The sequence below is a fragment of the Candidatus Eisenbacteria bacterium genome, from assembly GCA_035712145.1.
Classification (GTDB): Bacteria; Eisenbacteria; RBG-16-71-46; order RBG-16-71-46; family RBG-16-71-46; genus DASTBI01.
Genome location: DASTBI010000224.1, coordinates 1 through 55,720 on the forward strand (window position 1 = coordinate 1; position 55,720 = coordinate 55,720).

Below are 55,720 nucleotides of genomic sequence, written 5' to 3' on the forward strand. Positions count from 1 at the left end.
ATGGCCGAGTGCGTCGATGTCATGGCGGACGCGCTGGCGACGCTGGCCCGCGGCGATGCGGTGCTGCCGCTCCGGAACGTCGTGTCGCTTCCTGATCGCAGCGGGCGCCTCGGGTTGATGCCGGGCTACCTCGGCTCGCCCGCCCGCTTCGGGGTCAAGATCGTCAGCCTCTTTCCGGGCAATCACGGCACGCCGTACGACTCCCACCAGGGCGCGGTGCTGCTCTTCGATCCTCGCGTCGGCAGCGTGCTGACGGTGATCGACGCCGCCTCGATCACCGCCATTCGCACCGCCGGGGTCAGCGGGGTCGCCACCCGGCTGCTCGCCCGTCCGGATGCCGGTGACCTCGCGATCCTCGGCAGCGGCGTCCAGGCGGCCACGCACCTCGAGGCGATGCGCGCGGTGCGCGGGATTCGTCGCGTGCGCGTGTGGAGCCGCGATTCGGCGCGGGCCCGCCGCTTCGCCGAGCGCGAGTCGGAGCGGCAGCACATCGACATCGAGGCCACGCCCAGCGCGCGCGAGGCGGTGGAAGGTGCGAACCTCGTCTGCACCACGACGGCGTCGTCCGAGCCGGTGCTCGAAGGCGCCTGGATCGCGCCCGGCGCTCACATCAACGCCGTGGGCGCATGCGTCCCCACGTCGCGTGAGCTGGACACGGCGGCCGTGCTGCGTTCCCGTCTCTACGTCGACCGCCGGGAATCGGCTCTGGCCGAGGCGGGAGACATCCTGATCCCGATCGCGGAGGGCGCCTTCGGCGAGGAGCACATCGTGGGCGAGCTCGGCGACGTCCTGATCCGCAAGGCGCCGGGGCGCGGCTCGGCGCGCGAGATCACGCTCTTCAAGTCGCTCGGCATCGCGATCGAGGACCTCGCGGCGGCGCAGCACGTGCTCGACCGCGCCATCGCGCAAGGCGCCGGCATGGTGGCGCCGCTGGGCGCGATGCACGATGCGCCCGCTTGAGCCTCCGCCGCTCGCCGACATCCTGGCGGCGCGCGAGAGGATCCAGGGCATCGTGCTCCGCACGCCGCTCGTGCGGCTGCCTCACGAGGGTCCGGAAGAGATCTGGCTCAAGCTCGAGAGTCTTCAGCCCATCGGCTCCTTCAAGCTCCGAGGCGCCTGCAACGCGATGCGCTCGGCCAGTCGTGACTCGCTCGCCAAGGGCGTGGTCACGGCCAGCGCTGGAAACATGGCCCAGGGCGTGGCATGGAACGCTCGCCTCATGGGGGTGCCGTGCGACGTGGTGGTCCCCGATCACGCGCCACGCACCAAGCTCGAAGCGATCGAGCGCCTGGGAGGGAGGATCACCAAAGTGCCGTTCGACCTGTGGTGGAAGGCGATGGTCGAGCGTCGTCACCCTGGACTCGATGGCCTCTTCATCCATCCCGTGAGCGACCCGGCGGTCATCGCGGGCAACGGCACGGTCGGGCTCGAGATCCTCGAGGATCTTCCCGACGTCGAAGCGATCGTGGTTCCCTACGGCGGCGGCGGACAGAGCTGCGGCATCGCGGCGGCGATGCGCGAGCTGGCGCCTTCCGTGCGCGTGTGGGCGGCGGAGGTGGAGACGGCAGCGCCCTTTGCCGCCGCGCTGGCGGCGGGAGAGCCGCGCGCGGTGGAGTACACACCGAGCTTCGTGGACGGCATCGGCGCCAAGGGCGTGCTGGCCGAGATGTGGCCCATGGCGCGCGATCTGCTCGCCGGATCCCAGGTGGTGTCGCTGGCCGAGGTCGCGGCGGCCATCCGGCTGCTGGTCGAGCGCGTGCGCGTGGTCGCCGAGGGCGCCGGCGCCGCGGCGGTCGCGGCGGCCCGCACGGGAAGAATCCAAGCTCGGAAGATCGTGTGCGTGGTTTCCGGGGGAAACATCGACACCGCCACGCTCGCCGGCATCCTCGCCGGGACGATCCCTACTTCTTCGGCTCGAAGCTCAGCGACACGGAGTTGATGCAGTAGCGAAGTCCCGTGGGCCGCGGGCCGTCGTCGAACACGTGTCCCAGATGTCCGCCGCAACGCGCGCACAGCACCTCCACGCGCCGCATGCCGAGGGTGTGGTCGGCGTGCTCCTCGACGTGTCCCTGGATCACGGTCCAGAAGCTCGGCCATCCGGTGCCCGACTCGAACTTGGTCTTCGAGTCGAACAAGTCGAGTCCGCACCCCGCACAGCGGTAGATCCCCGACGCGTGGTGGTCCCAGAACTTGCCGGTGAACGCTCGCTCGGTGCCGCTCTCGCGCAGCACCCGGTACTGCTCCGGCGTCAGCTGCTTCTTCCACTGGTCTTCGGTCTTGCTGATCTTCACGATCTTGTCGCTCGCGGCGGGCTTACCCGCCGTGCCTTTCTTCGCGGCCGTGGAGGTGGCCGTCGAGGCGGCCATCGCAGGTCCTGTCGAGGATCGCGATGCCAGAAACAAGACCAGGAGAGCCACCGCCAGCCACAGGGCCCATCTCATGCCTGACCGTCCTTTGAACGGAACGCCGAGTCCTGACTTCCGGCGCCCTGATTACGGGGATGGGGTTCGTGCGGATGCCGCCCCGGCATTGTGCTCTTGTCAATTCAGGCGGCGCAATCGGCGACCTTTAGATACTTTCCAGGGCGCGTCGATTCCGGCAGATCCCGCCGGTCGAGGGGAGGCGTATCACTCCGGCGGGGTGAAGACGAAAGGCGTCTGGAACGCGGTCACGCCTTCGGGGATCGCGGGGAATCTCCAATCGCGGATCTGCGAGAGCGCGCACGAGGCCAGTCGCTCGGAGCCGACCGTGTTCTGCACCACGGTGGCCTCGATCACCATGCCCGATGCCGCCACCGAGATCGCGACCACCAGCTTGCCCTTGAGGCCGGGTGTGCGCTTGAGCTCGTTGCCATAGCAATACTGGATGCCGGCCGCGTACTTCTGAATGACGGCGAGCAGCGAGGCATTGCTGCGGTACACCCCCGGCGCCGACGCGCCTCCGCCGGTGCCGGAGCCACCATAGCCGTAGCCTCCGGTGCTGCCGCCCGCGCCACCGCCGCCACCGCCGGCGCCACCACCACCACCGCCGCCACCACCACCCGCGCCACCGCCGCCACCGCCGCCACCACCGCCGACACTGGAGAGGCTGCCGATCGCCACCCAGGATCCACCGACGGTCGAGCCGCCGAGATCCGCGGAGCCGGACGGCGCGCCGAGGCTGCTGCCGACCGAAGCCACCTGTTCGCCCGAACGGCCGGCGCGGACGCCGCGTGCGCGGCGTCCGCCTCCGGGCGCCGTGATGGGCGCGCTCGAGCCCGCGCGCAGCGACGTCGACAGTCCGGCGAGCGATTTGGAAAGCGCGGTGCTGGTGCCGGCAAGGCTCGAGGCGACGACGGCCTGTGCGCGTGCGCGGCCGACGGCGCCGCTCGACGAGCCGGGACCCACGGGGCCGGACGCCGCCGGTCCCGAGGGCAGGTTCTTCGGACCCGCGGCCGCGGGACCCGACGGAAGGTCGGGTTTGTTCACGGGACCGGCGGGACCGGGCTCACCGGGAGCCACCGGACCGGGCGCCCCGGGCTTCTTGTCGAGCGCGCCGCGCGAACCCTGCTCACCCGGCAGGGGAGAGATCGGCTTCGGCTTGTCGACGATCAGCTTGGCGAAGCGCGGCGGCAGCTGATCGATGCGAGTGACCACCTGGGCGCGCATCGGCGCCAGCAGGACCACGATCAGGAAGACCCCGCCGGTGATCGCCGAGCCGACCAGGCAGCGGTGGAACAGATCGTTGTCGTCGCCGAAGAACGGCCTGCGATAGGCGTCTGAGATCACGGTGGCCATGAGTGTCGTCCTCAGGATTTCTGGAGCACCGCGAGAGAGATGTTCTCGTACCCGTTCTGGCCGAGCGTGTACATGACCTTCTGCAGAACCCGGAACTCGATGTCGCGATCGCCCTGGATGGTCGCGACCCGGTGCTGAACCGGCTCTGCGCCGCGCAGGCGGGCGATCTCGTCCTGGCGCTGGATCTGGGCCTGGAGATGCGCCGTGAGAGGCGCGATCTCGAGGTTGGGATCGCCCAGAGCCTGGGCCAGCGTGGTGACCCGCTCGCTGCCGATCAGGATCTCGTCGCCGTCGATCGCGACCACCAGCGACGTCTGCGGCGGCGCGTCCGCGTTCGAGCTCGGCAGGTTGATTCCGGCCGGCGGCACCATGACCTCGCCGCCCGCCACATAGCTCTTGAGCAGGAACAGGAGCAGCACGGTCAGGATGTCCATCATCGAGATCAGGTTGACGCTTCCGCTGCCTTCGGTCTTCCTTCGCCAGCCGCCACGGCGATGTCTCATCTCAGGAGCCCTCCAGTCCTTCGGCCAGTGACGCCTCGGGCAGTCCGGCAGAGCGAGCCACGTCCATCACCTCGACGATCTCTTCATAGCGCGTCCGCGGCTGGGAGACGATGCGTACCTCGCGGTGGTCCGGATGCGCGGACGCGAGACCCTGCAGCGCCTGGGCCAGCTCTTCGCGGGCCCTGGTCGCCGCGGCCTCGTCGCCCCGGGGCTGGCGAGCGATGCTCTGCACGATCGAGCCGCTGACCTCCAGCTGATACGCCGCGGGACGAATGTGGATCGCCAGCTCGAGCGGCGTGTCCTGCGGTTCGACCACCGCCGCCTGGTCCGACGGCAGCGTGGTCTTGATCACGGTCACGGGCACGAAGGCGGCCGAGAGCAGCAACAGCGGAATGATCGAGATGAAGACATTGAGCATCGGCATCAGCTCGATCTCCGCGACCACATTGTCGCGGTGGCGCCGTCTCTTCTGGCGACGCTCCCGCATTACCGCGCGCCTCCCGGCATGCTCGTGGCGGTCCGCGTGATGCCTGGCATGACGCCCGAGGCCTGCGGCCGCTGGATCGGCGTCACCTGCGGCGGACCGGACGCGCCCAGCCGGGCCATGGCCTGGCTGAGCCGGACGCTCACTTCGTCGACGTCCTGGGCGATGGCTTCGACCCGCGTGTTGAGCCATCCCTGGATCATCAGCGTGGGAATGGCGACCATGAGGCCGAAGGCCGTCGTGTGGAGCGCTTCCGAGATACCGGCCGACAGATAGGCGGAGCGCTGCGCGGCATCGGCCACGCCGACGCCCGAGATCGCCGTGATCAGACCGGTGATGGTTCCGAGCAGACCGATCAGCGTCGCCGAGTTGGCCAGCACGCCGAGGTGGGGGAGGCGCTTGGTCAGATCCGGCAGGCAGAGCGTCGCGGCGTTGTCCGCCGTGTACTGGAGATATTCCTCGTCCGCCACGTTCGCCTGCAGCATCGCCTGGGCGACCCGGGCCACGGGAGCCTTGGAGCGGACGGCCAGCCCATGGGCGCCGTTGAGATCGCCGCGACCGACCGCGCGCACCAGGTCATCGGTGAGCTTGCGCCCGTTCAGCGACGCCGCCCGGCTGATGACGATGGCGCGCTCCAGAACGATCGCCACGATCACGACGGCGATCACGAGCACGGCGTGCATGAACATGCCGCCTTCCTTGTAGAAGGTGGCGATGGTCGAGAGCTGATTCATCGCGGATTCTCCTTTCGTGCGTCCGTCGGCTGTTGACCGGTCACTCCGATCCACGAAGGGAGCGCCGTTTGCTCACCGACCTGCTGGCTCGTCCTGAGATAGCGGCGATGCTGGAAATCGAGGAAACGTCGTTGATCGCGCGCGGTGATGAACAACACCTGAGGCACTGGGATCTCGCCTTCGATGTGGATGTCCTGCAGCGTTCGCGTCCCTTCACGCTTCGCGCTCCGGGCGGCGGTCGTGGCCGGCTTCTCCGTCGCCGTGGCGGCGCTCTTGGGCTGCGCCTGCTTCCGGGTCGCTGTCGATGTCTTGCGTGGCGTCTGCTTGGTCGCCGTCTTCGCGGGTGGCTTGGCGGCGACGGGACGCGCCGGCGAGGGCGCCTCGGTCTGCGCGGCGGGCGCTGATACGGCGCCGCTCACCATCCACAGCATGAGAAGCCACGTGCGTGCGTTCATGCGCTCAGTCCTTCTTCTCGGCCACCGGCCTCACCGGCTTCTCGAACACCTGGGCCAGACGGTCGGGGTCGTCGCTCGCGCGCTCGCGGTACTTTCGATACCAGCGCTCGGCCGCGTCGTCGTCGAGCCGGTAGAACCGCTCGAGGATGGCGAGGTTGTAGTAGGGACCAGGCAGCTTCGGGTCCAGCTCGATGGCGCGCAGGAAGAGCTTCGACGCGCCCTCGGGATCGCCGGCGCGGAGCCGCGCGATGCCGGCGTTGTTCTGGTTGGCCGCGCTCTTCGGACGATCCCGCACGCACGCCTCTGCCGAAGCGTTGGCCGAGTCCGGTGAGTCGCCGCGCATCGTCAGGTAGACGCCGACCGACCCCGCGCGCGAACGGGGCACCCCCGCCATGACTTGCGCCGCGACGTCACGCCGGCCGAGCGCGTCGTAGTGGAGCGCCAGCGCCGCCAGGAGCTCGGCCGGAAACCCGTCCGGGAAGCGAGCGGGCTCGCTGCGCGCCATCTCGAGCAGACGAACGCCCTCCTGATGCCGGTTCGACTGGAAATAGATCCTCGACAGGAGCGACAGCGCCGGGGCGTAGCCGGGGTTGCGCCTCAGCGCGATGTCGAGCCACGTCTCGGCGCGGGCCAGCGAGTCCGCCCGCACATAGAGCTCCGCGGCGTGGAAAGGCCAGTAGGACTCGCCGGGCTGCAACGCCGCCAGCTCGCGCGCTTCCTGGAGCGAACCTTTCGAAGGCGCGGCGTTCGCGTCTTTGTCCCCCTTCGCGGCCTTCGTAACCTTGGCGGTCTCGCCTGGCTCATGGATGCCGCCGGGCTTCGACAGCTTCGTGCTGCACGAGCTGAGGAGCGCCATGGAGACCAACGCCGCCGCTCCCAGGCGACGCCTTCCGCACGGTCCGATCGTGATCGGCGCTCGGCTCATGGCTCCTGCTCCTCTCGCTGCGCGTGCACCGTGCTCTTCTTCCCCGAATCGGCCGCCGCCGCCTTCCGCGCGGGCTTCTCGCGAATCGGCTCGGGCGCCGTGCCGGCGATCGCCGGGAACTCGGCTTCCGGCCGGAAATAGAATCGGCTCCCGAGGCGCTTCCACAGCGCGTCACGGGCCTGTGTCACCCACGGATCGACTTTCTCTTCCTTCCCGCGCTCCCGCAGCAGGTCGGTCCAGACCTCCTCGCCGCGGTCGTAGAAGGGCTGGCTCTGCTCCAGGATCACGTCCTCGTAAGCCAGGAGGTCATCCCCCTTTAGATCGGCCGGTCGCTCGCTCTTCTCCAGGGCTTCACCGAAGGCCACGAGGGCCTCGCCGATCCGGTAGGCCGAGGCGCTGGACCACTCCGAGCCGCCGATATCCACGCTGGCGCGGTAACGGGCCAGCGTGCTGTCGAGGAGCTTCTGCTTGGTGGGGATCGATTTCTCGAGCGGCTGCGTGAGGCGCGCCGCCAGATACGTCGTCCGCGCCTCCTCGCCCTGCAGATAGCGCACCTGGGCCACGACGTCCTGGGAGAGCAACCGCGGATGGGCCTTGCCCCGGCGCAGATACTCGGCGAGATAGGAGCGGGCCTTCGCGGTGTCCGGAGCCGCCGTCCTGGCCTGGGCCTTCTTCGGCCGGCTCTGAGCCTTCTTCGTCGCCGCGGGCGTCTCCGGATCCAGCAGCATGGAGATCGGCCGCTCGGGACCGACCTTCGTCAGGTCGCGGCGCGCCAATCCTTCGAAGACCTCCATCGCCGTCTCCACGTCCCCGGGGTGGCTCTTCACGTAGGAGAGCCGCAGATCGTCGGCGCGTCCCTGCTGTCCCGCGCCCTGGAGCAGATCCGCGGATTTGAGCCACGCCGCCGCGGCGCTCGAGTCTTTCGGGAAGGCGCGCGCGAAGCCGATATAGGCGTCGGCCGCCTCGACCGGGTGCTTGTCGGACTCCCACGCCTTCGCGACCTGGAGGTGCGCGTCCTTCACGTATTCGCTTCTCGGGAAGTTCTGGATCAGCGCTTCCATGGCCTTCACGCCTTCCCGGGTCTTCCCGGCTTCCAGCCACGCGAGACCGGCGCGGTACTGCGCGACGTGCGCGTGCTCGAACTTCGGCCAGCGTCCAGCGACCTGCTCGAAGAGCGCGGCCTGCTTCCCGTAGGCCGTGGAGTCCGACGCGGCCAAGGCCTCGGCCGCGCGGAAGTAGCAGACCGGGATGGCGGCGGCGGCGCGCTTCTCGAGCGAGTCGCGGCCGGCTTCGTGGGCGATCTTTTGAGCGACCTCGAACGCCGCGCCGGCCTTCTCGAAGTCTTTCATGTGGAAGAGCGCGTCGGCACGCAACGCCGCCGCGGTCGGGGCGCGCGAGTCACCCGGACGCTTCGTCACCATCCGCTCGAAGTCCTGCGTCGCGCGCTCATACCATCCGTGCGCGAAGGCCAGGTTGCCGAGACGCCACGAGACGTCGGTCGCGGCGGCGTGGTCCGGATAGCGGGTCAGCATCTCGTCACCTGCGGACAGCACCGCCTTGGCCAGCGAGTCGCGCCCGGAAGCACCGGCGCCTCGCGTGCTCTCGTACCAGGCGTCGGTCACCGCCACGCGCTGGAACACGGCCTGCCGCGCGACACTGTCCGGTCCTCCCGCCGCCTGGCCGTAGTACTCGAGCGCTCCCCGGAAATCACCCAGATGCTGGCTGGCTTCTCCGGCGACGAGACGGTAGCTGGCGGCCATCGAGTCCTGGGGCCAGTGATCGAGCAGGGTGCGATAGAGGCGGAGCGCCTCGCTCCAGTCCTCGCGAGCATCCTTCTGCCGCGCCGCGCGATGGTGCTCGAGCGCGACCGAGAGCCATGCCGAGCGTGCGAACGAGGCGCCGGCCGCCTTCACGGAGTCCGAGCTCTGGGCCTTGTGCCACTCGCTGCCGGGCGCGAAGCGCGGCGCGAATTCGAGGCGCGACTTGCGCGCCAGGTCGGCGTGGTCCCACCGCTCGTAGGTCTCGGGAAGGCGCTGCGCGCTGGCCAGGGCTTCCGGCTCGAGCGGATAGCGCTCGATGTAGAGCTGCTCGACCTCCGCCGCTTCGCCGTACAGGCTGTAGCGCCGGAAGTGATGCGCCAGGTCGCGCAGGACGCGCCGCTCGTAGGGCCTTCCTCCGGAAGCGTCGAAGTGGCGTCCAAAGGCCTTGGCCCCGCCCGCGCGAGCCAGCGAGTGAACCAGATACGACTCGGCTTCGCCTTCGATGTCCACGTTGATCTTCAGCTCACGCTTCGACTCGTAGACATCGAGCACGGCGCGAAACGCGCCGGCGGCATCGTCGAGCCGCTCGGCGTTGAAGTGGGCCCAGCCCAGCTTGTAGAGCGCGATGGCCTTCAGACTGATGTCGCTGCCGGCCGCCGCCTGCTGGTAGAGCGGAACGCACTCGCTGAAGCGCTTCTCGTTGAAGGCCAGGTCGCCCATGCGCAGATAGGACTCCTGCGCGTAGCTCGAGCCTGGATCGTCGCGCACCAGCTGGGCGAAGAATTTGCCCGCTTCGGGGTCGCCCTGGTCGGCGAGCAGCATCGCGGCGTTGAACAGCACCGCGTCACGGCGCTCGAAGCCCGGGTCCTCCGCGAGGATGGCGCGGTAGAGGCGCAGCGCGGGCGTGGGATCCATCACCGGCAGAGCACCCGTCGCGGCGCCTGACTCCTGACGCGCGAGGAAGTCGGCCATGCGGGCCCGGAAGTTCTGGCGGGCATCGACCAGCAGCAGGTCGGCGAGGCGGAAGCGCATCTCGCCCCGCGCCGCGGAGCCGCGGTGACGCTCGAGGAAGGTCTGCAGCGAAGCGATCGCCTGCGCGCGCCATGCGGCGCTCTCGGGATCGTCGGCTTCTTCCTGAAGGCCCCGGTGCGCGCTGTCGGCCGCGGCCGTGGCGCCCGACGCCGTCCGCGCCGAATCGGAAGCGCTGCTGTCCGCGGCGGCGAGCCGCACGCTGGCGGCGTACGCGGCGACCGCGAGCCCGTAGTCGATGCCCTCGCGCTCGCTCTCGAGAGTCGCCAGCGCGCGCTCGACCGCGGAGCGAGCCACGGCCTTCGCCAGCGCGCGCTCGATCTTCTGCAGGGAATCGCGGGTCACCGCCCGGCGCGCGGCGTCGCGCTGCAGCGCCAGCAACGCCGGGCTGGTCATCGCGGAGTCGATCGTCTTCGCGATCGCGGGCTGCAGCCTCACCGCCCACGCCAGCAGGCGGTGCGCCTCCTCACGGTTGGTGATCCCGCGATCGATCACGTTCGGCCGCCACGCGTGCTGGTAGGAACGGTCGAGCAGGTCCGGGGTCTCGGCAGAGAGCCGCTCGGTGAGCGCCTGGAGCCTCTCGTTGAGCCGCCGCTCCTCGCGCGTGAGGCTGTCGGTGCTCGGATACCCGTACGGCGCCAGCGATTCCCACGGCTGGTTCGGGCCTTCGATGTGGAAATGACGCAGCGCCAGCACCCAGGTCCTCTGGATGCGGGCGAGCTCGAGGAGCTGCGCCGAGCGCTGGGCCACGCGCCGCTGGGTCTCGTCGCGCACCGCCTTGATCCGCGCGTCGATCCCGAGCAGCATGGCGGCCAGCGAATCGAGACGAGCGGCAAGTGCTCGGATCGATGCGTGCTCGAGCCGCTGCCGCTCGAGACCCATCCCCAGATAGCGGCGCAGATCCTCGAGCCGCGCACGCTCCGCGATCGTCTCCTGATCGGCGCGCCGCACGTCTTCCGCCGCTTCCGCGGCCCGGGAGCGAGCGGCGGACACCGACCGCCACTCCTCGGCGGATGGCGGGGGCAGCGGCCAGCGCGGACGCGACGCCGTGGGCGGCGCGATCAGCGTGGGAGGGGGCGATTCCGCACGGACGCCGAGGTTCGCGGACGCGCGCGCGATCTGCTCGGCCTGCCTGCGGGCCGGAAGCGCATCGAGGAGGAGCGCCTCCTGGCCTTCCCCGCTCGATTGCCACTGTGCCCACAACGAGTCCGCGCGATCGCTCTCCAGCGCGCCGCGCAGCGCTTCGCGGTGAAGTGACCAGTCGCGGTCGATGGCGGCATAGCGTCGATGCGCGGCCTGCCATTGCCCGTTCTCGAGCGCGCGCCCGGCCAGCGCCATCAGGATTTCGCGCCGGCTCTCGTAGGTGGAATCGGCGCCGAGCGAATCGAGTCGCGCTTCCGCCGCGAGGTCGCCGCGTTCCAGCCCCGCCAGCCACGCCATGTGGAGGGCACGCGCTTCGTAGCGGCTGCCGCGCGGCACCGCGGCGAGCAAAGGACGCGGATCTTCGGAGCGGGCGGCGGCGCGCGCCGCGCGCCGGATCAAGGCGAGCCCGGCGAGATCTCGCCCCAGTGCGCTGGTGGTGTCGGCCGCCGACATCCGCGCCAGCGCGGCTTCGGTGTCCTGTCCCGCGCGCTCGCCGGCCAGGGCTTCCAGACAAGCCTCCAGCGCGCTCTCGGGCGTTCCTGCTTCGGCTCCTGACAGCAGGCGACGCGCGCCCTCGACGTCACCATCACGAAGCAGCAGGCTCGCCGCCAGCGCATCCGCGGCGCCGAATCCGATGCGGCGGATGCTCTCGGCGTCGGCGCCGGGCACGAGCGCTCCGGGATCGACCTGGGTCTGGAGCTCGGTGGTGTCCGGAGCGGGAGCGACCACCGTCACCGAACCCGCGGCCTCGGCGATCCGCAGCTCGAGCGCGAGCCATTGCGTGTACGCCGTCGATTTCTCCCAGGCCGCCACGGCGCGCGCGAGCGTGGCGAAGCGTGCAGCGCTCCCCGCGCGCAGATAGGCCTGTCCGAGGAGGAACGCGGCGCGATCGACCTCGGTGAACGAAGGCGACGGGTTCGTGAAGTCGATGCCCTCCAGGTGGCGGATCACGCCCGGGGTGTTCCCGAGGCTCTGCTCCATCGCCGCGCGGCCGAGGCAGAGGTTTTCCCAGCTCATCGTGCCGCTGCGCATCGTGAGCGGGGGTCCGCCAAGCGTGGAGTCCGTCGCGGCGTGGCTCGACGCCGGCGACGCGGCGGCCAGACACGCGGCGAGCAGCCCGATCAGGCCGGCAGGGTGGGATCGCACGACGCGGGTCCTCACCCGTCGATGGGCTGGGCGGGAGCCTCGTGGAGCCAGGTGCTCGCCTGGACGCTCGCTCCTCCCTGAGCCGGTTGCACAGCGGACAGATCGAGCTTCAGGAACGTGAGCTGATCACGGAGCGGATCGAGCGTCATGTAGCCGGAGTTGCCGGTTGGCCATGCCGAGCCGAACAGCGCGACCTCGATCACCTGATCGCGCGGCTCGACCGCGCCATGGAAGATCTCGAGCAGCCCGCCGGTGCGCAGCGACTCCTGCTGCGGCCCGGTGAGGGGCACACGCAGGGTTTCGCCGTCATCGATCGTGATGCCGATTTCGTCGACCGAGGCCGCCGTGGGGAAGCCCTGGACGACGACCAGCAACGTCGTGCGCTGCCGACCGGTGAAGTCGTCCTCGAGCAGAGCCAGCCGCGTGCGCTGCGCGGCGAGCTGCCGTTCGATGCGATCGAGCTCCGACTCCAGCGATCCGAGGCTCGCGATGCTCTCGAGCAGGTGGCGGCGCGAGCGCTCGTCCTCGGCGCGGCCCGCGGTGTCATGGGCGGCATCGACCTGGTTCAGGAGATCGGCATAGTTGAGGAAGCGCGGATCGATCTCGTCCGAGGCGGAGCGGCGGCCCGCCGGCTTTGCGATCAGCTCGTCGTAACGGGCCCGAATGAAGTCGCGGTTGGCGCGGAAGAACCGCAGCGTCGAGAGCTTCTCGCGCTCCGGACGGACCCGCTCGACCTTCACCGGCATGGCGCGCGGCGGATCGGGAGCGCCGGCACGGGCCGGCGACCGCCAGGCCCATGAGGAGCCGAGCACGCATACGACCAAAGCCGACAGAACCGACGTCTTGAACCGGAAGCGAGGAAGGGCGCGCATGGGTCATCCTCTCCAGGTGCGTCGCACCTTGGCGGCGCTGGCGTCGACCACGACGAACAGCGAAGGCGCCCGGGGCGAGGTGTAGATCAGCGTCCAGGTGGTCTGGTCGGGATCCTTGTCCTGGAATGCGCCGCGCATCAGCAGCATCGTGGTCAGCGAAGCGCCGCCCGTCTTCTTGAACTCGCTGGCGGCGATCCGGTCGCCGGCCTCGATCGCGGCGCCGCTGTCGATCCAGTCGGTCGAGAGCGGCGGGGCCTCGAACTTCATGTCGAGTGTCTCGGCCACTACGATCTTGCCGCCGCGGATCGAATAGGCGCGCACCTGGCCGAGCGTCTTCGAGTGGAACAGGTAGCCCCAGCGCTCCGACGTTCCGTCGGCCGCCACGGCCTCGTCGTTCTCCACGTAGATCAGCTCGGCGTCCGGGGCCCACGAGCTGGCCGCGGCCCGCGCCACGTCGAGCCCTCCGCGGGCCGGAAACGGGTCAGGGTCGCGCGCCAGCACGGGCGCGGCGAGCAGCAATCCGAGCACGTAGCTCAAGGCAGCCAGAGCCATGCCCTTCGATCGAACCGGTCGTCCTTGTCGGGTGCGCATCGATGCCTCCTAGAACAGCATGGCTGTGCCGATGGTGAACTCGATGTTGTTGTTCGAGGCGCGCTCGTCGTCGGCGCCGGTGCGGAAGATGTAGTCGCGAAACTCCCAGCGGATCGCGGTTCGCTTGGAGAGGAACAGCGTGGTGCCCGCGCCGATGTTGAAGCTCGGCTCGCTGCGGCCGAGCATCAGCGTCGAGCCGACGCCGCCGCTGAGATACGGGACCATCTGGCGGCCGGGGAGGATCTCGTAGGTGACGATGAGGTGATAGAACAGCATGTCGAAGTCCTCGGCCTCGAGCGAGAGATCGAACAACGATTCGACGATCTCCGCGGGACGATGGACGCGCGTCCAGCCCACGCCGCCTTCGGCCTGGATCCGATCGAACACGTAGTAGCCCACGCGCCCGCCGAGGACCAGCGAGTTGGACTTGCGATCGAACGCGTAGGCCCCGGTGTAGCCGGTGAGAATGAAGCTGCCGGTGCGGGTGAACAGCTTGGGATTGGGCTTGAACTCGAGGTCCGCGAGGTCGTCGTACTCCTTGACCAGCGAGGAATGGACCCATCCGGTCTCGCTGCTCGTGAGCTTGACGTTGTACCAGTCGCCGCTCTTGGCGATGACCTCGAAGGACGCCCCCTTGCGATAGACGCCGGCGATGGCGAACTCGTTGCCGGGCCCGGTGCGGATCACGTTCTGTCCGCTGTGATCGAGCTTGACCTTGCGCGTGCTCGGCAGACGACCGCCGGGCAGCGACGCCGGCGAAGCGGGCTCGAACGCAGGAGGAGTCTCCGGATCGGGCGCCGCGGTCGCCTCGACCAGGCTGTCGGGGGCCGCGGTTTGCGGAGTCGATGCCTCCTGTCCCCAGGCTTGAGCTCCGGTCAGGACCCAGGCTGCGAACACCGTGCTGCACAGGCGCCGCGCGAGACCGCGGGGCGGATCGGGCTGAATCATGAGGATCCCTCTCATGGGCGCCGTGAGCTCCAGGCGAGTCCCAGGCGCGCGCTCCAGTCGCCCAGGGACTCCCGATGGGTTTCGACCTCGTTGCCGTTCATGTGCGAAGCCGTCAGTCCGAACAGCTGGTAGTCGACCGCGAAGCTCATGCTCCATGGGCCCGACCACGGCCGCCGCAGGGCCAGACCCGCTCCAGCCGTCCACTCGTGGATGGGGGCGAGGTCGACCACGATCGGTGAGGATCCGAATGGCGTGATCGTCACCTGATCGGGGCGATAGCCGAGCCACAGCCGGCCGGCGCTCGCGGTTGCGAACAGGTCGGCGCCGAGGAATTCCGCCACGCGCCGCTGCCCGAACACTTCGGCGGTGGTGACCGCGACATCCGCCGATTCCGCTCCGGGCTGGTCGATCGACTGGGTCGAGGTCGCGCGCCACACGCGAAGGCCCGTCACCCACGGACCGCGGCCGGCCATGACTTCGCCGCCCCACGCGGCGCGCGGGCGAACGTCCCATTGGTAGTTCGAGAACCGCGGATCGAGCAGGGTGGAACCGGCCAGCACTCCCGCGCCGAGCCACACGCGCCCGGGCGTCTCCGCGCGCGCCGCCGGCGGAGCACCGGCCGTGAGCCAGAAGGCCGCGGCGCAGACCGCCCACCGTCCGGCGCGGCGCTCGATGCCCGGGGAGACGCGCATGCTCAGGGAACGATCCCGAGCTCCATGCCGACCGGCAGGATCTCGTAGGGGGTGGAGGCATAGGGCGTGATCACCAGCGAATCGGCGCCGTTCGAGAGCTCGATCTCGTCGCCATCGGCGAGGTAGCCGATCAGGAACAGCCCGCTGGCCGTGGCCGGCACCTGGCCCGTGAAGCCCAGATTCACGGTCTGAATGAGATGGTCCCAGCCCGTGACCGCTCGCGTCGCGCGTCCGCACGACACCGAGTTGGCGAGGATGTTGTCGATGTCGCCGGCCATCGGCACTCGCGGCGCGTCGGGATGGAGCGCTACGGCCGAGGCTGGAATGGTGCTGGCCCGCAGCTCCACCACCGCGTAGCCGGTAAGGATGCGCCGGAACGTGATCTTCGCGCGGACGGTGATGGATTCCGCCGATCCGGCGGAGAAGTTCTGGAACGGAGCGACGCTCGAGGCCACCACGTCCACGCGCGTCCAGCGATCCTCGATCTCGGGCTCGTCGAAGCAGCCGGCGAGCAGCCACGCGCCGAGCACGAGGGGCACGGCGCGCCCGATCCTGGCAACGATGGCGTGGAGACCGGCGCGGGGGCTCATGGTCAGCGCACCAGCACCATCTTGTGGTTGAACTCCTGCTTGCCGACGTTGAGGCGCGACAGGTAGACGCCGGCCGGAAGGCTTCGGCCCTGGTCGTCCGTCCCGTTCCACATCACCTCGTTGAGGCCGGGGGAGAAGCGATTCGCGAACGTGCGCACCAGCCGGCCGCCGGCGTCGTAGATACGCAGCGTGACCGCGCCGCGCTCGCCCGCTGCCAGCACCAGCGAGATCCGCGTCCACGGGCGTACCGGGTTCGGCGAGTTGCCGAGCAGCCGGGTCGACGAGGGCGCCACCGCGGCCCCGCCAAGCGACAGCCGCGTGTACGCGCTCGCCGAAGGACCATCGGGATAGCTTGAACGCGCCGAGATCCGCACCATGACCTCGCCGGCGCCGGATGCGGCTCGGAGATCCTCGTCCCGCAGCGGCAGCGTATGGATGCCTGCCGGCAGGACGCCCGCCGTGCGGCGCAGGATCGACTGGCCGCCGGCATCCAGGAGCTCGAGCGTCACGTTCGCCTGATCGGTGAGCGTGAAGCGGGCCGCGGGTGGCGCGCCCCCGACCATGGCGAGCTGCGATAGGTCGAGGCCGAGGCTCCACTGACGCATGCCGCTGTTCCCGGCCCACTGGTCGACGGAGAATCCGCTGGGCTGTCCCACGCGAGTCACGGTGCCGGCACGGTGATCGCGCACCGTCACGAACGGCACGTGGAAGCTGCGCGGGCGCGACACGTCGGAGCGCAGCTCGGCCACCGCGGTGAGGCTGGGGCCGAATTTGCGCACGACGCCTTGCTGCGGCGCCGACGCGTAGAGGTTGCCCCACTGATCGGTCGACAGCGCGGTGACCACGTCGGCGTCCTGGGTGACTTCGCCGATCCACTGGAGGCTCGCGCCCTGGTCGCGAAGGTGGACGATGCGTCGCGTGTGCGCGTCGGCCACGTACACCTCACGCGTGCTCGCGCCCTGCGAGCGACCGACGGCGATGGCCATGGGACCGGCGAAGCGCCCGCGGCCGCTGCCGAGCTCGCCCACCGTGGCGGAGAGCTGCGCCCCCTGCGACCCCAGGGTGAACGACGCCACCCGGTTGCGGCCGCTGTCGGCCACGTACAGCACGTCGTCCCCGGGCTTGAACGGCGTTCCGCCGTCCGAGTACGCCACGCCGTTCGGAGCATGAAGGCCGCGAATCTCGTAGAGCGGCGTCAGCGTGATCTGATCGAACTCGGTGCGCGCCTGCAGCACCACGATCCGGTCGTTGCCGGCGTCCGCCACGTACACGCGGCCGGCTTCGTCGGCCGCCAGGCCGCGCGGCTGGCGCAGCCGACCCAGCGCGGACTGAGCGCCGTCGAAGGCCCTCAACGTCTTGCCAGGCTCACCGAACACCAGCCGGTTCCACGCGGGATCGGAGACGATGGCGAAAGTGCGGGTCTCGACGTAGGGAAAGGCGTCGTAGACGTCCACGGTGCCGAGCGTGACCGCCGAGTAGGGGTTCGAGAACAGATCGCGTCCCACCTGATCACGGGCGACGCTCCGGGTCAGAGCGTCCAGACCAAGGTCCGGCGCGATGCGGGACCTGTCGAAAGTGCCGGCCAGCAGCGGCGTGGCCGCCGCGAGCAGCATGCCGAGCATCAATGGCAACGATCGTCGCACGTCAGGCTCCTCTCCTCGTTGGCCATCATGGCTAGAATCTGAAATCCAGTCCGGTTTCCAGGATGTCTGCGGAGTAGTTGTTGCTGTTGAAGTAGCGCTCGTAACCGATGACCAGCGCGCTCCGGCCGAGCCACGGCGTGCTCCCGGCCAGCGTCGCGAGGTCGAAGTTGAACGACAGCCCGAACAGGTGGGCCGCCAGCGGTCCGACGCGGTAGTCCCCGCTCAGGTATCCGTCGATGCCGTTGGTGGTCAGGTATTCGTCGCGGTAGAAGCGAGCCGCCGTCTGCGTGTAGTAGCGGTACTGGTAGCGGACGAACATGCCCTGGGTGATGTACTGGCTGAGCTTCGACGACAGCTCGTGCGACGAGATACCCCAATCGTCGTTGTAGAGCCGATAGCTGAGCCGCACGCTCGAGCGGTTGTCGAAGTAGCGGTTGAGCTTGAGAAACGCGTCGCGCCTCTGGCGCTGGTCCGGATGTCGCTCGGGGACGTTCGTGCCGCCGGCGTACACGTTGCGGTAGGGGTTGTGCTGGAGACCCTCGACGACGTTGTACTCGACGCCGTAGCGAAGCAGCGTCGTCGGTGAGATCACCTGCGTGGCCACCACGTTCCAATGGAGCGTGGTCTTGGTCGATGCGGCGGTCTGCGTGTCGTCGTCGGCCAGCGGATCGATGTCGTCCCAGCCGTAGCTCGAGCCGAACGACAGATTGACATGCTGGTTCATCAGCTCCAGGTCGTAACGTCCCGCGATCTGCTGGGCCAGGTAGTCGCTCTCGGTCGACACGTAGTAGTCGAGCGCCGCGGGTCCGCGGCTGACCCCGCCCTGGAACTCGTTGCGCACCTTCACGAAGTCCTGGTAGGCGTTGCCTGAGATCGGACGGCTGGCGGTGGTGATCGCGTCCACCGCTTCCTGGCTGCCGACGGGCGCTAGGACGCCGGGAATCGAGACCTGCTCCGTGTTCCAGTGGAACGAGAGGCCCACCTGGCTCGGCAGCGTCAGGTTGTAATCAGCCATGTAGGACCTCACGCCCACGTGATCCGAGTCCGCGAAGTAGCGGAACAAGGGGCCCACCGTCTGTTCGTCGAAGGCCATGCCGGACTCCGCCGAGCGCGCGGCGCATGCCGCCATCCCGGCGACCAACGCCAGGACTGCCCGCGCGTCTCTCAGTTGCACGCGCACCCACCGCCCGCACCGCCGTTGCCGCCGGTCGAGCCCTCACGAGCCTCGAATGACTTCGTCAGTCGCGCGTCTTCCCTGGCTTCCGCCTTGAACGACATGATTCGATCGGTGAGACGCTCCCGCTGATAAGGGCGCACCATCGCGCAGCCGGAGACGAAGCTCACAAGCAGGCCCAGCATCGCCAGCGCCAGCACCGATCGTGTGCCGCGTCCTGAAGCGCTCATCGCGTTTCTCCCTCGGCCACGGCCGGCTGCGCCGCGACCAGCTGTTGCGTGCGATCGACCAGGCCCTTGATCGAGGCCTCGCTGGCGCCGAGCGTGGTGAAGGCGACCTGGCCTTCACGGTCCAGCACCATCGTGAACGGCAGATGGGTGAGGTCGAGCGTGCGAGCCAGCCCCTGCGGTCCGTCGTGCACCACGGTCATCCGCAGCTTCTGCCGAGCGGCGAAGCGCCGCGCGTTCTCGATCTCCTCGTCGACCGAGATCGCCACCACGCGTCCGCCGCGACGCCGGATCTCCGCGTTCAGGACATCCAGGCGCGCCAGCTCGCGCCGGCACGGCGTGCACCACGAGGCCCAGAAGTTGACGACCACGACCTCGCCGCGCAGGCCGTCCAGGGTCATCGCCTTTCCGTCCAGGCCCTTCAGCGTGTGGCCGCGCAGCGCCTGCCGTACCGTCGTGGCATCCACACCCAGGCCCTGGACCGGTCCGGCATGGACCGGCGGCGCCAGCGCCGCGATCGTCAGCGCGAACGCCAGCGCGGCCACGCGTGTCGCACGACCGGAGCTCCTGATTCCCATCGGCCATCGGCGGGTCACGATCGTCCTCCCATCACTTGTACTGGGCGCCGAGCAGCACCCAGAGGTTGAACTGACGCCGCTCCTCGGCCGTGAGCGTGCCGGGGTGCGATCCCTGTCCGGCCCGGCCGCCGACACCGAGCACGTAGTCGATGAGGCGCGAGCGTCGCGGGAAGGCCGGGACCACCACCTGGTTGGCCATCGACATCGACTCGCCGGAGAGGTTCACGTACCCGCGCGGGAAGACGCGGCCCATCATCGTGGTGTCGGGGACCGCGGTCAGATCCAGGTTGCCGGCCGCGGCGGTGGTGTCCACCCCGTTGATGGTCGGCTGGTGGCACGACACGCACTTGGCCGCGACGATCGGCCCGATCGTCTGCTCGTAGTTGATGACCTGGTACTGCGACGGCGGCACGTTGAGGTCGTGCGCCGGATAGAGGGCCGCCGTCGGATTCGGATTGGTCGGCTGTGGTCCGCCGGCGACGCGGTCCTCGTGACAGCCGATGCAGCGGTTGAACTCCTCGCCCGGGCGTACGTAGAGATGGGTGCGCTTCACGACGAAGCCGCGCCCGTTCTGATCGAGCGAGGCGAAGCTGATCGGCGTGTTGGCCGGCACCTTGATGCGGAACGAGCCGTCCGGATAGACCGGGGCCATGCCGATCAGGGCGCGCTTCTCGAACTCGTTGGCCGAGAAGTTGTTCATTTCCCCGGCCACCGTCGGCCGCGCCACCAGCACCGCGATGCTGTCGATCGGGTCGACGCCCCGCTGCGGGCGCTCCTGGCCGTCGTTGAGGCCGCGATTGAACACGTCCTGCGCCAGGAACACGCCGTAGTCGAGATTGCGGTCGAGGGTGGAAGGCAGCACCGGCGGCTTCGGGCGCGGCGCCAGCAGCTGGGCGTCGTACTCGTTGCTGTTGGGGTCGTTGAAGAGGAACGTCAGGTTGCCCAGCGAGAAGGTGGCGGGGTCGGCGGTGGTGCCGGCGCCCTGCTGGTTTAGCGTGAAGGTGTAGAGCGCATAGTCGACGTCGCCTTCCGTGGCGGCCGGAAGCGTGTACGACGCCACGAAGCGGTTGTTGCCGATCGCCACCGGGTACTTGAACGCGCCGTAGGGCCACGGCTCGCCGTCGTTGTTGACCTGCGTGGTGACGACGTCCCAGTGGGTCGAGGTCGATCCGTTGGCCGGGTCCGCGGGGCCTTGCTCGAGTTTGAGCACCGCGATCGGGCCGGCGTCCTCCTCGATCATGGTGGACTCGATCGCGATCAGGCGGCCGTCCGGCGTCGGCGTGGCGTGGAAGAAGTTGCGGCCGTGCGGGCCGAACATGTGGAAGGTGCCGCTGCCGTCGGGCTTGGTGAAGAACAGCGGGAAGCGGTTCACCGTTCCGAAGTGCTCCCAGCGCGTGTAGACGATGTGCCCGTCCGGCAGGAGCGTGGGGTCGAAGTCGTCGCTCTGGTTGAAGCTGACGCGCTCCATGTTGCCGCCGTTCATGTCACACACGTACAGGCGCTCGGACGGCGCGTGGTTGTACTCGTCCATCTCGCCGTCGCGCGAGCTGGTGAACATGATCCGGCCGTCCGGGAGGTAGAGCGGGTCGAAATCGTGCCCGCCGCCGTTCGTGACCTGGCGCAGACCGGTGCCGTCGGCGTTGATCTCGTAGATGTTGCGGTTGCCGCCGCCGGGAGGCCGCATGGAGAACAGGATCCGCTTGCCGTCGAACGACACCGCGGGATCGCTGATGCTCGCTCCCGTGAAGTTGGTGATCGGCGTGACCACCCCGTCGGGCGCGATGGGGGAGAGCTTGTACAGGTTCCCGCTCGCCCATGAGCGGTTGAGCGTCTCCTCGCCGTTGGTCTTCACGAACACCAGGGCGTCGGTGGTCTGTTCCTGCTGGATCAAATCGTCGGGCGCGCTGTCGCGACAGCCGGTGGCAAGGAGCTGCAGCAGGATGCCGACCGTCAGCAGCGAGCGGCAGACGCCGCCGGCTCTCATTACCATTCGTTCACGCATGATGTTCGGAGGTCCTCCGGTTGGCATCCCTGCGTCACGGTCTGATCGATCGGTAGAACGAAAGCCCGATCGTCTGTTGCAGGTAGTTGTAGGCCACGACGCCATCACGGTCCCTCTGCTTGCCCAGAACGGTGGCCTGCGCCATCTCGGCGCGGATCGCGAGGTCGCTACGGATGTAGAACTCGAGGCCACCGCCCAGCGACAGCGCGTTCTTCGTGACCGAAGCCGCGTTGAGCGATTGACCGGGGAACACGATCATCATTCCGTACCCACCGATCAGGTACGGCTGGAAGCGGCCCGCCATGGGTTTGCGCACGATCGCGCTGAGGCTGTGCAGCACCGCATGCACCGCTTCCCCCGGGTTGTGGCTCAGCGCACCTTCGTAACCGAGCCAGCGGTTCGGGTTGTAGGAGAGACGGAAGGTGAAGAGCCGCTGCGTGCCGAGGCTTCCGTAGGCGGGGCTGAACGAGAAGCGGTGGAGGAACGCTCGCTCCCCGCCCTCGACGCGATACGGATGCTGCGCCACCTCCGGCACCAGCGCTTCGAGCCCCCGGGCCGACGGGTGGATGGGCTCGGCGTCGGCAGGCTCCGCGGGCTCGGCGGCTTCGCTCATCACCTCCAGCGAATCGACGCCTTCGTCCGGCGGCGGAGCGCTCGCCGGCGTCAGGGCGAGGAGCGTGCTCAGGAGGATGGGGGCGATCATTGCAGGCTCCCCGCCATGATCCAGGTCAGGATGGCCTGGTAATCGGGATCGCTGGTCGATGAGAACGGTTTGAAGGGATGCGGCGTGCCGCCCAGATGCGCGGCCAGCGGCGCCGTCAGGATCGGGCTCTGCGCACGCTGCGTGGCGTACACCTGGAGCACCGTCTGATCGAAGTCGAACTGCTCGTCCTTCGCGTTGGGCGGCGAGAGCTCGAAGGTTCCGCGGATGCCGCCACCGTGACAATCGCCGGTCGCGTCACATCCCTGGCGCACCAGCACCGGCTCGACCGACTGCTGGAACTCGCTGAAGCTCAGGACCAGCGTCTGGCCGCCGCTCGGGGGCGGCGGCGGCGCGGTCGGCGTGCTGCACGCGGGAATGCCCAATGAGATCGCGAGCAGTGCGAAGCGCACGCCGGGATTCGTCCTGATCTCGTCTCGGTTCGTCACCTGGGTCGAGTCTCCGAGTCATGCGACTTGCACGAGTCGCGCTGCGAAACGAGCCTCGGCACCGGAACGCCGGCAAAGCGTCCGCGGAGCCTTGGGACGACTCGTCATGCAGTCCCCTGGGCAATCCATTCCAAGCCTTCTTTGACAAGGCGCGCAGCATGGCTGCAAGGACTGCGCCATGCGGGCGACGCACCACGGCACGTCGCGTGCACGTCTTCGCTGGGGCGACCGAGGCGAGCGGAATGCGTCTAGAAGTATTCGACGCGGAACGTCGAGCGAGCGGTCGAGAGCAGCTCGAAGCGCGTCTCCAGTGACCGCTCGACCCAGACCGTGTCCACGCCGCCCCTTCCCGGAGCGACGAGCACGACGTCGATGTCGTCGCGCTCGAGCGCCTTGCGGCGCGCCGCGTCGAGCCCGAGCACGAAGAGCCCGGTGTCCCACGCGTCCGAGGTCAGCGCGTCGCGCGAGACCACGGTGACCGAGAGCAGTCCTTCCGCGGGCCGGCCGGTGCGTGGATCGAGGATGTGACCGTACGTACGGCCATCGGCGGCCACGAACTGCTCGTACTTGCCCGAGGTCGAGACGCCCTGTTGGGTGATCCGCAGGCGCGCGAAGTAGGGCATGCGGTCCTTGGGGTCACGAATGCCGATGCGCCACGCCGGACCACCCGGCGGGCGGCCCAGCGCACGCATGTTCCCCGAGACGTCCACCAGCGCGTCGCGCACGCCGCTCTTCTCGAGGCGTTCCGCCGCCCGGTCGACCGCGTATCCCTTGGCGATGCCGCCGAGATCGATCTGGACTCCGTGCTCGGTGAACCGGAGGGTGCGCCCCGCGGCGTCGAAGCGAAGCTTGCCGCTGCCGACGCGACGAAATGCCGCGCGCACGTCCTCCTCGGCGGGGACGTGCGGCGTGCCGCCGAGAAAACCCCACAGCCGAACCAGCGGCTCGACCGTGATGTCCTGGGCGCCATCGCTCAAATGGAAGACCTCGATGGCGCGCTCGAGCACGCGGGCCACTTCGTGCTGCACAGGGGTCGGCCCAGGCCACGCCTCGCGATTCAGCCGGGCCACTTCGCTGGTGGTGGTCCAGTTGCTCATCAGCGAGTCGACGTGGCGGAACTCGCCCTGGGCCGTCGCGACCGCAGGCCAGCTCCCGGCCGAATCGGGGGTGGCCAGGGTGACGTGAGCGTAGGTGCCCATGGTTCGCGACGAGAAGGTCACCAGTCGCGAGGTCCCGGAGCTCGAGGCGACCGCCATGGGGCGCGCGTCCATCAGAAGAGCGAACCCCATCGCCAGCGCGAGGACGACCCACGCCGCCTCCGGGAGCACCCGCAGGCGAGCGGAATGCCGTGTTGCTCCTCGCGCTCTAGTTGGCGTTCCTGACACAGGCCTTTCGGCGCCTCCGGTCGACTGCCCGCTTCCACTTCGGTGATCGGCGATTGCGCGGACCTCCTTGAGGAGCGCCGAGCAGCCATCGTCTTGACCGGCCGCCCACGAGCGCACGAAACTCCGGCCATGGCGGAAGAGCTCGAGATCGTTCGCGGAGCCTGTCCCCACGACTGCCCGGACACCTGCGCGTGGGACGTCTCGGTGCGCGAAGGCCGGGCCGTGGCGATGCGGGGCGCCAAGGACCACCCGTTCACGCGGGGAGGACTGTGCGCCAAGGTCAGCCGTTACCTCGATCGCGTGTATGCGCCCGACCGCCTGCTCCATCCCATGCGGCGCGTGGGCGCGAAGGGCGAGGGCCGCTTCGAGCGCATCGGCTGGGACGAAGCGCTCGATCGGGTATGCGAGGCGCTCACGCGCGTCGTGTCCGAGCATGGCGGCTCGGCCGTGATGCCCTACAGCTACATGGGAACCCAGGGCATCGTGCAGAGCGCTTCCCTCGACCGCCGCTTCTTCTCGCTGCTCAAGGCCACGCGTCTCGTGCGCGAGGTCTGCGGCTCGGCGCCCGCGCACGGGTTCGCCGCCACCCAGGGCGGCACCAAGGGCATGCTCCCCGAGGATCTGCAGCACAGCCGGCTGATCCTCCTCTGGGGCACCAACACCATCGTCACCAACCTTCATCTGTGGCCGTTCATCACGGCGGCGCGCAAGCAGGGAGCGCGCGTGGTCGTGATCGACCCGGTCAAGACCCGAACCGCGGAGTCGGCTGACCAGCACGTGCGGCCGCGACCAGGCACCGATGCCGCGCTCGCGCTGGGGCTGATGCACGTGATCGTTCGGGATGGCCTGGTGGACCACGATTACGTCGCGCGCCACACGCTGGGCTTCGAGGCGCTGCGCGAACGGCTCGCGCAGTACCCTTTGGATCGCGTCGCGTCGCTGACCGGAGTCTCGGCCGTCGAGGTCGAGGATCTGGCGCGCGACTACGCGACGATGACCCCGCAGGCCATCCGCACGCTGATCGGCATGGGCCACCATCAGCACGGCGGAATGATGCACCGCACGATCGCTTGTCTGCCCGGTCTGGTGGGCGCGTGGCGCCATCGTGGCGGCGGCCTGGTCGGCACGGCCTCGTGGGCCGGCATGGCGCCGCTCAACGCCGCGGCGGTCGCGCGTCCCGACCTCGAGGACAAGACGATCCGCCAGGTCAACATGGTCCAGCTCGGCCGCGCGCTCACGTCACTGGAGCCGCCGATCCGGGCACTGATGGTCTACAACTCCAATCCTGCGACGATCGCTCCGGAGCAGGGGCGCGTCCTTTCGGGCCTGCGCCGCGAGGACCTGTTCACCGTCGTGATCGAGCAATTCATGACCGACACCGCGCTGCACGCCGACGTCGTGCTTCCCGCCACGACTCAGGTCGAGCACTGGGACCTCGTGCCCTCCTGGGGCACCGCCTATCTGACGCTCAATCGGCCGGCGATCGCGCCGCTCGGCGAGGCGCTTCCCAACAGCGAGATCTTCCGCCGGCTGGCTTCACGCATGGGGCTCGATCCGCAGCTCTTCGCCGAGAGCGACCAGGAGCTGATCCGCCGTGCGCTCGACAGTCCGCATCCGCTCATGAAGGGCATTTCCTTCGAAGCGCTGCTGGAGCGTGGGTACGTGCGCACCGCCGTTCCCGAAGACTGGCGCCCCTATGCGGAAGGCGGCTTCGCCACAGAATCGGGGAAGCTCGAGTTCTTCTCGGCGGCGCTCGAGGCGCGCGGTCTGGATCCGCTGCCGGTCCATGCCGCCGCGAACGAATCGCCGGAGGGCGACCCCTCGCTGGCGGCGCGATTCCCGCTTCAACTCGTGAGCGGCAAGTGGTCGCTCCACTTCCTCAACTCGAGCTATGCCAACCTGCCTCATCACCTCGAGGCGGAGGGGGAGATGCGCGCCGAGCTCGACGCCGGCGATGCCGCCGCTCGAGGAGTCCGCGAAGGCGACATGGTCCGAGTCTTCAATGACCGAGGCTCGGTGGTCGCCCGTGCCCGGCTCTCGGACCGCGTGCCCGCCGGCATCGTCGGACTGCCTTCCGGATGGTGGGCCTCGCGAACGGCGACCGGTTCCAGCGTCAATGCGCTGACCGATGCCCGCCTCACCGATCTTGGCGGCGGAGTCGCTTATCATGATGCTCTGGTCGACGTGGAGCGCGTCATGGACTGAGCCGCGCTCGAGGGTCAGGACGCCGCTTTCGTCGCTCGGGCTCGACCGATCAGGCGCTTTTCATCGCCGGAACCCGCGCGCTCCCCGTAGTGTTCGCATCGATATCCCTTCCCTCCACCTCGAGGAATCACGATTCATGAAGCGCACGCTGACCTTCATCGCCACGGCCCTGCTCCTGACCGCGGCCTCGCCGTCGAGTCCTCCGCCGGCCAGCCGCTCCGCCGATCAGTATCTCGCCCAGTTCGTCGATCCATCCGTCTCACCGCGCACCGACTTCTTCCGCTACGCGGTCGGTCGATGGCTCAAGGATCATCCCATTCCACCCAACGAGCGCTCCTGGGGGATCTCCCACGTCGTGCAGGAGGAGACCTACCGCCGGGTGATCGCGATCAGCAACGAGGCGGCCGCCGACACCAAGTCCGCGCGCGGCAGCAACGCGCAGAAGATCGGAGACTTCTGGTACGCGGCCATGGACACCGTGACCATCCTCGAGCAGGGCTTCGAGCCTCTGGCGGAGGAGTTCTCCCGCATCGACGCCGTGAAGGACGTTCCTGGTCTCCTCGACGAGGTCGCGCACCTCGGATACATCGGGGTCGGCGCCATGTGCTCATTCGCGATCTTCCAGGACGAGATGAACAGCAATCGCTACGCCCTCCATCTCTACCAGGGGGGCCTCGGGCTGCCGGATCGCGACTACTACTTCGACCAGGACGAGCGGGCCACGTCGCTTCGGCGCGAATACGTGAATCACGTGGCCCGCATGTTCCACCTGCTCGGCGACGACACCACTCGCGCCCGCAGCCGCGCGGCGGCGGTGATGAGCCTCGAGACCGAGCTGGCCGGAGCCTCGCGCAAGCTCGAGGACCTGCGCGATCCCCGCGCCAACTACAACGCGATGGCGATCGCCAAGCTCGGGACACTCGCGCCCAGCATTCCCTGGAAGCGTTTCCTCGAGAAGGGCCGCCTGGTCCGCCTCGACACCGTGGTCGTCGGGCAGCCGGAGTTCTTCAAGCAGGTGGAGAAGTCGCTGCGCTCGCGCAGCCTGGCCGACTGGAAGAGCTACCTGCGCTGGCAACTCGCCCATGCCTACGCGGCGCAGGCGGGAGGGAAGTACGACGCCGAGAACTTCCGCTTCTACGGGACGATCCTGAACGGCACTCCCGAGCAGCGGCCGCGCTGGAAGCGGATGCTCGACCAGCAGGAGAATTATCTCGGCGACGCGCTGGGACAGCTCTACGTGCAGCGCTACTTTTCGCCGCGGACCAAGCAGCGCTACGAGAAGCTCACCGAGGACATCTTCGCCGCCTTCCGGGAACGGATCCACAAGCTCGATTGGATGAGCCAGGCCACCAAGGAGCGCGCGCTCAAGAAACTCGGCACGGTGGACCGCAAGGTCGGCTATCCGGCCAAGTGGCGCGACTACTCCACGTACGAGGTGGACCGCACGTCGTTCCTGGGCAACTGCAAGCGCGGCAACATCTGGCTCAGCGACTTCTACATCCAGAAGCTCTACAAGCCGGTGGATCGCACGGAATGGTTCATGACCCCTCAGACGTACAACGCCTACTACAACCCGTCGAACAACGAGATCGTGCTCCCCGCGGCGGTGTTCATCCTGCCCGGGATCGCGGACTCGCTGGTCGACGACGCGCTGGTGTACTCGTACGCGGGCGGCACCACCATCGGACACGAGATCACGCACGGGTTCGACGACCAGGGACGCCAATTCGACGAGCGCGGCAACCTCGAGAACTGGTGGACGCCGGACGACGAGAAGGAGTTCAACCGCCGCGCCGGCTATATCGTCCGCCAGTACGACGACTACGTCGCCGTGGGGGACCTCCACGTCAACGGGAAGGCCACCCAGGGCGAGAACATCGCCGATCTCGGCGGCATGCTGCTGGGCTGGGACGCATACACGAAGACCGAGGAGTACAAGCTCGGGAAGACGCTTGGCGGGCTGACGCCGTCGCAGCGCTACTTCATCGGCTGGGCGCTCGGCTGGATGAACGAGATCCGTCCCGAGAACCTCGCGGTCCGGGTGAAAACCGATGTTCACGCGCCGAGCTTTCTGCGCGTGATCGGCCCGGCCTCGAACCTCACCTCGTTCTACCAGGCGTACGGCGTCAAGCCCGGCGATCGGATGTACCGCGCAGATTCGGTGCGCGTGAGCATCTGGTGATGGAAGCGGGCGGGAAGTCGCCGGGCCGGGCAGCGCCCTGAGGCGCTGCACTCGGCCCGCCAGATCCTCGGCGCCGCCGGTCGAGCAGCGCTGGCTGGAGAACGCCTAGGGAAGCGTTCTGCGGAAGTCCTCGGCCGGAGCCGGCAACGAGGCCCCGGTGGGCTCGAACAGCAGCTTCTTCACGGTCGAGCCAGGCCCGTAGTACGTGTTGTTCCAGTCGTTCTCGGCCGCCAGACGCGCGCCTTCGAACGAGAGACCCGCGAACAGTCCCTTGGACTTCGCGTAAGAGTAGATCTCGGCGTTGAGCTTGAGGTCCGTGCTGGCCTCTCCGCTCCTCCCGAACGGTCCCGCGGCGACGCTCGCCTTTCCGCCGAGCGTGACCTTGCTTCCGGTGAGCAGCGACTTGGCGCCCTCCTGGTTCATGAAGAAGAGGACGAGATCGCTGGACTCGGCGCCGATCTGGAGACCGACGCTTCCGCCGGACAGCTTGATGAAGCTCGGGGCGCTCCACCCCGAATCGATTCGGCAGCTGATCGCTCCGGAGCCGAAGCGAGCCCCGTAGCCCAGGGCGCCCTTCATGGCGTTGGGAATGACGGCGATGCACTGGCATTCCTTGAGCAGCGCTTCGGGAACCGCGCGGTCGGGCAGGGCCAGCAGCTGCGTGTAGACGTTTTTCGCGTCGACCAGCTTGTCGCTGAGATCGGCGACGTCCTTGTCCGCGAGCGCGGGCACGGCCAGCAGCGTCGCGAGTACGGCGGTGGCTGTCCATCCGCCAAGATTCCTCATCGGGTTCTCCCCTCGGTGATTCGAAATGTCTGCGTTGGGGCGTCCTCGGCGGTTCGAGTCCGTTCGAGCCGCCGTCGGTTGGTGTGACCGCCGATAAGGAGCAATCCCCCGGCCACTTCGAGTCGTGGATATGCTCAATCGCACAACCCGTTCTCTGGGAATGAGATGGGAGCATCGCCGCTATGGACCGCTCGCGGCCTGCGCAGGAAAGGCTTGCGCCCGCCGATGCCGCGCCGGGCAACGCTTACATGAGCATGCTCAGGGGCGCTGCGTGGAGGGCGGCTCGGGGATCGGCTCGGGAATCGGCACGGGCTCGCTGATCGTCGGCTCGGGCGGCGGCGGCTCGACGCCTTCCGGGAGCGGCTCCCCGACGGCCGCCTTGGCGAGCACCACTCCTGCGGACGGCGGCGGCACCACCGGTGGGGGCGGAGCGTTCAGATCCATGAGGCCTTCCGGCTTCTCGATGCCCTCGCCCTCGACCCGCGCCTCTTCGGGACGCTCCGAGACCAACGCCCGCAGCCGCTTGGCGAGCGCGCGCACGACCTCCTGGAGCAGCATGAGATCGGCGGCCGCCACGTCGTAGAACTGTTCACGATGGAGCGCCAGAGCGAGCCCATCCTCGACCGCATCGGCGCGCTGACCGCGCTCGGAGCCATCGACCAAGGCCCAGGTGCCGAAGGCTTCTCCGGGCCCCACTTCGGACAGCACCCGGCCACCGCTCGACAGACGCACCCGCCCTTCGACCACCATGTAGAGCGCGTCCGCCGGATCCTCCTCCTTGTAGATCGTATCGTTGGCGGTGAGCTCGACCTCCATCGCCACTTCGGCCAGTCTCAGGAGGTGGCGTGGACCCACGTCCCTGAGCAGGTCGGCGCCCTTGAGGATCAGCACCCTCTCGACCGGGGTCAGCATGCGACGGGACTCCGTCCTGCCGCGGCCGTGCGCGATGGAGCGGCCAGTGTGAGCACCCGCGCGATCTCGCCTCGCACGATCTCCGGAGCATCGTCCTCGAGTGGAAGCGTGCGGAGATCGAAGGTGGGATCGTGCCGCGAGGCGCGGACGGCGCACGCGCGCAGCCACGCGTCTTCGGAATCCCACGCCATGCGGATCCAGTGGCCGAGCGGATGATCGATCTCCTTGGCGCCTTCCTTCTCCGCCGGGCGCTCGAACGCCTGGCTCAACGGGCGGAACAAGCGCCGGGGCAACCGGTGACTGAGGTATTCGAGCGCCGGCGCGATCGCGTCGGGATCACGGGAGCGTAGCCGCTCGAGCGCGCCGAGCATCGGCCGGGCTTCGTACCAGCATGCCAGGGCTTGCAGACCACGCTCCAGAGCCATCGACGCGCTCTCCTCGCAGCTTTGTGCCAGCAGCTTCACTTCGGGCGCCTCGTAGGTCGACAGCGCCCGCGCCGGCTGCAGGCAGAGCCGGTAGTCGGCGAGCTCTTGAAGGAACAGGCGATGAGCCGCGCCCCTGGAGAGGACCGGGCGGCCCAGGTCGACCCGGATCTTGACCAGCGCATGGAACGCGAGGTGCCGCAGCCAGACATCGCGATGGCGAGTCAGTGGAATCAGGGCGTCGATGGCGCGCCGGTTCCCCATCAGCGCCAGCGTGCGGGCCGCCACGCTCTGCCCCGCAGGTCCGTGGAGACCCTGCAGCCAATCCTGCAACGCTCGAACCGCCGACGAGCCGATCGCCGCCACCGCCTGCCGGGCCTCGTGCCCCAGATTTTCGTCGAGCAGCATGGGCAGCACCGCGTCGAGCAGCTGGCGGATCGGCCGGCGCGCCATCGACTGGAGCGCGGACCGTCGCACCTCGAGGTCCGGGTCGGCGAGCAGCGCACGCATCGCGTCGACCGGCGCGCGTGACGGCAATGCGCCGATGGCCAAGGCGGCGAGCTGGCGGATGTCCGCCCGGCTCGAAGCGCGCCAGGACTCCACTCGCGGGGCCGTGAGCGCGACGCCGACCTGAGGATGGTCGAGCATCACCTCGAGGACGTAACGGCACATGGTCACGTCGTCGCCGGAGAGCAGGGTGCGGGCGGCATCCACGGGATGACGCCCGCGTGTCAGGCGATAGCTCACCGCGGCACGGCGCACCGCCTCGTTGGAATCGCCCAGCAGCGGCTCGATCTCGTTCTCGGGATCGCGCACGCCGAGGACCTCGAGCGCCTGGATCGCGGCAGCCCGCACCGCGGGTGAGGGCCGGCGCAGGCACTCACGCACCGCGGCGATGCTCGCTCGATCGCGCACGCGCTGCAGGAGCTGCAGAGCCACCACGACGCGGCGTTCGTCCGGGCTCCGGAGCGCATCCAACCCTGCGCGCCGCGCCGATGGGATGCGCATGATCTCGGCCGCCTCCTCGGGCTCGATCCAGCGCTTGCTGAGCGCCACCTCGAAGGCTTGCCCGTATTGCCGGTCGAGGCGCAGCAGGACGACCAGCCACAGCGCCGCCAGGACGGCCGTGGCGATCGCGATGGCGGGCATCGGCAAACGGAGCGCGTGGAGGATGAACAGCAGGAGGACGCCCACCGCGGCGTCCGACCAACGCTCCACGAGCGTGTCGATGGCCGGCTTGATCCTGCGACGCTCGCTGGGGCGGATGGCGGCGTAGTAGATCTCGCCCGACGCCTTTCCGAGGGTCTGGAACACCACACCCTGAACCCAGCGCATCGCGACGATGATCCAGGCGCCGCTGCCGAGGATCATCCAGATCGCGAACGCCAGGACCGTCGTCGGCTGGAGACCCGTCGAGGCGCCGAGCCCGAGACGATGGAGCAGCCAGCCGGCGAATCCGAACTGGAAGATCAGGGCCAGAGTGTTGAGGCCGACGTAGAACATGCCGAGGAACTCGGCCAGCCGGTGAGGATTGGGGTACAGACGCTGGATGAAGTACTTGAACTGGAAGTCCACGAGCGTGGAGACGATCACCGACAGCGCCAGGCCCGCGACGAAGATCTTGATGTACTTGGAGCGCCGCACGATTCCCCAGCGCGAGATGGCCGACTGCGCCTCGGCCAGACGCGGACGACGCCGATGCCGCAGCTCGATGATTCGCGTGAGGAGCTGGGCGGCGATCAGCAGGATGGTCAGCAGCCAGATGAGTCCTTCCCGGCGCACGACCGACGTGAGCGACGCGGCGAGCCCGCCGCCCAGGAGCCCGCCGAGCAGTCCGAAGCCGGAGAGCACGGGGAAGACGCTGCGCGCCTTGCGGGAGTCCCACACGTCGAGGGCGAGGACCCAGAAGTGCGAGAGCAGGAGCAGCACCTGGCTGCCCGTCCATACGTAGAGCGCCGCGGCGGTCCAGTGGCGCGCCAGAGGGTAGGCGAAGGCCAGCCCGGTGCCGATCAGGATCGCCAGCAACTGGTTGAAGTGCATCGGATCGACCCGCGTGTAGCGCCTCACGATCTCCGATTCCAGCCACACGAAAGCCGCCGAGCCGACGGCCACCGCCACGTAGGCGTAGGGGAGCGCGAGAGCCCCGAACTCGACGATGAACAGCGCGTCGCGCAGGACCTTTGCGATCGTGTAGCCGCAGAAGAGAACGGAGATCAGGGCGCCCATCAGCGCCAGGGTGCCGACCTCACGAGGCTCGAGCCCCAAGCGCCGCGAGGCGCCCGCGAGCACGTCTCCGACGGCCATGGATCAGGCCGCTTTGGGCGGCTCGGCGAGGCGCTGGAAGCGGCGGCCGATGGCGACCGCGATGACCAGCCACACCAGCGTCAGCGCCGCGTTGGTCAGCGCGAACTCACGGGGCGCGAAGCCCAGCCACGTCGTGCCGGCGAAGACCAGCCCCGCGGAGAGCACGTCACCGAAACGGACGAAGAACGTGTCGTTCGCCTGCTTGGCCTTGTACTTGGCCTCCCGGCTGGTGGGCAGATAGAGCGCGTTGCGGGTGGTGTTCTGCAGCGAGTAGTCGAGCGAGTTCTCCGCGAGCTTCACGCCGCGGATCCACGACAGGACGGGGATGAAGGCCATGGAGGCGTAGCCCGCCAGCGCGACCACCGGCAGCACCAGCAGGGCGGCGCGCACCCCAAAGTACTTGATCACCCGGGAGACGACGAACGCCTGGATCAGCCCGGAGATCACGTTCACCAGAGTGAAGAAGTTCCCGTAGAACTCACCGATCACCTTCTTCTCGTCGAGCGTCCCGGTGCCGTGCGCGGCGCTATAGAGATCGACCACGGTCTTGCCCAGGATGTACTCCCCGGTCGTGTTCACCAGGTTGTAGATCAGCATGAGGAAGGCGATCAGCAGCAGGTAGCGGTCCGAGAACACCAGGGCGAACCCGTTGCGGCCGCGCACCGGCTCCTGGCTTCGGTCCGGCTCGGCCGCCGGGGCGTCGGTCTCGGCGGCGCGATCGCCTTCGGTGGCCTTTCGATGCTCCCCCATGGCTCGCTCGCGGCGGTCGACGATGTTCGTGAGCACCATCGAGATGCCCAGCATGGCGGCCGCGCCGAGCAGGAAGGGATAGGGGCCCCACTCCTTGACCAGCTGTCCGGTGGCGAAGGCGCCGACGATCGCGCCGAGCGAAGCGCCGAAGCCGACGATGGCGAACAGGCGCTTCCCCTGGTGGACGGAGTACACGTCGTTCGCGAATGCCCAGAGCTGAGCGATGATCATCAGGTTGAAGATCCCGACCCAGATGAAGAACGCCACGCCGATCGGGACGCCGGACGCGTTGAGCACGAAGAACGCCACCAGACAAGCGATGAAGAAGGTCGTCACGCCGTTGATGAGCTTCAAACGGGTCACACGCGAGGCGAGCGCGCTGTAGGCCGGAACGATCATCATCAACAGGCCGGCGGTGGCGGCGGCACTGTAGCTCTTCACCTCGGCGCCGCCCGGAATCGTGAGGATCAGCGGCTCGCGGATGGTCTTCAGCAGGTAATACGCCGCGAGCAGCAGGAAGATGTTGGCCATCAGCAGCAGGGCGGTCGCACCCTCGCCGGCCTGGACCTCGGCGAACAGACCGAGGATGCGGTCCATGGGGCCCTTCGACGACCGTGGCCTCGACCACGATTCGTCGATCGGGCGCGTCGTGGTGGTCTGCATCGGTTCCTCCTCGCGGGGAGCGATCGGTTAGCGGCCCCCGGAGGGAGTCTTCTTGCCCGGAGGTGGTTTCGAGAGGATGCGCTTGCTGGCCGAGACCGAATCCTCCTTGGCGGCCACGGACGGTTTCATGTCCTCGTTGTTCGCCGGCTCGCTCGGGCCCTTCTGCGGCGGGACCGGGATCTTCCTCTGATCGATCTTCGGAATCCCGTAGCGCTTGAGATCGATCTGGACCTTGTCGATCAGCCAGGTCTTGGACTTCTCGTCGACGCCATAGGTGTAGAACTCGCCGCCGCCGAACCACAGCCGGAACATCACGAAGTTGAACACTCGCGCGGTGACCACGTTGTCGGCCTTCATCTCGCCGCCGGCGACCCGGTAGCCCGCGAACATGGAACCGGCGACGGGCGAATCCGGCACGTTGTGCATCGGCGCCCCACCGCCGCCGCTCATGATCGTGACCAGCACCGCGTCCGGCCAGGTCATCAGGGCTCGTTGATACGCGTGCTCGTGGCCGCTGGCGAGGATGGAGATCCCCGACTCGTGGAGCGCCCGCACCATGCGTGCGCGCCGCTCCCGGAGCACCGGGTCGCGCTGCCACTCGTCCCGGTGGAAGCCCGCCGAGAAGGGGGGATGGTGCATCATCACCAGCACCGGCCCTGGATGTTCTTTCACGCGGTCCACCAGCCAGGTGAACTGCTCGTCGGAGTACCGGACCTGCACGGCGCGCGTCCAACGGTTGCGCGGATCGACGATGGGGTTGGTGTCGAGCGCGATGAACCGCACCCAGCCATCCGCGGAGTCGAAGCAGTAGTAGAGACGATCGCCGCCCACCGGGAGACCGGTGGCCGTGCGCCAGTTCTCGACGCCCAGCTCGGTGTCGGTGCGCTCATGGTTGCCGGCCACCGCGAAGTAGGGGACGCGAGAGCTCAGCGGCTGGACGATCTTGAGGAAACGCTCCCAGTGCGCCGGGATCCGGCCGTCCTCGACCAGGTCTCCGGTGTTGATCACCGCGGCGACGTCCTGCCCGCGCAGGCGCAGGGAGTCGATTTGCGACATCATCGCGCTCAGGACTTCCTTTTCACGGCCCCAATTCGGTGTGTTGCGGATCTTGTTGGGCATGTCACGCACCAGCGCCAGATCCGGATAGAGGCCTTTGAAGAGAACGACCGGGATCGTCAGGACCCCGCGGACGACGTCGACGGGGTTCCACGAGATGGCGTGACGCAGGGTCGACCACTCCGGCTGCAGACGCGCCATGCGCCAGCCGGGCCGGTTGTCTCCCATGAGGATGAAGTTGAGCGTGTCGGCGGTGAAGCCCGTCCGCAGCCGTCCGAGGTAACGCTTCGACGTGTCGCCGGTCCCCGGCACGAGCCCGATCAGCGTGTCGCCGAACATGGGACGCCAGGTCTGGACCCGGCGCGGGCGGCCGATGTAGTCGCGCACCACGGTGTCCTTCGGAACCGGGGCCATCGTCTCGGCCTGGTACTTGAGGCGTCCTGGCGCCGCGCAACCGAGGACCACGGCGACAGCGATCGAGGTCAGGAGCAGGGTGGCCGCCGACGCACGCGGCCATCCCGGGCCGGGCGCCCTTCTCGAGACGTCGGGAGTCATCGGGAGGTGATCAGCGTAGGCCCTCGAGTGCCCAGCCAGCGATAGACCAGCTTGTCACGGCGCTCCATCAAGACTCGGGTCATGTAATCGGACGCCGCGGGATTCGAATAATGCGCCGCCGCGACGGCGGCGCGGATGTGGTCGTCGGTGAAACCGGCGACGATGCGGGCGCCCCACTTCGCATCCCGCGTGGTGCGCTCGTCGAATGCCGGGTTGGGGAAATCAGGACGCCAGTCGTCGGGATCGAACTCTTTCGACTCGATCATCCCGACCGCCGGAATCTTGGGATCCACCGCGTCCTCCCACTTGGCCTTGTAGAGACCCAGCGTCGGAGTCATGCGCGCCATCGCGCCGTAATCCACATAGTACTCGAAGCCCGTCGCCGGGCCACGCGCGCGCGGCATCGCGCTCGAGCCCAGGATCGAGCCGAAGTCGATCAGATAGTGACGCACGAAGGATCGTCCACCGTCGGTCACCCACATGTCGAGCGAGTTGGCGGCCCGGGAATCGGCGTGATTCACCCACGCCGCCATGGTCCACAGACCGCGCAGCTCGCGCCGGAGCTCGTGGGGGATCAGGTCCTCGGGATCGTCCGTCCTGCGACCAGTGTAGCGGAAGGGCCCGAGCGGCTCGCCTTTCAGGAACCGGCTGGCCACGCAGCGATAGGAGCCGTCCTGTCGCCGCGCGACTCGAGCCAGCAAGGCGCTCAGGTATTGCTCGGTCATCGGATGCTTCCGCCCGCGCTTGTCCGTGTAGGTCGCGTCCTTGGCGACCTTGAGGTCTTCCCGCCGGAACCACTCGATGGTGTTCTCGGGGACATTGTAGCCCGCCGCCCAGAACACGTAAGAGCCGATGACGTCGGCCCCGGTCGCCAGCTCGGGAAAGTTGGGCGGATCGAACTTGATGATGAAGGCGTCCCCTTTGGAATCATCGATCTGGAATCCCGGCGTCACGCCCTCGCTCTTCGACTTGGTCACCGTCCACGGACCCGGCGCGGGTCCCTGTCCCGGACCCGGGCCCTTCAACATCTGCTCGACGCTCACCCGACGGAAGCCGATGCGTGGCTGCCACCATGTGCTCGGCAGGCGCACCTGATCGTCCTCGTCGACATTCGCCGCCTCGCGCGGATTCCCCGTGATGTCGCGGCCGATCTTGGCGACGTCGAATACGCTCGCGACCGGCCGGAACAGCGTCTGGTGAATCAGGTCGTACGCCGCGGAGATCTCGCGCTCCTTGGGCTTCGCCGGCTTCGCGGGCTTTGACGGAGGCGCGGCGCGGAGAGGACTCGCGATACCCACGGCCAGAGCGAGCGTGGCGGCCGCGATGAGCGTGGTGAGGGATCTCATTCGATTCTCCCGACGCTGTACGAGATCCGCGCGCCTTCGGGGCTGAAGTTCACGCCGATGGCCGCGACCGGACCCGACACATAGACGAGTCGCAATGACGCGCCGTAGGTGTTGTGCAGGTTGGTGAACTTGGCGTCGCGCCAGACGTCTCCGTAGACCGAACCCCACTCGGAATGGAGATCGAGCTCGAGCCGCCTGGAAACGGGGAAGATGTAGCTCGTCTTGAGATGAAGCAGGTCGACGTCGTAGAAGCGCCCCTGGTGGAACCCCGCCAGCCCCGTCGTGCCGCCGAGCGTCGACAGGTCGGTCATCAGCATCCGGTCGTCGTTGGCGGTGATGTCCTGATCGACGACGCGCGCCAGGACGCGCAGCGTGCGGGGATTGCGTCCAAAGGACGTCCCGGTTTCGCCCTCGAGGGTGTAGCGGTTGAACTGAGCTCCGGTTGCCGAGCCGACGTGCAGAGCCAGACCCGGTCTCGGCGCGTCGTGACGCTCGGCCGAGGCCATGAAGCGGGTGCCGCGGCTCCAGTGCGGCTCCCCCGAGCGTGAGTCGTTGAGCACGCTGACGCCATAGACCAGGTGCTCCACGTCGCGATCGAGGATGTCGGAGGCCAATCCGGGAAACGTCGTGTCCCACGACGGGAATTCGGAGTCGCGCCCGGTGCGCATCACCTGGTATCGGGTCTCCACCCATCCGGCGAGAGCGGTGCGAGCCTTGAACGAGTCATCCGGCGGTTTCTCGGTCGTGGCCTCGAGTCGCATGAACTCGGCGCGCGAGGCATAACTGCTCCGGCCCTCCTCGGGTGTCGCGGCGCCGATCCCGTAGAAACGCTCCTCAGGTCTCCAGGTGCTGCCGTAGACCAGGCCCAGAGGTCGTCCGGTGAGCCGGACGAAGGTGCCGGTGTAGTCGCGAATCGTTCCCGCGTAGCGAACCCCGAGCTCCGCGCCGGACATCACGCGCTGGCGGTACTCGACCGACGCGCCGAAGCCGGCCCGCCCTCCGAGATGCGGCGGGCTGACCGACCACTGCGGGCGCTGCCCGAGATCGGGACGCACCTGCGGGCCCATGGGAACCAATCCTTTGCTCTCGCCCCAGGCCAGCCGGTCTTCGATCAACACTCTGACCGGAAGCAGTGGCAGTGAGAGCAACGTGCCGGGAAACAGCACGACATGCTCCCAGGCCCGGCGTGATGGCATGGCCGACGGCGGATTCCAGGGCGGCGCGGTCGTGGCCGCCAGACTCTCCTGTGTGACGGGGGCGGGGTCGCTCGCCGAGGCCGTGGCGGCTGCCTCGCTCGAGCGGCTCCAGGCCGCTCCCGCGGGGAGTCCAGTGACGAGGGCGACGATGAGCGCGCGTTTCATGACGTCCTCCCTTGGCCTTGCGATCTCCATGACGCAGCGGGGTGGTGTCCAAGGGCAATCAGCAACCCTTGTGCCGCGCGTCTGGAAGGCCAAGCGTCATGCGCCGCAGGGAGTTATTCGTGCGCCGGGAGCGTGGAGAGGCGACACCGTGTAATTTGTGCGCCGTGTTTGAACTTCGGCGGTCAGCGCGCTTCTCCAGCCACTCGTAGAGCTCCATCATGACGATCAGCCAGAGAACGCCGAGCAGGTATCCACCGATCACGTCGGTGGGCCAGTGCTCGCCGAAGTACACGCGTGCGATCCCCATGCCCACCATGGCGAAGACGAGGACATGGAGGATGAGGGTCCGCCTCAACGAAGGCGCCATGCGAACGCAGAGCAGGTAGCAGAGGAAGCCGAAGAACGACGTCGCGTTCTGGACGTGGCCCGCGGTGAAGCTGCTGTGGATCGGCAGCTGGTGCGCCACTTCGAGCAGATCCGGCGATGGACGCGGACGCATGGCGATGTCGACCATGATCCGATGCAGGCCCGCCGCGCCGCTCGTGGCGAGCGCCGCAACGAAGGCTTCGCGACGGGCGCCGGCCAGGAAGATCGCGAAGGCGATCGCCGCGTAGAGGAGCCCGACGATGGGCGGGAAGCCGATCGCGCTCAGCGCCCACAGCGGGGCATGAATCCATGGACCATCGAGGGTCTGCACGGCGCGCGCGATCTCGAGGTCCCCGGGAAGAGGCTCGGCGCGATACGTGACCACGGCCAGACCGAGAAAGGCCACCGTTCCGATCGCGAGCGTCAGGCGGCGCAGACGCGTCCTGCGCCGAACGTGGGAGGAGGGAGAAATGCGTGGACCGCGAACGGCCTGCGCATCCGCGCCTCGAACGAGCGACGCGCTCTCGCTCATGTCCGGGTTGACTCGCCTGCCGGCTTGGCCCACTCCGCCGCGGCTCCGTTCGCATCCGGCGTCATGTCTTTCCTGGCCGGCACGCTCGGCGCCGCTTCCACCGGCATCGACAGGCCGATGCCGTTGCCGGCGATCACCGTGAGGCTCCTCGGCAGGATCTCCATCTCGACCACGCGATGCTTGGCGCTGAGGTCCTTGTCGGCGTGGGCATGCATCGGCTGGTCGGTGGTGATGCGCACGCGCCGAGCGCGGTGAACCGGAAGCTCTTCGGGAGTGCCGCCGGCGGCGGCCATGAAATGCTTGACCAGCGCCGCCTCACCCATGCCGTCGTAGAGCACGACATCGAGCATGCCGTCGTCCATCTTGGCTCCGGGCGCCACCAGCATGTTCTTGCCCATCATGGGCGCGTTGGAGGCCGTGACGATCTGCGTCGAAGCCTCCACGACCTTGTCGTCCATTTCGACCTTCATGATTCCGGGCTTGTTCTCGAAAAACTTTCGCAGCGCCTGCGGAATGATCCGCCACTCGTGCTTCTCGATGCTCTGGCCGGTCAGCGCGGCGATCGCGCTCAGCCCCGTGCCCGCGCCTTCGAGGAAATACGTGACGTGCGGCTTGTCGCTGGAAACGATGTGACCCACGTCGATGTGGCGCGTGGCGCCCATCCCGATGAGCGCGCACGCCTCCTCGATTTCCAGCGGAACTCCCAGGCAGCGAGCGAGGTTGTTCATGGTGCCGAGGGGGACGATGCCGAGCACCACGTCGCTCCCGATCAGCTGCGAGGCGGCCTCCTCGATGGTGCCGTCGCCCGCGGCGACGACCACGAGCGGCACCCGCGACTTACGCGCGTCGCGCACGATCTCACGAGCCGCCTTCCCCGAGGTCTTCACGCCGATGCGCGGCTCGATCCCATGAGCGCGCAAGGCGCTCACCACTTTGGCGAGTCGCAGCGCGTTGTGATCGGGATCGCGTCCGGCAGAGGGATTGAAGATGAGCTGCGCCTCACGGAAACCCGTGATCCCGCCCTTGCCGGCTTCGGCGCGCAACGGCTGGGCCATGCGCCGCTCGAGGGTGGCCAACTGCGCCTCGATGGACAGCAGTTTGGCCTTGCGACGCTCCAGGCGCGCCGCGGCCTTTTCCACCCGCCCGAGCTGCTGCTCGTGCTGCCGCTGTTTTCGCTTCAGCGACTTGGCGATGGTTCGTGACTTCGGTTGGGTTTGCATGAGGTCTACCTCATCGAGTAGCGGGTCATGGGAAGAGGGACGGCGGACGGCGGCTCATCTGGCCGCACCCGTGCCCAGCGAACACACAGGATCGAGTACACGCCGAACGCGATCAGGCCGGAGGCCACCGCGATCAGCGCCGGCCTGCCGAACGGCTCGTTCAGCAGCTTGAGGAACGCTCCGCCCAGGTCCCTGGACTCCTCGGGGTCGATGCGAAGCCCCGCCATCACCAGCGAAATGCCGATGAGGATGAACACGATGGCGCGAGACGCGATTCCGATCCGGCCGAGATGCCGGGCCCAGACGTGCTCGCCCGGCCCCATGCGTGACAGATCGAGATCCCGCATGAAGCTCGCCCTCAGCGCCATCCACAGCTGGACCAGACCGGCGAACGCGATCCATGCGAGTCCGATCACGATCACGATCCACGAGCCGAAGGGGCGGGCGAGTGCTCCGGCGGTCCATTCCTGCGTCGAGCGCTCGTCGTGGGGAGTGCCTAGCATGATCTGCACCGCGAACCACAGGAGCGCCCCGTACGCGAGGCCGCTGGTCAGGTAGCCGAGACGGGTGAACACTCCGGCGAGCGACCAGCCACGCTTCAGCGGATCGAGCAACGCCCGGTACAGCCCCCACAGGGCGTAGCCCGCCAGACCGACCGCCACGATCACGACGAGCACGTTCCCGAGCGGCTGGTTGCCCAGCGTCTCGATCGCCTCCTTCTGATCGATGGCATCACCCTTCGAGCTCACGGCGATGCGCAACGCAAACGCGGCGGGAATCAGGAACACGAACGCGCGAGCCAGCTGACCGAAGCGCATCAGACCTTCCAGCCAGCGGTCGCGCGCACGCCGGAAACCGGAAGCGCCATGGTTGCGCCCCAGCTGGAGATCGCGGCCTTGGGCGGGTGAATAGGCCATGGATCCTCCTAAGCGGCTTGCTTGCCCGGGTTCGGCGCCACGGGCTGGCGAACGAAGAATCGCGTCTTGCCCCATCGGTAGACCCGGATCGTGCCGATCAACCACAGGCTTCCGAACAGGTACGCGCCACAGACGTCACTGAACCAGTGCTGTCCCTGGTAGATGCGCGAGAGACCCATGAGCAGGACCAGCGCGCCCAGCGCCGACAGGATCACGACGCGAACGGTGGATGGCTTGAGCAGCGAGTACGCGAGGAAGGCGAGGAACCCGCCGAGGCAGGTGAACTCCAAGGTGTGGCCGCTCGGAAAACTTGACGAGGGAAGCTGGGCGAAGACGTCGATCAGATCCGCGCTCGGCCGCGGCCGGTAGACGATCAGCTTCACCAGACTGCCGAGCAGCACGCCGCCGGAGGCCAACAGGAGACAGAGCGCTTCCCAGCGCAATCCGAATACAAAGAGCGAGAACACGATCGTTCCCACGAGGACCTGGACCTGCGGGGGGAAACCGATCCAGCTCACCCAGAACATCACGCGAGCGAACCAGACCCCGTGGTATGCCTGAATGTTACGCGTGATGCTCAGATCGATCGGGAAGTAGGCGACCGTGTGCGCCACGACGGCCAGCGTCACGAAAGCGACGGCGGCCACGATGACGTAGCTCTGGAACAGCGCGGCCCGGTAGCGGCGCGCCGGAGGCGGGGCGATCGCCTGCGCGTTGACCTTCTGCCTGGGACCTGGGTGCTGCGCATGGGCGACGTGGGCCAACTGCGCCTCCTCACTCGGTGCGTATCGTCGCCATCGCACTCGCACGTCCCATGCCGGACCTGCTGCGGCTCTATGTCGCTGGACGCCCGCATCACGTTCCGTTGACTTCCGTTCGCTTTCGGCAGAATCGTCTTACGCTTGAACTTTCTTCCCTGTCGCGCATGGGCCTCGCCCTCTTACGCCCACGCTTCTCCGATCTCCGTCCGCGTAGCTGATGCGCTCGCAATGATCCGCGGCGCCGGGACGGACGGTCATCGCCGCTGGCACTGAATTGGCCTCAACGCCGGCGGATGAGCGCGCCTCGAGGGCGCTCTGCTGGTTTCAGCCGCCCTCGGCGCGCCGGAAAGGAGGGCAGCACCATGACGCGAGCCAGGCGGCTCACCTACGCCCTGCTCAGGATCGTCGTCGGTGTTCTGTTCATGCAGCACGGAGGCCAGAAGCTCTACGGGTGGTTCGGAGGGGTAGGTGGTCCTCCCGGCGCGACGGTCCCCCTCAATTCGCTGATGGGGGTGGCCGGGATGCTCGAGTTCTATGGAGGACTGGCGATCGCGATCGGTTTGCTGACCCGGCCGGTGGCCTTCCTGCTCGCGGGCGAGATGGCGGTCGCGTACTTCATGTCGCACTTCCCGCGCGGCTTCTGGCCGCTCCAGAACCGCGGCGAGGCGGCCGCGCTCTACTCGTTCATCTTCCTGTTCTTCTCCGCTCATGGAGCGGGAGGCTTCAGCGTCGACTCGCTGTTGTTCCATCGTTATCGACGACACCCTCACGTCGACGAGGGCCCGCTGCCCGAAGCACGGTCCCGCGTGGCTTAGAGCACCAAGGAGGTTTCCCATGCAACCGAGACTGAGCAGTGTGATTCGAGTCCTCGTCGCTTCGGCGATACTCGCCGGCGCCGCCGGATGCGCATCGATGAACAAGACGCAGAAAGGCGCGGTGATCGGCGCCAGCACCGGCGCCGTGATTGGTGGCGTCATCGGCAATCAGACCGGCTCCACCACGCGTGGCGCCATTCTCGGCGCCGTGGTCGGCGGCGCGGCCGGCGGCATCATCGGCAACCAGATGGACAAGCAGGCGCGGGAGATCCAGCAGAACATCCCTGGCGCGCGCGTCGAGCGCGTCGGCGAGGGCATCCAGGTGACGTTCGAGTCCGGGCTTCTGTTCGACTTCGACTCGGCCGCGATTCGGGGCGACGCCCGCCATAATCTCGACGAGCTGGCCCGCAGCCTCGGACGTTATCCGGACTCCGATCTCATGATCGTCGGCCATACCGACGCGAAGGGCACGGCGTCATACAACCAGGATCTGTCGGAGCGCCGGGCGCAGTCGGCGGCGAGCTACCTCTATTCGCGCGGCGTGGATCGCCGCATCGAGACCCTGGGCCGGGGAGAATACGAGCCCATATCCAGCAACGACTACGAGAGCGGCCGTCAGCAGAACCGCCGCGTGGAGGTGGCGATCTACGCCAGCGAGGCCCTGAAGGCCCGGGCGCAGCGAGAGGCGGGTGGACAATGAGACCGGTCTTTCGCACGCGGGGGCACCCGCTCGCTCACGCCGTGGTGGGCGGCGTCGCAGCGCTGATGATGATGGTCTCCACCGCGACGGCGCAGACCGTCGTCAAGCCGGGATTCAACATCTTCTCGGTGGAGCAGGACGTCGAGATCGGCCGGCAATCCGCGGCGCAGGTGGACCGGCAGATCCCCGCGGTGTCGGATGCGGCCATCAACCGTTACGTGCAGGCGCTCGGCGCTCGCCTCGCGGCTCAGGCGCCGGGAGCGCGCTACCCGTACCGATTCCGCGTGGTCAACCTGGCGGAGGTGAACGCTTTCGCGCTGCCGGGCGGCTTCGTGTACGTGCACCGCGGACTCCTCGAGCAGGTGAGGAGCGAAGGGGAGCTGGCCGGCGTCATGGCCCACGAAATCGCTCACATCGCGCTGCGCCACCCCACGAACCAGGCATCGAAGGCGTACATGACCCAGGCCGGCCTTGGCATCCTGGGCGGCCTGCTCGGCGGCGACCGCTCGTCGTCGTCCACGGGACAGGTGATCGGCGCGCTCGGGGGATTCGGCCTCAACACCCTGTTCCTCAAGTTCTCGCGCTCGGCGGAAACGCAGGCCGACATCGTGGGCGCGCAGATCATGGACCGCGCCGGCTACGACCCGATGGAGATGGCGCACTTCTTCAACTATCTGTCGCGTCAAGCTGGAGGGAACCCGGGCCGCTTCGCCGTGTTCCTCAGCAACCATCCCGCTCCGTCCAATCGAGAGGCGCGAGTCCAGCAGGAGGCGCGCCTTCTCGGACGGCCTGCGTCGACCGCGCAGATCGGCGATCTGGCGATGGTGCAATCACGGTCGCGGCGACTGCCGAGAGCCCCGACCATGGCGCAGCTCGCGCAGGGACAGGCCGCGGGCGCGGCGTCATTGCCGGCGGGAACGGCCGGGCTCTCGATCGAGCGGCCGTCGTCCACCTTCCGCACGGTGCAGCAGCCGCGCGGCCTGTTCCAGGTCCAGCGTCCCGACAACTGGTCGGCCTACACATCGTCGCGGGACCACGGCGTCACGATCGTGCCGCGAGGCGGTTCGAGCGGGAATCGAATCACGCACGGCGTGATCATCAACCACTACGTGCCCTTCGACGGCTCGGTCGGTTCCTCGTATCCGAGCAGCCCGACGTATGGGAGCGGAGCGCTGGCTTCGGCGACCGAGGACCTGGTTCGCCAGCTCCAGAATTCGAATTCCTACCTCGATCCGATCCGGGGATCGCAGCGCCGCGCGTCGATCGCCGGCCGATCGGCGATGGTCGTCACGATGGCCGGGCGATCGCCGGGGACGGGCGAGGAGGAGCGCATCGACGTGGTCACCCAGCAACTGGCCGACGGTCACATCGTCTACGTGCTGCTGATCGCGCCTCGGGACGAGTACTCCGTGCTCGCGCCGACGTTCCAGCGCATCGTGGGCAGCCTGCGGACGGACACGCGCTCGAGTCACGGATAGACCGGCCGTCACTGGCCGGAGCGATGTTTGAGCCGCGCCGTTCACACGGCGCGGCTCTTCGTTGCCACGCTCGTTGGGTCAAAGGTCGCGTCCGGAGGCAAAACCCGACGCTCGTCACGTCCCAGTGGTCGTTCCAGGCCACGGAATCGTCTCATCCCGCGACTGACGACGGTTGTCGGTAACCCAGACCACTCTCCCCGAGGCCTTCATGCTCGTTCCTCGCTTACCGTCGCGCCTCCTGGCGGCGGTCGCTTCGCTCACGCTCCCGCTCTGCGTCGCATGGGCTGCCGCCCCACAGCCGGGCCCTCCGATCACGATCAAGCCGGCCGCGGCCGCCATCACGGTCGACGGAGATCTCTCGGATCCGGGCTGGCAAGGCGTCGAGCCCGTGACGACCTGGTTCGAGACCCGCGTGGGAGACAATGTCGAGCCGCAGGTCAAGAACGTGGGCTACCTCGCTTATGACGAGCGCTACTTCTATGCCGCGTTCCGCTTCGACGATCCCGATCCTCACAAGATCCGCGCGCCGCTCGGCGACCACGACCAGCTCTCGGGTTCGACCGATTACGGCGGAGTGATCATCGACGCGGCCAACGACGGCAAGACCGCGATCCTCTTCCTCGCCAACGCCAACGGCCTGCTCTACGACGCGGTGAGCAACGACGCCACGGGCGAGGACAGCTCGCCGGACTACTACTGGGAGTCCGAAGGCAAGATCACGGACGCCGGCTGGAATCTCGAGATCAAGATTCCGTTCACGTCGCTGCGCTACAGCAATGCCGTGGCGCCTCAGATGCGCATCCTGCTCTACCGGAACTACCCGCGCGAGCGCCACTACCAGTTCTTCTCCGCGCGGCTTCCCAGGGACGTGAGCTGTTTCATCTGTAACTCGAGCCCCCTGGAGGGTCTCCAGAACCTGCCGACGTCGTCCCATCTGGTCATCGCTCCTTACGCCAGCGCCCAGCGTCTCGACGAGCCGGAAGCAGGGCTCGGAACGCCGCTCCGGGACGGAAACACGGACACGGAGTTCGGTCTCGACGTGAAGTGGAGCCCGCTCGCCAGTCTGGCGATCGACGGCACCATCAACCCGGACTTTTCCCAGATCGAGGCGGACGTGGCGCAGATTGGCGCCAACGAGCGCTTCGCGCTCTTCTACCCGGAGAAGCGACCGTTCTTCCTCGAAGGCATCGATCTCTTCTCGACGCCATTCCAGGCGGTCTACACGCGAAGCATCACGTCACCGAGCGGCGGCTTGCGCACCACCGGCCGCTCCGGGCAAACGGCCTTCACCGCGCTCGGCGCACGGGACCGCGGGGGTGGTCTCGTCATCCTTCCTGGTCCGGAAGGATCGGGGGCCGCGGAGCAGGACTTCGAATCCTCGGTCGGCGTCGTGCGCCTCCGCCGCGACGTCGGGCCGTCATTCGTCAGCTTCCTCGCCACCGGGCGCCTGAACGACGAATCCGAGTCGATCGATTCGAGCGGCGTGGCGCTCGACGGAGGTCACAACGCGGTCTTTGGTCCCGACTTCAACTGGCGGCCTCGCCCGACGGACTACTTCGCCGGCCAGGCGCTGTGGAGCGACACCCGCACGCCCAACCGCCCCGATCTCGCGGGGGAGTGGGATGGCCGCAAGTTGACGGATCACGCGTTGCTGGCCCGCTGGTCGCACAGCGACCCGAGATGGGACTGGTTCATCCAGGGACAGGACATCGGACCGGATTTCAGGGCCGACGAGGGCTTCATCCCGCAAGTGGGCTATCGCGAAGGCTACCTCGAAGCGGGCTTCACCGCGCGGCCGAAGGACAATTTCTTCTCGCGCATTCGTCTCTTCACCGTGAACTGGTATGACGAGGACAGCGAAGGCAGCCCGCTGTATCGCCGCTACTCGGCGGGCGCGGGCATGGACGGCAAGCTCAACAGCTTCATCCGCTTCGAGATCAATCACGACGACATCAAGGTCGGACCGGAGATGTTCTCGCGCTGGCGGCCGTACGTCATCGTGCAGTCGAGTCCAGGCCGGGTGCTGAACTCGGTCTCGATCGAGAGCTTCTTCGGCGAAGAGATCGACTTCGACAATGCGCGCGAAGGCACCGGAGCGACGATCATCGGCAGCGTCACCGTGCGGCCGACGGATCATCTCGAGCTGCGCGGGAACGCGAGCGTGCGGTGGCTGGACGTGGACGATCCGGTCCTCGGCGCCGGCCGCCTGTTCACCGCCCAGGTCGAGCGGCTGCGCGCGGCCTACCAGTTCAGCTCGCGGATGTTCGTGCGCCTCATCGGGCAATACGTGCAGACGGAACGGGATCCATCGCTCTATACGTTCGGCGTCGATCCCAAGGTCGCGGGCTTCAATGGCTCGGCCTTGTTCGCATACAAGATCAACTGGCAGACCGTGTTCTATCTGGGATACGGGGACAATCGCGAGTTCGACCAGAGCACGGATCAGCTGGAGGCGAGTCAGCGGCAGTCCTTCGCCAAGATCTCGTACGCTTTCCAGCGCTAGCCGTCAGACTTTGTCGCGGGGCCTGCGAGTGAGCGCGTGGGCCTCGCGCTCGAAGACGTTGTCCAGGTAGGGATCACCGCCAAGCGTCCACGCCCACAGGCTGGCGCACGCGTAGGCGGGGAGGAAGAACGGCCCCCACCGCTCGTACTGGCGGACATGCACGCGCTCGTGTGCGGCGAACCGGCGCAAGGCTTCCTCGCTGCGCCCCAGGATGACGTGTCCGAGCGTGAGCGCCTCCGCGCCGCCTCGGATTGGCACCCAGCGCTCGAGCGCGACCCTCGCCCAGCCGTCCCTGACCTCGAACACACCGTCACGGCGACGGATCCGTCCTCGACCGGCGACGCAGACGGCCGCGACCACCAGCCCCAGGGCGGTGGCGGGAGAGGCCCAGATCCAGGCCCAGGCGCTCCGAACCGGCGAGCGGTGAGATGGCACGCCATTGAGATGAAGACGAAGACGCTTCGACGCGAGAGTTTTTGGGCGCCGACCGATTCCAGAGCTAGCGATGCGGTGCTGGCGGCTCGGCAGTCCGCTTCTTCTGCTGTTGCTGGCCCATCAGCTTGGACTTCTCCGCCTTCACGTCGGCGAAGAGGATGTTGAAGCCGAGGAAGACCGCGCCGATGGCGGCCAGGAGGAAGAACAGGATCGCGATGCCCGGGTAACCCAGGATGCGGAACGAAGTCTCGATCCGCATCAGCAGCGCGGCGCCCACGATCATCGCCGAGATCATGAGCCCCATGGTGATGCGGTTTGCCACCTTCTGGGCGCCCTCCATGAGCAGCGCCTCGTCGATGGCGTCGACGTTGATCTTCAGCTTGTTCTCGGCGATCGTGTCGATCAGCTGGTTCAGGCGCCGCGGCAGCTTCTCGACCAGGCCCTTGAGCTCCAGCAGGCTGTCGAACATGCGCCCCGGCGAAAGGCTCTTGATCATGCGATGGCGCATGATCTCGGCCGCGTTGCGCCGGATGGCACCGTTGGGCTCGAAGTCCGGATCCAGGCGCCGGGCGACCTCGTCCACGTTGAGCAGCGTCTTGCCGAGCAGCGTCAGCTCGCGAGGCTGGCGATAGCCGCCGTCCGCGGCGATGCGGGCGGATTCGAAGAGCGTCTTTCCCATCGCGATTTCACGCATCTTGAGACCCTGGAACTCCAGGACCATTTCGGAGATCTCGCGCCGAACGCCTTCGGGGTCCGCGTCAGGGCGCGGAGCGCCCATGCCGATCACCAGCTCGGAGACGTCTTCGGCCCGGCCTTCGCTGATCGCCAGCACCAGCTTGAGCAGCGACTCCTGCATACCAGGAGAGATCTGCGCCACCATCCCGAGGTCGAGGAACGCGAGCCGGCCATCGTCCGTGAGGAAGATGTTCCCCGGATGCGGATCGGCGTGGAAGAAACCGTCCACCAGGATCTGGTGCAGATAGGCGCGGCAAAGATCCTCCGCGAGCGGCGCCCCGTTCAGCTCCATGCGGGCCAGCGGCCCGAGTGCCGTGACCTTGCGGCCGGTGATGTACTGCATGGTGAGCACCCGTGAGGTGACGTAGTCCTCGACCGGGCTCGGCACGACGATGTTCTCGAAATGCGCGAGATTCTCGCCCAGAATCCGGAGATTGCGCGCCTCCACGTTGTAGTCCAGCTCGCGCATGAGCGTCTTGCGGAACTCGTCCACCATGGCGACCACGCCATGGCGCTTGCCGAACTCGCTGCGCCGCTCGACCACCTCCGCGATCGACGTCAGCGCCTCGAGATCCTCGCGCATCCGCTCGCGGATGTTGGGACGCTGCACCTTGACGGCCACGATCCGGCCGTCGCGGAGTTGGGCGCGGTGGACCTGGCCGAGCGAGGCGGCGGCGATCGGCTCCTCTTCGAAGATCGCGAAGGCCTTGGACAGGCGCACCCCGAGCTCCTCGGAGACGATCTGGTTGACCTCCTCGAAGGAGAAAGGTCCGACGCTGTCCTGAAGCCGGGCCAGCGCGTCGAGGTAGACGGAGGGAAGAATGTCACCGCGCGTCGACAGAAACTGCCCGAGCTTGACGAAGGTCGGGCCCATGGCCTCGAGATCGTCGACCAGCTCCCGCGCGAGCGTCGCCGTGTCCTTGGGCGTTTCGGGGGCCTTTTCCCCGTCGGCGGTCTTGGAAGTCGCCTTGGTGGCCTGTTCGATGAGGATATCTCCGGGCAGCTCGTGGACCGTGGCGGTCGGGCCATTGAAGGACGCGAAGTCCCGGATCACCGTGTCGTCGGCGTCGCCCAGCCCGTCACGCAGCTTTTCGCTGCGGGAGTACTTGAACAGGAGCCGCCCGATCTGCTTGTAGCGGTCGATATGCTGGGGCTTCAGGTTGAGGACCATGAAGGTTCTACAAATGTCCTTTCTCGAATGGAGCCGGAGGCCACCGCGAACCCTCGATCCAATGCCGGGACCCACGGGAATCGAGCGCCCAGGGAGGGTCGCGTCAAGGTCAACCGCAGGCGCAACCCGTTCCTTCCACGCTCGAGCCACGCTGGGTCCTGCAAAGACGGTGCCGCGCGGCCGGCCTCCGCTACGAGTCGGGCATCGTCACCAGCACTTCCTTGGTGTTGTGGACCTCGATGTCGCTCTGCGGAATCAACGCGGCATATCGTGGAAGCGAGAAGCCAAATGGCGTTCGCTCGTCGCGATCCAGAATCAGCACGTCCGTGTCGAGCATGCGGAAGTGACCGAACTGGGAGTTGCCGCCGCGCAGGAAGACGTAGTTCCGCGCTTCCGACTGCGGCGCGGCGATCGGCGGGCCTGAGAACTCGAGCTCCAGGACGTCGCCGTCCAATGAGACCTTCGACATCTTCCCGTCGATGCGCGGCGGCGGGAACAAGCCGAACGGCTTGATCATGATCTGGTTCTTGTTGACGGTGAGGCTCTTGTTGGGCGGCATCGCGATCAGATTCTCCAGGTTCATCGGCTTCCATTTGAGCAGCTTGGTCGCGGGGATGCCGACCACCTTGAGGTGATCGACGTTCAGGACCAGCGTGTTCGTTCGACGGTCCACCGAGAGGTCGGTGTACATGGAGAACGGGACCCAGAAGACCACGTTCACCTTGCCGGACAGCTTGATCAGGCGCTCCCCGCCGCTCTCCACGAAGTCAACCTTCAGGTCGCGGATCTTCGACCCCGGATAGTTGAAGACCGCTTCGTTGAACATTCCCTGCAGCACCTGGGGATTGATGCGCACGACCGATCGCTGCAGCACCAGGCGGAACGTCTCCAGATCGTCGAACACGACGGTGGATCCATCGAGCGGCACGGCGCGAATGGCCATGTCGTTGGTGTCGATGTACACGTTCTCGGACCACTTGAAGCGAACGTTCTGGAGCCGGATCGCGACGCCCCTGCCCTCGGCCACCTGAGCGGTGTCGCCCTTCAGGAACTTCGTCAGCAGCCTCTCGCGCTGCACCTCGGTGGCTCGCCGGGCGGTGTGCTGCTGGTAGAGGAGGAAACCCTCCACCAATGCCGCCAGCACGGCGACGGCGAGCCCCACGGATAACAGCGCGCGGCGATGCCGATGCTGCTGCCACCACACCGCGATTCTGTTCTTCATGGCGCTCTCCTTGCGGCCCATGGAAATCGATGGGGTGGTTCCAGGAACAATCAAGAAGAGCGCCAGACCTCGGCGCTTTGCGGCTTCAATTGACAGCCACTTCACGGCTCGCGTGGAGGAACGGCTTACAGAATCGCGGCGAATTCGACAAGAAAGGGACCCGTGACGACGCCTTGTGACGATCGAATCGCTCTGGTTGCCGAGGCTTGGGCGATCGGAGCTCACTGGCACGGCTTCTGCCCTGATCATCGGTGGTCGTCAAACAAGGAGGATTCTATGAGGACGAAGACATTCGCGAGGCTGGCGCTCGTGGTCCTCACGCTCGGGATTGTGAGTTCGGTGTGGACGAGTGTGGGCAGCGCCCAGTACAGCGATCGTTGGCGCGATTCCTATCGCAGCCGCTGGGGATACCGGACGAGCGTGATGGTCCCGGCCGGCACTGCGATCGACGTGCGTCTGGATTCAAAGATATCGACCGAGGATGCCAACTCGGGTGATCGGTGGACCGGAACCGTGTACCGCTCGGTGATGAGTGGCGGTCGTGTCGCGATCCCGGCAGGAACTCCAGTGTCGGGCGTGGTCGTTCACTCGGTGCAGGGGGACCACAATACGCGTCCCCAGCTCGCGCTGGCGGTCCGTAACGTGAACCTCGACGGCACAAGCCTTCGTTTCAACGGCGAGACCGAGCCCATCGTGGCGGGATCGAACCGCGCCAAGAAGATCGGTGCGATCGTGGGCGGCGCCGCGGTCGGCGGTGTGCTTGGCCATGTGGTGGGCGGCAAGAAGGGCACGATCATTGGCGGTCTTCTGGGCGGCGCGGCCGGCTATGGAGCGACGCGTCATGCGCTGCGCACCATGCAGCTGAAGGCCGGCACGGTGGTCACCTTCACGGCGCGCGAGGATGTCGTCGCGAGACGCTACTGATCCGCGCCTGGAACGGATGGACGGAAAGCCCCCGCAAGGATGCGGGGGTTTTCTCATTCCTGGCGATCGGCCAGCGCCGCCGCGCGGCCGAGCAGCAGCACGCGCTCGCGAAGGTTTCGCGTCAACGAAGCCGCGCGCTCGAACTCCCGGCGAGCTTCCTCCCGGCGTCCGAGCTTGGCCAGCAGATCTCCACGCACGCTCGGCAGCAGATGGTAGCTCCCGAGCGAAGGCTCGTCCGCGACCGCGTCCACGATCGCCAGGCCCGCCGCCGGACCGGACGCCATCGATACGGCGACGGCCTGGTTGAGGGCGACGATCGGTGAGGGGGTGAGGCTCAGGAGCGCTTCGTAGAGCGACACGATGCGCGGCCAATCGGTGGCGTCCGCGGTACGAGCCCGGGCATGGCACGCGGCGATCGAGGCCTGGATGCCGTACGGACCGAGCGCGCCGGCCCGCTCCGCGCGCTCGAGCGCCGCGAGTCCGCGGCGAATCAGCAGCGGGTCCCAGAGCGCGCGGTTCTGCTCGAGCAACAGGATGGGCTCGCCGGAGGGACCTGTCCGTGCGCGGGATCGCGAGGCCTGGATCTCCATGAGCGACACCAGACCGTGGACCTCGGGCTCCTCGGGCGCCAGCTCGGCGAGGATGCGACCGAGCCGGAGGGCGTCCTCGCACAAGGCCGGGCGCATCCAATCCTCACCCGCGGTGGCGGTGTAGCCTTCGTTGAAAACCAGGTAGATCACCTCGAGCACCGAGGCGAGGCGTGCCGCGCGATCTTTGCCGCGCGGCACTTCGAAGGCCACGTTCGCCGTCTTCAGCGTCTTCTTGGCGCGCACGATCCGCTGCGCCATGGTCGGCTCGGAGACCAGGAATGCGCGCGCGATCTCGTCGGTCGTGAGTCCGCCGAGCATCCGCAGGGTGAGCGCCACCCGTGCCTCGGGAGGCAGGACGGGGTGGCAGCAGGTGAAGACGAGTCGCAGCATGTCGTCGCCGATGTCGTCGTCGATCGCGGCGTCGAGGTCGGCCTCGAGCGTGGATGGCTTGGCATCGATCTCCGCGCCGAGCTGGGCGTGCTTTCGGTCGAGCATGCGGTCCCGGCGCAGGAGGTCGATCGCGCGCCGCTTCGCCGTGGCCATGAGCCATGCGCCCGGCTGGTCGGGAACACCGGCCGCGGGCCAGCGCTCGAGCGCCGCGACCAGGGCGTCCTGAGCCAGGTCTTCGGCCAAACCCACATCGCGCACCATACGGGCCAGCGATGCGATGATGCGCGCGGACTCGATGCGCCAGACCGCGTGAATGGCGCGATGGGTGTCGGTCGCCGTCACAGCGACTGCGCGACTACCGCGTCGTCAGGGAAGCTGAAGTAATAGGTTGCATCCACGACAACGTCCCGCGCCCTACCAGCACCGGTCGTCGTCACCTCAATCCCTGGCACGAGCGCCTCAACGATCTTCCTCCTGGTGTCGAAGTCGAGCGGCCCGGCGTCGAGTCGGCGGTTGAGTTCGGTCAGGAGAGAGGCGGCGCCCTGCAGACGTTCTTCAGCATGGCGAGCTGCTCCCGCGGCGTCCTCGAGCGCCGCGATCTGCACGGTCAGGGCGTCCTGTTCTTGCCGCAGTGCGGCGAGCTGCGCATCCACCTCGGCCTGGGTGATCGTGCCACGCCGGTGGAGCGTGATCACCCGCTCGCGCTCCGCACCTTTGCGCGCGAGTTTGGCCTTGGCGTTCTTGATGCGAGCCGCCGTGAAAGCCGCGCCGGTCCCGGTCGCCTGCCGGCGTGCCAGTTCCGCGAGCGCGTCCCCGGGGTTTCTCAAGAAGCACTCGATGTCGGTCCAGATCGCCTGCTCGGCCTCGTCCGCGTACACGCGCTTGGCGCGGCACCCCGTGCGCGCCCCGCCGCATACGTAGCAGCGAGTGCCGGCACTCGTTGCCGTGCCGCTGTAAGCGCGGCTGCAAGCCCGGCAACGCATCAGCCCGCTGAGCAGGTACTCGCGACGGCGGTTCCGTTTCGCTTCCTTGAAGTTCCGCGCGCGCCCGCGCTGCGCCGCCTCCCAGAGGCCGACGGTCACGATCGCCGGACATGCCGCCTCGATCACTTCGCCGGCCCGCCCCTTCGGCTCGTACCGCCGGGCGCCTTTGTAAGCCTCGTTCCTGGTCACCCTCCGCACGGTGGCATGGCTCCATTTGGGTTGACCGCTAGGAGTCGCAACCCCGCGTGCGTCCAAGTGCGCCGCGACAGCAAGTGAGGAGGTGCCGGCGGCGACCATGCTGAAGATCGTGCTAACCGTCTCGGCTTCATCTGCGTCCACCACGAGCCGCCCGCTTTCCACGCGGTACCCGTAGGGTGGCGTGCCTCCCGACCAGGCCGTTTCCCGCATGCGCCTGCGTAAGCCGGCGCTGGTGCGCTCGACGATGTTCTCCTTTTCCAGCGCGGCGGCACCGGCCATCACGGCGACACTGAAGCGCCCCGCCGGCGTGCTGGTGTCGAACGGCTCGGAGGCGGCTTTGATCGTGACACCGAGAGCCTCGAGGACTTCAACCGCGCGCAGAGTCACGGTTGTGCGGCGCCCGATTCTGTCGAGTTTGAACACCACCACCGTGTCGATCTTCTTCTCGCGCGCCGCTTGCAGGAGCGCGGCGCCGCCCGGCCGTTCCTCGAACGGAACCGTGCCGCTAATACCGTCGTCGAGAAACTCCACCGCACCCACGATCGCCTCTGCAGCACACCAGCGGCGCAGCTCGTCCACCTGTGTCCGAATGCTCCCACGCTCGGCCTGTTCTTCGCTTGAGACGCGCGCGTAGACGCCGACTCTCATCATCGTGGTCTCCTTGAAGTGCGTGGTGTTCTGTGACCCCGCTGCTTCTTGACGCGCTGGCGGGGGGCCGCGGTCGGTGTGTCTTGAACCTTGATCTGCTTGTAGCGGGTGTACGCGGTCGCAGCTTCTGGCACGCTGCCATAACCCTGGCCTGGGCGAAGCACCTCAAAACCTTCCATCAGCTCCAGCCACGGTGGCCTCTTGCTCTTGTTGGCGGCGGTCTCTCGTTCTACGTGCTCGCCCCAGGCAAGAGTGCGCGGGTCTGGACTTCTGCCTCTGCCTCTATCCCGGCCAGCGGCCATCGCCTTTGCCTTCGCGAACTCAAGAGCCACAGAGGTGGGCGAGGCGTGCGCCTGCGCGAGCACCGCGATCGTCCTGGAGGCCCCCGTCTGCAGCGTGCGCACCACGATCGGCGACGGCTCGGGGATCCGGTTCTCAATCAGGTACATGAAAGCCTCCTCCTCGCTCCATCCGTAGCCGAGCGCCGCACGGCGCATCCACCACAGGAAGTTTTCTGTGAAGGTCTTCGGCTTGGCGCGACCCCAGGGGCGCTCGTCCGGCACCTCAATGGCTAGAGGGAAAGATCGAAGCCGCACCACCGCGGGGAGATCGCGCAATAGGTCCTGAACCTCCGGTGCGGCAGATAGGCGGATCTCAAGCCACGGGCCGGTCGCCGCATCGGTGCCCCGTCCGAGTCGCTCGACATATATGCCGTTCTGAGCGCGGTGAGCCTCTCGGAACTGCTGTAGTTGAGGATCGTGATCCGCGGCTAGTCGCAGCTCTC

At 67.9% G+C, this 55,720-nt stretch carries 47 protein-coding genes; 9 read left to right on the forward strand and 38 right to left on the reverse strand.

Annotation, left to right across the window (positions count from 1 at the left end; genetic code table 11):
* Both VFQ05_15985 and VFQ05_15990 read left to right on the forward strand, forming a co-directional pair.
* On the forward strand, window positions 1-960 hold a 960-nt coding region (locus VFQ05_15985), incomplete at its 5' end, for an ornithine cyclodeaminase family protein (protein HET9328267.1).
* Window positions 947-1,939 (forward strand): pyridoxal-phosphate dependent enzyme, encoded by a 993-nt coding sequence (locus VFQ05_15990; GenBank protein HET9328268.1) that lies wholly within the window; start codon window positions 947-949, stop codon window positions 1,937-1,939. The genes VFQ05_15985 and VFQ05_15990, both read left to right, overlap by 14 nt.
* On the opposite strand, the gene msrB is transcribed toward VFQ05_15990, so the two are convergent.
* The 21 genes from msrB to VFQ05_16095 all read right to left on the reverse strand — a co-directional run bounded on the left by msrB (window position 1,902) and on the right by VFQ05_16095 (window position 23,677).
* On the reverse strand, window positions 1,902-2,441 hold the full coding sequence (msrB, locus tag VFQ05_15995; GenBank protein ID HET9328269.1) for a peptide-methionine (R)-S-oxide reductase MsrB: 540 nt from the start codon (window positions 2,439-2,441) through the stop codon (window positions 1,902-1,904). The two genes, VFQ05_15990 and msrB, sit on opposite strands and share 38 nt — an antisense overlap.
* 186 nt (window positions 2,442-2,627) lie before the next feature.
* Window positions 2,628-3,776 carry an AgmX/PglI C-terminal domain-containing protein gene (locus VFQ05_16000; protein HET9328270.1) on the reverse strand — a complete coding sequence of 383 codons (1,149 nt, stop codon included), beginning with the start codon at window positions 3,774-3,776 and terminating at the stop codon, window positions 2,628-2,630.
* An 11-nt stretch (window positions 3,777-3,787) separates the two neighbouring features.
* Window positions 3,788-4,279, reverse strand: coding sequence for a biopolymer transporter ExbD (locus tag VFQ05_16005; protein HET9328271.1), 492 nt, complete (start codon window positions 4,277-4,279; stop codon window positions 3,788-3,790).
* Between the two features lies 1 nt (window position 4,280).
* Entirely contained in the window at window positions 4,281-4,766 is a 486-nt protein-coding gene (locus VFQ05_16010) for a biopolymer transporter ExbD (GenBank protein ID HET9328272.1), read from the reverse strand.
* Entirely contained in the window at window positions 4,766-5,497 is a 732-nt protein-coding gene (locus tag VFQ05_16015; GenBank protein ID HET9328273.1) for a MotA/TolQ/ExbB proton channel family protein, read from the reverse strand. The genes VFQ05_16010 and VFQ05_16015 overlap by 1 nt, the downstream gene beginning before the upstream one ends.
* Window positions 5,494-5,952: a hypothetical protein gene (locus tag VFQ05_16020; GenBank protein HET9328274.1), complete on the reverse strand. Its 459-nt coding sequence runs from the start codon at window positions 5,950-5,952 to the stop codon at window positions 5,494-5,496. The genes VFQ05_16015 and VFQ05_16020 overlap by 4 nt, the downstream gene beginning before the upstream one ends.
* A gap of 4 nt (window positions 5,953-5,956) precedes the next feature.
* Entirely contained in the window at window positions 5,957-6,877 is a 921-nt protein-coding gene (locus VFQ05_16025; protein ID HET9328275.1) for a hypothetical protein, read from the reverse strand.
* Window positions 6,874-11,955: a tetratricopeptide repeat protein gene (locus VFQ05_16030; protein HET9328276.1), complete on the reverse strand. Its 5,082-nt coding sequence runs from the start codon at window positions 11,953-11,955 to the stop codon at window positions 6,874-6,876. Before VFQ05_16030 ends, VFQ05_16025 begins: the two co-directional genes overlap by 4 nt.
* 11 nt (window positions 11,956-11,966) lie before the next feature.
* Window positions 11,967-12,827: a hypothetical protein gene (locus VFQ05_16035; GenBank protein ID HET9328277.1), complete on the reverse strand. Its 861-nt coding sequence runs from the start codon at window positions 12,825-12,827 to the stop codon at window positions 11,967-11,969.
* 3 nt (window positions 12,828-12,830) lie between these two features.
* The gene (locus tag VFQ05_16040; GenBank protein HET9328278.1) at window positions 12,831-13,418 is read right to left on the reverse strand and encodes a hypothetical protein; all 588 of its coding nucleotides are present in this window, start codon (window positions 13,416-13,418) and stop codon (window positions 12,831-12,833) included.
* 9 nt (window positions 13,419-13,427) lie between these two features.
* Complete coding sequence (locus tag VFQ05_16045; GenBank protein HET9328279.1) at window positions 13,428-14,381, reverse strand: outer membrane beta-barrel domain-containing protein; 954 nt, start codon at window positions 14,379-14,381, stop codon at window positions 13,428-13,430.
* Window positions 14,378-15,058, reverse strand: coding sequence for a hypothetical protein (locus VFQ05_16050; GenBank protein HET9328280.1), 681 nt, complete (start codon window positions 15,056-15,058; stop codon window positions 14,378-14,380). The genes VFQ05_16045 and VFQ05_16050 overlap by 4 nt, the downstream gene beginning before the upstream one ends.
* A gap of 2 nt (window positions 15,059-15,060) precedes the next feature.
* The gene (locus tag VFQ05_16055; protein ID HET9328281.1) at window positions 15,061-15,648 is read right to left on the reverse strand and encodes a hypothetical protein; all 588 of its coding nucleotides are present in this window, start codon (window positions 15,646-15,648) and stop codon (window positions 15,061-15,063) included.
* Window positions 15,649-15,650: 2 nt separating this feature from the next.
* Complete coding sequence (locus VFQ05_16060) at window positions 15,651-17,291, reverse strand: FlgD immunoglobulin-like domain containing protein (protein HET9328282.1); 1,641 nt, start codon at window positions 17,289-17,291, stop codon at window positions 15,651-15,653.
* Between the two features lie 31 nt (window positions 17,292-17,322).
* On the reverse strand, window positions 17,323-18,465 hold the full coding sequence (locus tag VFQ05_16065) for a DUF3570 domain-containing protein (protein ID HET9328283.1): 1,143 nt from the start codon (window positions 18,463-18,465) through the stop codon (window positions 17,323-17,325).
* Window positions 18,456-18,695 carry a DUF4266 domain-containing protein gene (locus VFQ05_16070; protein ID HET9328284.1) on the reverse strand — a complete coding sequence of 80 codons (240 nt, stop codon included), beginning with the start codon at window positions 18,693-18,695 and terminating at the stop codon, window positions 18,456-18,458. Before VFQ05_16070 ends, VFQ05_16065 begins: the two co-directional genes overlap by 10 nt.
* Entirely contained in the window at window positions 18,692-19,288 is a 597-nt protein-coding gene (locus VFQ05_16075) for a TlpA disulfide reductase family protein (GenBank protein HET9328285.1), read from the reverse strand. The genes VFQ05_16070 and VFQ05_16075 overlap by 4 nt, the downstream gene beginning before the upstream one ends.
* Before the next feature lie 13 nt (window positions 19,289-19,301).
* Window positions 19,302-21,272, reverse strand: a complete 1,971-nt coding sequence (locus tag VFQ05_16080; protein HET9328286.1) for a hypothetical protein — start codon at window positions 21,270-21,272, stop codon at window positions 19,302-19,304.
* A 34-nt stretch (window positions 21,273-21,306) separates the two neighbouring features.
* Window positions 21,307-21,975, reverse strand: coding sequence for a hypothetical protein (locus tag VFQ05_16085; GenBank protein ID HET9328287.1), 669 nt, complete (start codon window positions 21,973-21,975; stop codon window positions 21,307-21,309).
* A complete protein-coding gene (locus VFQ05_16090; protein HET9328288.1) occupies window positions 21,972-22,421 on the reverse strand; it encodes a hypothetical protein in 450 nt (149 codons plus the stop codon). Before VFQ05_16090 ends, VFQ05_16085 begins: the two co-directional genes overlap by 4 nt.
* Before the next feature lie 248 nt (window positions 22,422-22,669).
* Window positions 22,670-23,677, reverse strand: coding sequence for an FAD:protein FMN transferase (locus tag VFQ05_16095; GenBank protein HET9328289.1), 1,008 nt, complete (start codon window positions 23,675-23,677; stop codon window positions 22,670-22,672).
* 258 nt (window positions 23,678-23,935) lie between these two features.
* Here VFQ05_16095 and VFQ05_16100 point away from each other — a divergent pair, with 258 nt between their 5' ends.
* Entirely contained in the window at window positions 23,936-26,011 is a 2,076-nt protein-coding gene (locus VFQ05_16100; GenBank protein ID HET9328290.1) for a molybdopterin oxidoreductase family protein, read from the forward strand.
* A 136-nt stretch (window positions 26,012-26,147) separates the two neighbouring features.
* On the forward strand, window positions 26,148-28,193 hold the full coding sequence (locus VFQ05_16105) for a M13 family metallopeptidase (GenBank protein HET9328291.1): 2,046 nt from the start codon (window positions 26,148-26,150) through the stop codon (window positions 28,191-28,193).
* Between the two features lie 105 nt (window positions 28,194-28,298).
* Here the strand turns inward: VFQ05_16105 and VFQ05_16110 are convergent, their stop codons facing one another.
* The 11 genes from VFQ05_16110 to VFQ05_16160 all read right to left on the reverse strand — a co-directional run bounded on the left by VFQ05_16110 (window position 28,299) and on the right by VFQ05_16160 (window position 42,147).
* The gene (locus VFQ05_16110; GenBank protein HET9328292.1) at window positions 28,299-28,979 is read right to left on the reverse strand and encodes a lipid-binding SYLF domain-containing protein; all 681 of its coding nucleotides are present in this window, start codon (window positions 28,977-28,979) and stop codon (window positions 28,299-28,301) included.
* 258 nt (window positions 28,980-29,237) lie between these two features.
* Window positions 29,238-29,891: a Crp/Fnr family transcriptional regulator gene (locus tag VFQ05_16115; GenBank protein HET9328293.1), complete on the reverse strand. Its 654-nt coding sequence runs from the start codon at window positions 29,889-29,891 to the stop codon at window positions 29,238-29,240.
* Window positions 29,885-32,617: a HEAT repeat domain-containing protein gene (locus VFQ05_16120; protein ID HET9328294.1), complete on the reverse strand. Its 2,733-nt coding sequence runs from the start codon at window positions 32,615-32,617 to the stop codon at window positions 29,885-29,887. Before VFQ05_16120 ends, VFQ05_16115 begins: the two co-directional genes overlap by 7 nt.
* A 3-nt stretch (window positions 32,618-32,620) precedes the next feature.
* Window positions 32,621-34,030 (reverse strand): Npt1/Npt2 family nucleotide transporter, encoded by a 1,410-nt coding sequence (locus VFQ05_16125; GenBank protein ID HET9328295.1) that lies wholly within the window; start codon window positions 34,028-34,030, stop codon window positions 32,621-32,623.
* Between the two features lie 27 nt (window positions 34,031-34,057).
* Complete coding sequence (locus VFQ05_16130; protein HET9328296.1) at window positions 34,058-35,641, reverse strand: metallophosphoesterase; 1,584 nt, start codon at window positions 35,639-35,641, stop codon at window positions 34,058-34,060.
* Window positions 35,638-36,987, reverse strand: a complete 1,350-nt coding sequence (locus tag VFQ05_16135) for a hypothetical protein (GenBank protein HET9328297.1) — start codon at window positions 36,985-36,987, stop codon at window positions 35,638-35,640. Before VFQ05_16135 ends, VFQ05_16130 begins: the two co-directional genes overlap by 4 nt.
* Entirely contained in the window at window positions 36,984-38,348 is a 1,365-nt protein-coding gene (locus tag VFQ05_16140; protein HET9328298.1) for a hypothetical protein, read from the reverse strand. The genes VFQ05_16135 and VFQ05_16140 overlap by 4 nt, the downstream gene beginning before the upstream one ends.
* Window positions 38,349-38,406: 58 nt before the next feature.
* A complete protein-coding gene (locus VFQ05_16145) occupies window positions 38,407-39,246 on the reverse strand; it encodes a phosphatase PAP2 family protein (GenBank protein HET9328299.1) in 840 nt (279 codons plus the stop codon).
* Window positions 39,243-40,466, reverse strand: a complete 1,224-nt coding sequence (locus VFQ05_16150) for a diacylglycerol kinase family protein (GenBank protein HET9328300.1) — start codon at window positions 40,464-40,466, stop codon at window positions 39,243-39,245. Before VFQ05_16150 ends, VFQ05_16145 begins: the two co-directional genes overlap by 4 nt.
* 5 nt (window positions 40,467-40,471) lie before the next feature.
* Complete coding sequence (locus VFQ05_16155) at window positions 40,472-41,383, reverse strand: DUF1206 domain-containing protein (protein ID HET9328301.1); 912 nt, start codon at window positions 41,381-41,383, stop codon at window positions 40,472-40,474.
* 8 nt (window positions 41,384-41,391) lie between these two features.
* Entirely contained in the window at window positions 41,392-42,147 is a 756-nt protein-coding gene (locus VFQ05_16160; GenBank protein HET9328302.1) for a phosphatase PAP2 family protein, read from the reverse strand.
* A 359-nt stretch (window positions 42,148-42,506) separates the two neighbouring features.
* On the opposite strand from VFQ05_16160, the gene VFQ05_16165 reads away from it, so the two are divergent.
* The 4 genes from VFQ05_16165 (at window position 42,507) to VFQ05_16180 (ending at window position 47,640) form a co-directional block, all read left to right on the forward strand.
* A complete protein-coding gene (locus VFQ05_16165; GenBank protein HET9328303.1) occupies window positions 42,507-42,959 on the forward strand; it encodes a DoxX family protein in 453 nt (150 codons plus the stop codon).
* A gap of 97 nt (window positions 42,960-43,056) precedes the next feature.
* Window positions 43,057-43,659 (forward strand): OmpA family protein, encoded by a 603-nt coding sequence (locus VFQ05_16170; GenBank protein ID HET9328304.1) that lies wholly within the window; start codon window positions 43,057-43,059, stop codon window positions 43,657-43,659.
* Window positions 43,656-45,137, forward strand: coding sequence for a M48 family metallopeptidase (locus VFQ05_16175; GenBank protein HET9328305.1), 1,482 nt, complete (start codon window positions 43,656-43,658; stop codon window positions 45,135-45,137). Before VFQ05_16170 ends, VFQ05_16175 begins: the two co-directional genes overlap by 4 nt.
* 208 nt (window positions 45,138-45,345) lie before the next feature.
* The gene (locus VFQ05_16180) at window positions 45,346-47,640 is read left to right on the forward strand and encodes a DUF5916 domain-containing protein (protein ID HET9328306.1); all 2,295 of its coding nucleotides are present in this window, start codon (window positions 45,346-45,348) and stop codon (window positions 47,638-47,640) included.
* A gap of 3 nt (window positions 47,641-47,643) precedes the next feature.
* Here the strand turns inward: VFQ05_16180 and VFQ05_16185 are convergent, their stop codons facing one another.
* From VFQ05_16185 to VFQ05_16195, 3 genes are all read right to left on the reverse strand, one after another.
* Entirely contained in the window at window positions 47,644-48,075 is a 432-nt protein-coding gene (locus tag VFQ05_16185) for a hypothetical protein (GenBank protein ID HET9328307.1), read from the reverse strand.
* A 64-nt stretch (window positions 48,076-48,139) separates the two neighbouring features.
* Complete coding sequence (locus VFQ05_16190) at window positions 48,140-49,981, reverse strand: AarF/ABC1/UbiB kinase family protein (GenBank protein HET9328308.1); 1,842 nt, start codon at window positions 49,979-49,981, stop codon at window positions 48,140-48,142.
* Window positions 49,982-50,171: 190 nt separating this feature from the next.
* Window positions 50,172-51,203, reverse strand: coding sequence for a hypothetical protein (locus VFQ05_16195; GenBank protein ID HET9328309.1), 1,032 nt, complete (start codon window positions 51,201-51,203; stop codon window positions 50,172-50,174).
* 276 nt (window positions 51,204-51,479) lie between these two features.
* Here VFQ05_16195 and VFQ05_16200 point away from each other — a divergent pair, with 276 nt between their 5' ends.
* Window positions 51,480-52,127, forward strand: a complete 648-nt coding sequence (locus VFQ05_16200) for a hypothetical protein (protein HET9328310.1) — start codon at window positions 51,480-51,482, stop codon at window positions 52,125-52,127.
* 53 nt (window positions 52,128-52,180) lie between these two features.
* Here VFQ05_16200 and VFQ05_16205 read toward each other — a convergent pair whose 3' ends face one another.
* From VFQ05_16205 to VFQ05_16215, 3 genes are all read right to left on the reverse strand, one after another.
* Entirely contained in the window at window positions 52,181-53,449 is a 1,269-nt protein-coding gene (locus VFQ05_16205; GenBank protein ID HET9328311.1) for an RNA polymerase sigma factor, read from the reverse strand.
* Window positions 53,446-54,936: a recombinase family protein gene (locus VFQ05_16210; protein HET9328312.1), complete on the reverse strand. Its 1,491-nt coding sequence runs from the start codon at window positions 54,934-54,936 to the stop codon at window positions 53,446-53,448. The genes VFQ05_16205 and VFQ05_16210 overlap by 4 nt, the downstream gene beginning before the upstream one ends.
* The coding region (locus tag VFQ05_16215) for a hypothetical protein (protein ID HET9328313.1) at window positions 54,936-55,720 on the reverse strand (785 nt) is incomplete at its 5' end. The genes VFQ05_16210 and VFQ05_16215, both read right to left, overlap by 1 nt.

What these genes read in the sequence shown, in the direction of transcription:
- VFQ05_15990 (HET9328268.1), top strand. Translation starts at nt 947, where the DNA reads ATGCGCCCGCTTGAGCCTCCGCCGCTCGCCGACATCCTGGCGGCGCGC.
- msrB (HET9328269.1), bottom strand. Translation starts at nt 2,441, where the DNA reads ATGAGATGGGCCCTGTGGCTGGCGGTGGCTCTCCTGGTCTTGTTTCTG.
- VFQ05_16000 (HET9328270.1), bottom strand. Translation starts at nt 3,776, where the DNA reads ATGGCCACCGTGATCTCAGACGCCTATCGCAGGCCGTTCTTCGGCGAC.
- VFQ05_16005 (HET9328271.1), bottom strand. Translation starts at nt 4,279, where the DNA reads ATGAGACATCGCCGTGGCGGCTGGCGAAGGAAGACCGAAGGCAGCGGA.
- VFQ05_16010 (HET9328272.1), bottom strand. Translation starts at nt 4,766, where the DNA reads ATGCGGGAGCGTCGCCAGAAGAGACGGCGCCACCGCGACAATGTGGTC.
- VFQ05_16015 (HET9328273.1), bottom strand. Translation starts at nt 5,497, where the DNA reads ATGAATCAGCTCTCGACCATCGCCACCTTCTACAAGGAAGGCGGCATG.
- VFQ05_16020 (HET9328274.1), bottom strand. Translation starts at nt 5,952, where the DNA reads ATGAACGCACGCACGTGGCTTCTCATGCTGTGGATGGTGAGCGGCGCC.
- VFQ05_16025 (HET9328275.1), bottom strand. Translation starts at nt 6,877, where the DNA reads ATGAGCCGAGCGCCGATCACGATCGGACCGTGCGGAAGGCGTCGCCTG.
- VFQ05_16035 (HET9328277.1), bottom strand. Translation starts at nt 12,827, where the DNA reads ATGCGCGCCCTTCCTCGCTTCCGGTTCAAGACGTCGGTTCTGTCGGCT.
- VFQ05_16040 (HET9328278.1), bottom strand. Translation starts at nt 13,418, where the DNA reads ATGCGCACCCGACAAGGACGACCGGTTCGATCGAAGGGCATGGCTCTG.
- VFQ05_16045 (HET9328279.1), bottom strand. Translation starts at nt 14,381, where the DNA reads ATGAGAGGGATCCTCATGATTCAGCCCGATCCGCCCCGCGGTCTCGCG.
- VFQ05_16050 (HET9328280.1), bottom strand. Translation starts at nt 15,058, where the DNA reads ATGCGCGTCTCCCCGGGCATCGAGCGCCGCGCCGGACGGTGGGCGGTC.
- VFQ05_16055 (HET9328281.1), bottom strand. Translation starts at nt 15,648, where the DNA reads ATGAGCCCCCGCGCCGGTCTCCACGCCATCGTTGCCAGGATCGGGCGC.
- VFQ05_16070 (HET9328284.1), bottom strand. Translation starts at nt 18,695, where the DNA reads ATGAGCGCTTCAGGACGCGGCACACGATCGGTGCTGGCGCTGGCGATG.
- VFQ05_16080 (HET9328286.1), bottom strand. Translation starts at nt 21,272, where the DNA reads ATGCGTGAACGAATGGTAATGAGAGCCGGCGGCGTCTGCCGCTCGCTG.
- VFQ05_16085 (HET9328287.1), bottom strand. Translation starts at nt 21,975, where the DNA reads ATGATCGCCCCCATCCTCCTGAGCACGCTCCTCGCCCTGACGCCGGCG.
- VFQ05_16095 (HET9328289.1), bottom strand. Translation starts at nt 23,677, where the DNA reads ATGGCGGTCGCCTCGAGCTCCGGGACCTCGCGACTGGTGACCTTCTCG.
- VFQ05_16100 (HET9328290.1), top strand. Translation starts at nt 23,936, where the DNA reads ATGGCGGAAGAGCTCGAGATCGTTCGCGGAGCCTGTCCCCACGACTGC.
- VFQ05_16105 (HET9328291.1), top strand. Translation starts at nt 26,148, where the DNA reads ATGAAGCGCACGCTGACCTTCATCGCCACGGCCCTGCTCCTGACCGCG.
- VFQ05_16110 (HET9328292.1), bottom strand. Translation starts at nt 28,979, where the DNA reads ATGAGGAATCTTGGCGGATGGACAGCCACCGCCGTACTCGCGACGCTG.
- VFQ05_16115 (HET9328293.1), bottom strand. Translation starts at nt 29,891, where the DNA reads ATGCTGACCCCGGTCGAGAGGGTGCTGATCCTCAAGGGCGCCGACCTG.
- VFQ05_16120 (HET9328294.1), bottom strand. Translation starts at nt 32,617, where the DNA reads ATGGCCGTCGGAGACGTGCTCGCGGGCGCCTCGCGGCGCTTGGGGCTC.
- VFQ05_16125 (HET9328295.1), bottom strand. Translation starts at nt 34,030, where the DNA reads ATGCAGACCACCACGACGCGCCCGATCGACGAATCGTGGTCGAGGCCA.
- VFQ05_16130 (HET9328296.1), bottom strand. Translation starts at nt 35,641, where the DNA reads ATGACTCCCGACGTCTCGAGAAGGGCGCCCGGCCCGGGATGGCCGCGT.
- VFQ05_16135 (HET9328297.1), bottom strand. Translation starts at nt 36,987, where the DNA reads ATGAGATCCCTCACCACGCTCATCGCGGCCGCCACGCTCGCTCTGGCC.
- VFQ05_16140 (HET9328298.1), bottom strand. Translation starts at nt 38,348, where the DNA reads ATGAAACGCGCGCTCATCGTCGCCCTCGTCACTGGACTCCCCGCGGGA.
- VFQ05_16145 (HET9328299.1), bottom strand. Translation starts at nt 39,246, where the DNA reads ATGAGCGAGAGCGCGTCGCTCGTTCGAGGCGCGGATGCGCAGGCCGTT.
- VFQ05_16150 (HET9328300.1), bottom strand. Translation starts at nt 40,466, where the DNA reads ATGCAAACCCAACCGAAGTCACGAACCATCGCCAAGTCGCTGAAGCGA.
- VFQ05_16155 (HET9328301.1), bottom strand. Translation starts at nt 41,383, where the DNA reads ATGGCCTATTCACCCGCCCAAGGCCGCGATCTCCAGCTGGGGCGCAAC.
- VFQ05_16165 (HET9328303.1), top strand. Translation starts at nt 42,507, where the DNA reads ATGACGCGAGCCAGGCGGCTCACCTACGCCCTGCTCAGGATCGTCGTC.
- VFQ05_16170 (HET9328304.1), top strand. Translation starts at nt 43,057, where the DNA reads ATGAACAAGACGCAGAAAGGCGCGGTGATCGGCGCCAGCACCGGCGCC.
- VFQ05_16175 (HET9328305.1), top strand. Translation starts at nt 43,656, where the DNA reads ATGAGACCGGTCTTTCGCACGCGGGGGCACCCGCTCGCTCACGCCGTG.
- VFQ05_16180 (HET9328306.1), top strand. Translation starts at nt 45,346, where the DNA reads ATGCTCGTTCCTCGCTTACCGTCGCGCCTCCTGGCGGCGGTCGCTTCG.
- VFQ05_16190 (HET9328308.1), bottom strand. Translation starts at nt 49,981, where the DNA reads ATGGTCCTCAACCTGAAGCCCCAGCATATCGACCGCTACAAGCAGATC.
- VFQ05_16195 (HET9328309.1), bottom strand. Translation starts at nt 51,203, where the DNA reads ATGAAGAACAGAATCGCGGTGTGGTGGCAGCAGCATCGGCATCGCCGC.
- VFQ05_16200 (HET9328310.1), top strand. Translation starts at nt 51,480, where the DNA reads ATGAGGACGAAGACATTCGCGAGGCTGGCGCTCGTGGTCCTCACGCTC.
- VFQ05_16210 (HET9328312.1), bottom strand. Translation starts at nt 54,936, where the DNA reads ATGAGAGTCGGCGTCTACGCGCGCGTCTCAAGCGAAGAACAGGCCGAG.